This is a genomic window from Chryseobacterium sp. 22532 (assembly GCF_052044665.1).
GTDB classification, from domain to species: Bacteria; Bacteroidota; Bacteroidia; order Flavobacteriales; family Weeksellaceae; genus Chryseobacterium; species Chryseobacterium lathyri.
In genome coordinates this window covers 631,584-689,254 of record NZ_JBQENJ010000001.1, presented here as the reverse complement: position 1 = coordinate 689,254, position 57,671 = coordinate 631,584, and the positions used below count along the sequence as shown (strand labels likewise).

53 protein-coding genes, 3 tRNA genes and 1 riboswitch (2 of these 57 cut by a window edge) are annotated in these 57,671 nt (G+C 37.2%); of the genes, 21 read left to right on the top strand and 35 right to left on the bottom strand.

Translation table 11 applies throughout. The features are described from left to right. The 4 genes from fusA to ACTJIV_RS03220 form a co-directional block, all read right to left on the bottom strand. Nucleotides 1-2,047: the 5' portion of an elongation factor G gene (gene fusA, locus ACTJIV_RS03235; RefSeq protein WP_111957054.1), read on the bottom strand. The gene continues 71 nt to the left of window position 1, outside the view; only the first 2,047 of its 2,118 coding nucleotides appear in the window; it begins with the start codon at nucleotides 2,045-2,047; the stop codon falls past the left edge of the window. Between the two features lie 6 nt (nucleotides 2,048-2,053). Continuing rightward, a complete protein-coding gene (gene rpsG, locus ACTJIV_RS03230; protein ID WP_007839548.1) occupies nucleotides 2,054-2,530 on the bottom strand; it encodes a 30S ribosomal protein S7 in 477 nt (158 codons plus the stop codon). 23 nt (nucleotides 2,531-2,553) lie between these two features. After that, nucleotides 2,554-2,967, bottom strand: a complete 414-nt coding sequence (rpsL, locus tag ACTJIV_RS03225; RefSeq protein WP_002983146.1) for a 30S ribosomal protein S12 — start codon at nucleotides 2,965-2,967, stop codon at nucleotides 2,554-2,556. A gap of 109 nt (nucleotides 2,968-3,076) precedes the next feature. Next, the gene (locus ACTJIV_RS03220) at nucleotides 3,077-4,669 is read right to left on the bottom strand and encodes a hypothetical protein (protein WP_440625580.1); all 1,593 of its coding nucleotides are present in this window, start codon (nucleotides 4,667-4,669) and stop codon (nucleotides 3,077-3,079) included. Nucleotides 4,670-4,772: 103 nt separating this feature from the next. Here ACTJIV_RS03220 and ACTJIV_RS03215 point away from each other — a divergent pair, with 103 nt between their 5' ends. The 9 genes from ACTJIV_RS03215 to ACTJIV_RS03175 all read left to right on the top strand — a co-directional run bounded on the left by ACTJIV_RS03215 (nucleotide 4,773) and on the right by ACTJIV_RS03175 (nucleotide 12,415). Then, nucleotides 4,773-5,249, top strand: coding sequence for a Dps family protein (locus ACTJIV_RS03215; RefSeq protein WP_440625578.1), 477 nt, complete (start codon nucleotides 4,773-4,775; stop codon nucleotides 5,247-5,249). Between the two features lie 90 nt (nucleotides 5,250-5,339). Then, nucleotides 5,340-6,518, top strand: coding sequence for a nicotinate phosphoribosyltransferase (gene pncB / locus ACTJIV_RS03210; RefSeq protein WP_111957048.1), 1,179 nt, complete (start codon nucleotides 5,340-5,342; stop codon nucleotides 6,516-6,518). 61 nt (nucleotides 6,519-6,579) lie between these two features. Continuing rightward, nucleotides 6,580-7,050, top strand: a complete 471-nt coding sequence (locus ACTJIV_RS03205) for a YciI family protein (protein ID WP_223558224.1) — start codon at nucleotides 6,580-6,582, stop codon at nucleotides 7,048-7,050. Between the two features lie 128 nt (nucleotides 7,051-7,178). Further along, the gene (locus ACTJIV_RS03200) at nucleotides 7,179-7,415 is read left to right on the top strand and encodes a hypothetical protein (RefSeq protein ID WP_111957044.1); all 237 of its coding nucleotides are present in this window, start codon (nucleotides 7,179-7,181) and stop codon (nucleotides 7,413-7,415) included. A gap of 85 nt (nucleotides 7,416-7,500) precedes the next feature. Further along, a complete protein-coding gene (locus tag ACTJIV_RS03195) occupies nucleotides 7,501-8,178 on the top strand; it encodes a hypothetical protein (RefSeq protein ID WP_223558222.1) in 678 nt (225 codons plus the stop codon). A 77-nt stretch (nucleotides 8,179-8,255) separates the two neighbouring features. Further along, entirely contained in the window at nucleotides 8,256-9,758 is a 1,503-nt protein-coding gene (rmuC, locus tag ACTJIV_RS03190; RefSeq protein WP_407934739.1) for a DNA recombination protein RmuC, read from the top strand. Between the two features lie 141 nt (nucleotides 9,759-9,899). Beyond that, nucleotides 9,900-10,745, top strand: coding sequence for a LytTR family transcriptional regulator DNA-binding domain-containing protein (locus ACTJIV_RS03185; RefSeq protein WP_440625575.1), 846 nt, complete (start codon nucleotides 9,900-9,902; stop codon nucleotides 10,743-10,745). 90 nt (nucleotides 10,746-10,835) lie between these two features. Next, a complete protein-coding gene (locus ACTJIV_RS03180; protein WP_440625573.1) occupies nucleotides 10,836-11,621 on the top strand; it encodes a lysostaphin resistance A-like protein in 786 nt (261 codons plus the stop codon). A 26-nt stretch (nucleotides 11,622-11,647) separates the two neighbouring features. Next, complete coding sequence (locus tag ACTJIV_RS03175) at nucleotides 11,648-12,415, top strand: TrmH family RNA methyltransferase (RefSeq protein ID WP_440625571.1); 768 nt, start codon at nucleotides 11,648-11,650, stop codon at nucleotides 12,413-12,415. A 137-nt stretch (nucleotides 12,416-12,552) separates the two neighbouring features. Here the strand turns inward: ACTJIV_RS03175 and ACTJIV_RS03170 are convergent, their stop codons facing one another. Beyond that, on the bottom strand, nucleotides 12,553-12,894 hold the full coding sequence (locus ACTJIV_RS03170) for a hypothetical protein (protein ID WP_111957032.1): 342 nt from the start codon (nucleotides 12,892-12,894) through the stop codon (nucleotides 12,553-12,555). 181 nt (nucleotides 12,895-13,075) lie between these two features. Between ACTJIV_RS03170 and ACTJIV_RS03165 the strand changes: the two genes are divergently transcribed. Next, the gene (locus ACTJIV_RS03165) at nucleotides 13,076-14,257 is read left to right on the top strand and encodes a hypothetical protein (protein WP_440625569.1); all 1,182 of its coding nucleotides are present in this window, start codon (nucleotides 13,076-13,078) and stop codon (nucleotides 14,255-14,257) included. Continuing rightward, a complete protein-coding gene (locus ACTJIV_RS03160; RefSeq protein WP_111957028.1) occupies nucleotides 14,241-14,822 on the top strand; it encodes a hypothetical protein in 582 nt (193 codons plus the stop codon). The genes ACTJIV_RS03165 and ACTJIV_RS03160 overlap by 17 nt, the downstream gene beginning before the upstream one ends. Here ACTJIV_RS03160 and ACTJIV_RS03155 read toward each other — a convergent pair. Both ACTJIV_RS03155 and trhO read right to left on the bottom strand, forming a co-directional pair. Next, nucleotides 14,771-15,346, bottom strand: coding sequence for a 5-formyltetrahydrofolate cyclo-ligase (locus ACTJIV_RS03155; protein WP_440625567.1), 576 nt, complete (start codon nucleotides 15,344-15,346; stop codon nucleotides 14,771-14,773). The genes ACTJIV_RS03160 and ACTJIV_RS03155 overlap by 52 nt on opposite strands. Before the next feature lie 21 nt (nucleotides 15,347-15,367). Further along, on the bottom strand, nucleotides 15,368-16,720 hold the full coding sequence (gene trhO / locus ACTJIV_RS03150) for an oxygen-dependent tRNA uridine(34) hydroxylase TrhO (RefSeq protein ID WP_336377743.1): 1,353 nt from the start codon (nucleotides 16,718-16,720) through the stop codon (nucleotides 15,368-15,370). Nucleotides 16,721-17,090: 370 nt separating this feature from the next. On the opposite strand from trhO, the gene ACTJIV_RS03145 reads away from it, so the two are divergent. Next, nucleotides 17,091-18,617, top strand: coding sequence for a trypsin-like peptidase domain-containing protein (locus tag ACTJIV_RS03145; protein WP_111957022.1), 1,527 nt, complete (start codon nucleotides 17,091-17,093; stop codon nucleotides 18,615-18,617). 61 nt (nucleotides 18,618-18,678) lie between these two features. Here ACTJIV_RS03145 and ACTJIV_RS03140 read toward each other — a convergent pair whose 3' ends face one another. The 3 genes from ACTJIV_RS03140 to ACTJIV_RS03130 all read right to left on the bottom strand — a co-directional run bounded on the left by ACTJIV_RS03140 (nucleotide 18,679) and on the right by ACTJIV_RS03130 (nucleotide 22,243). Further along, nucleotides 18,679-19,134: a hypothetical protein gene (locus tag ACTJIV_RS03140; RefSeq protein WP_111957020.1), complete on the bottom strand. Its 456-nt coding sequence runs from the start codon at nucleotides 19,132-19,134 to the stop codon at nucleotides 18,679-18,681. Next, a complete protein-coding gene (locus ACTJIV_RS03135; protein WP_062700765.1) occupies nucleotides 19,134-19,514 on the bottom strand; it encodes a RidA family protein in 381 nt (126 codons plus the stop codon). Before ACTJIV_RS03135 ends, ACTJIV_RS03140 begins: the two co-directional genes overlap by 1 nt. A 143-nt stretch (nucleotides 19,515-19,657) precedes the next feature. Continuing rightward, entirely contained in the window at nucleotides 19,658-22,243 is a 2,586-nt protein-coding gene (locus ACTJIV_RS03130; protein ID WP_111957016.1) for a putative LPS assembly protein LptD, read from the bottom strand. Nucleotides 22,244-22,294: 51 nt separating this feature from the next. Between ACTJIV_RS03130 and ACTJIV_RS03125 the strand changes: the two genes are divergently transcribed. Further along, entirely contained in the window at nucleotides 22,295-23,584 is a 1,290-nt protein-coding gene (locus ACTJIV_RS03125) for an N-acetylmuramoyl-L-alanine amidase family protein (protein ID WP_223558214.1), read from the top strand. Between the two features lie 58 nt (nucleotides 23,585-23,642). Then, nucleotides 23,643-23,714: transfer RNA gene (locus ACTJIV_RS03120), tRNA-Glu, on the top strand. A 668-nt stretch (nucleotides 23,715-24,382) separates the two neighbouring features. On the opposite strand, the gene ACTJIV_RS03115 is transcribed toward ACTJIV_RS03120, so the two are convergent. The 8 genes from ACTJIV_RS03115 to ACTJIV_RS03080 all read right to left on the bottom strand — a co-directional run bounded on the left by ACTJIV_RS03115 (nucleotide 24,383) and on the right by ACTJIV_RS03080 (nucleotide 32,409). Further along, nucleotides 24,383-25,057 carry a DNA methyltransferase gene (locus ACTJIV_RS03115; RefSeq protein ID WP_440625562.1) on the bottom strand — a complete coding sequence of 225 codons (675 nt, stop codon included), beginning with the start codon at nucleotides 25,055-25,057 and terminating at the stop codon, nucleotides 24,383-24,385. Nucleotides 25,058-25,066: 9 nt separating this feature from the next. Continuing rightward, nucleotides 25,067-26,515 carry a restriction endonuclease gene (locus ACTJIV_RS03110; RefSeq protein ID WP_440625560.1) on the bottom strand — a complete coding sequence of 483 codons (1,449 nt, stop codon included), beginning with the start codon at nucleotides 26,513-26,515 and terminating at the stop codon, nucleotides 25,067-25,069. Between the two features lies 1 nt (nucleotide 26,516). Next, nucleotides 26,517-27,572 (bottom strand): DNA (cytosine-5-)-methyltransferase, encoded by a 1,056-nt coding sequence (gene dcm / locus ACTJIV_RS03105; RefSeq protein WP_440625558.1) that lies wholly within the window; start codon nucleotides 27,570-27,572, stop codon nucleotides 26,517-26,519. A 423-nt stretch (nucleotides 27,573-27,995) separates the two neighbouring features. Further along, complete coding sequence (locus ACTJIV_RS03100) at nucleotides 27,996-28,340, bottom strand: hypothetical protein (RefSeq protein ID WP_440625556.1); 345 nt, start codon at nucleotides 28,338-28,340, stop codon at nucleotides 27,996-27,998. Beyond that, a complete protein-coding gene (locus tag ACTJIV_RS03095) occupies nucleotides 28,337-29,455 on the bottom strand; it encodes a hypothetical protein (protein WP_440625554.1) in 1,119 nt (372 codons plus the stop codon). Before ACTJIV_RS03095 ends, ACTJIV_RS03100 begins: the two co-directional genes overlap by 4 nt. Nucleotides 29,456-29,706: 251 nt before the next feature. Next, a complete protein-coding gene (locus tag ACTJIV_RS03090; protein ID WP_440625552.1) occupies nucleotides 29,707-30,606 on the bottom strand; it encodes a phage/plasmid replication domain-containing protein in 900 nt (299 codons plus the stop codon). Between the two features lie 395 nt (nucleotides 30,607-31,001). After that, nucleotides 31,002-31,307, bottom strand: coding sequence for a helix-turn-helix transcriptional regulator (locus ACTJIV_RS03085; protein ID WP_440625550.1), 306 nt, complete (start codon nucleotides 31,305-31,307; stop codon nucleotides 31,002-31,004). After that, complete coding sequence (locus tag ACTJIV_RS03080) at nucleotides 31,297-32,409, bottom strand: site-specific integrase (RefSeq protein ID WP_440625548.1); 1,113 nt, start codon at nucleotides 32,407-32,409, stop codon at nucleotides 31,297-31,299. Before ACTJIV_RS03080 ends, ACTJIV_RS03085 begins: the two co-directional genes overlap by 11 nt. 437 nt (nucleotides 32,410-32,846) lie before the next feature. Here ACTJIV_RS03080 and ACTJIV_RS03075 point away from each other — a divergent pair, with 437 nt between their 5' ends. From ACTJIV_RS03075 to ACTJIV_RS03045, 7 genes are all read left to right on the top strand, one after another. Continuing rightward, nucleotides 32,847-33,167: a hypothetical protein gene (locus tag ACTJIV_RS03075; RefSeq protein ID WP_111957012.1), complete on the top strand. Its 321-nt coding sequence runs from the start codon at nucleotides 32,847-32,849 to the stop codon at nucleotides 33,165-33,167. A gap of 67 nt (nucleotides 33,168-33,234) precedes the next feature. Then, nucleotides 33,235-33,489 carry a 30S ribosomal protein S20 gene (gene rpsT, locus ACTJIV_RS03070; RefSeq protein ID WP_440625546.1) on the top strand — a complete coding sequence of 85 codons (255 nt, stop codon included), beginning with the start codon at nucleotides 33,235-33,237 and terminating at the stop codon, nucleotides 33,487-33,489. Nucleotides 33,490-33,499: 10 nt separating this feature from the next. Then, nucleotides 33,500-33,571 (top strand) — tRNA-Glu (locus ACTJIV_RS03065). A gap of 94 nt (nucleotides 33,572-33,665) precedes the next feature. Next, nucleotides 33,666-33,737: transfer RNA gene (locus ACTJIV_RS03060), tRNA-Glu, on the top strand. A 154-nt stretch (nucleotides 33,738-33,891) separates the two neighbouring features. After that, nucleotides 33,892-34,548 carry a FadR/GntR family transcriptional regulator gene (locus ACTJIV_RS03055; RefSeq protein ID WP_111957010.1) on the top strand — a complete coding sequence of 219 codons (657 nt, stop codon included), beginning with the start codon at nucleotides 33,892-33,894 and terminating at the stop codon, nucleotides 34,546-34,548. 53 nt (nucleotides 34,549-34,601) lie between these two features. After that, entirely contained in the window at nucleotides 34,602-35,807 is a 1,206-nt protein-coding gene (locus tag ACTJIV_RS03050; RefSeq protein WP_440625544.1) for an MFS transporter, read from the top strand. Between the two features lie 154 nt (nucleotides 35,808-35,961). Then, the gene (locus tag ACTJIV_RS03045; protein WP_111957006.1) at nucleotides 35,962-36,735 is read left to right on the top strand and encodes a T9SS type A sorting domain-containing protein; all 774 of its coding nucleotides are present in this window, start codon (nucleotides 35,962-35,964) and stop codon (nucleotides 36,733-36,735) included. A 128-nt stretch (nucleotides 36,736-36,863) separates the two neighbouring features. Here the strand turns inward: ACTJIV_RS03045 and ACTJIV_RS03040 are convergent, their stop codons facing one another. The 17 genes from ACTJIV_RS03040 to ACTJIV_RS02960 form a co-directional block, all read right to left on the bottom strand. Next, a complete protein-coding gene (locus ACTJIV_RS03040; RefSeq protein WP_440625542.1) occupies nucleotides 36,864-39,158 on the bottom strand; it encodes a DUF5074 domain-containing protein in 2,295 nt (764 codons plus the stop codon). A 28-nt stretch (nucleotides 39,159-39,186) separates the two neighbouring features. After that, complete coding sequence (locus ACTJIV_RS03035; protein ID WP_440625540.1) at nucleotides 39,187-40,395, bottom strand: cell surface protein; 1,209 nt, start codon at nucleotides 40,393-40,395, stop codon at nucleotides 39,187-39,189. A gap of 14 nt (nucleotides 40,396-40,409) precedes the next feature. Then, on the bottom strand, nucleotides 40,410-41,543 hold the full coding sequence (locus ACTJIV_RS03030; protein ID WP_440625538.1) for a YncE family protein: 1,134 nt from the start codon (nucleotides 41,541-41,543) through the stop codon (nucleotides 40,410-40,412). Continuing rightward, nucleotides 41,540-43,513 (bottom strand): TonB-dependent receptor plug domain-containing protein, encoded by a 1,974-nt coding sequence (locus tag ACTJIV_RS03025; RefSeq protein ID WP_440625537.1) that lies wholly within the window; start codon nucleotides 43,511-43,513, stop codon nucleotides 41,540-41,542. The genes ACTJIV_RS03030 and ACTJIV_RS03025 overlap by 4 nt, the downstream gene beginning before the upstream one ends. Before the next feature lie 166 nt (nucleotides 43,514-43,679). Then, nucleotides 43,680-43,865, bottom strand: a riboswitch (cobalamin riboswitch). A 192-nt stretch (nucleotides 43,866-44,057) separates the two neighbouring features. Continuing rightward, complete coding sequence (locus ACTJIV_RS03020; protein ID WP_440625535.1) at nucleotides 44,058-45,014, bottom strand: transporter; 957 nt, start codon at nucleotides 45,012-45,014, stop codon at nucleotides 44,058-44,060. Further along, nucleotides 45,011-46,057, bottom strand: a complete 1,047-nt coding sequence (locus ACTJIV_RS03015; protein WP_440625533.1) for a cytochrome-c peroxidase — start codon at nucleotides 46,055-46,057, stop codon at nucleotides 45,011-45,013. The genes ACTJIV_RS03020 and ACTJIV_RS03015 overlap by 4 nt, the downstream gene beginning before the upstream one ends. Then, on the bottom strand, nucleotides 46,050-46,877 hold the full coding sequence (locus ACTJIV_RS03010; RefSeq protein ID WP_440625531.1) for an MbnP family protein: 828 nt from the start codon (nucleotides 46,875-46,877) through the stop codon (nucleotides 46,050-46,052). The genes ACTJIV_RS03015 and ACTJIV_RS03010 overlap by 8 nt, the downstream gene beginning before the upstream one ends. A 178-nt stretch (nucleotides 46,878-47,055) precedes the next feature. Continuing rightward, complete coding sequence (locus ACTJIV_RS03005; RefSeq protein WP_223558204.1) at nucleotides 47,056-47,424, bottom strand: hypothetical protein; 369 nt, start codon at nucleotides 47,422-47,424, stop codon at nucleotides 47,056-47,058. A gap of 3 nt (nucleotides 47,425-47,427) precedes the next feature. Then, nucleotides 47,428-48,102 carry a superoxide dismutase gene (locus ACTJIV_RS03000; RefSeq protein WP_440625529.1) on the bottom strand — a complete coding sequence of 225 codons (675 nt, stop codon included), beginning with the start codon at nucleotides 48,100-48,102 and terminating at the stop codon, nucleotides 47,428-47,430. Between the two features lie 310 nt (nucleotides 48,103-48,412). Beyond that, entirely contained in the window at nucleotides 48,413-49,096 is a 684-nt protein-coding gene (locus ACTJIV_RS02995) for an SCO family protein (protein WP_440625527.1), read from the bottom strand. After that, nucleotides 49,083-49,358: a YHS domain-containing protein gene (locus tag ACTJIV_RS02990; RefSeq protein WP_336377757.1), complete on the bottom strand. Its 276-nt coding sequence runs from the start codon at nucleotides 49,356-49,358 to the stop codon at nucleotides 49,083-49,085. The genes ACTJIV_RS02995 and ACTJIV_RS02990 overlap by 14 nt, the downstream gene beginning before the upstream one ends. Before the next feature lie 156 nt (nucleotides 49,359-49,514). Continuing rightward, nucleotides 49,515-49,877, bottom strand: coding sequence for a hypothetical protein (locus ACTJIV_RS02985; RefSeq protein WP_440625526.1), 363 nt, complete (start codon nucleotides 49,875-49,877; stop codon nucleotides 49,515-49,517). Nucleotides 49,878-50,276: 399 nt separating this feature from the next. Then, a complete protein-coding gene (locus tag ACTJIV_RS02980; RefSeq protein WP_440625524.1) occupies nucleotides 50,277-52,241 on the bottom strand; it encodes a heavy metal translocating P-type ATPase in 1,965 nt (654 codons plus the stop codon). 44 nt (nucleotides 52,242-52,285) lie between these two features. Next, a complete protein-coding gene (locus ACTJIV_RS02975) occupies nucleotides 52,286-52,705 on the bottom strand; it encodes a Fur family transcriptional regulator (RefSeq protein WP_440625522.1) in 420 nt (139 codons plus the stop codon). Between the two features lie 21 nt (nucleotides 52,706-52,726). Further along, entirely contained in the window at nucleotides 52,727-53,602 is an 876-nt protein-coding gene (locus tag ACTJIV_RS02970; protein WP_440625520.1) for a bestrophin family protein, read from the bottom strand. A 133-nt stretch (nucleotides 53,603-53,735) separates the two neighbouring features. After that, nucleotides 53,736-54,998, bottom strand: coding sequence for an efflux RND transporter periplasmic adaptor subunit (locus ACTJIV_RS02965; protein ID WP_440625518.1), 1,263 nt, complete (start codon nucleotides 54,996-54,998; stop codon nucleotides 53,736-53,738). 1 nt (nucleotide 54,999) lies between these two features. Beyond that, nucleotides 55,000-57,671: the 3' portion of a CusA/CzcA family heavy metal efflux RND transporter gene (locus ACTJIV_RS02960; RefSeq protein ID WP_440625516.1), read on the bottom strand. It continues 1,690 nt past the right edge of the window; only the last 2,672 of its 4,362 coding nucleotides appear in the window; its start codon lies off the right edge, out of view; it ends in the stop codon at nucleotides 55,000-55,002.

Sequence of the window (57,671 nt, the reverse complement as noted above, 5' to 3'; positions counted from 1 at the left end):
TAGAAGAAGTAGCTCTTCCTGATGAAAGTGTTCTTAGAGTGGTTACATATCCAAACATTTCAGAAAGTGGAACAGAACCTTTAATTACAACAGCTCCGTTTTTCTCTTCCTGACCACTGATGGTACCTCTTCTCTTGTTAAGGTCACCAATGATATTACCCATATATTCTTCCGGAGTTACAACCTCCAGCTTCATAATAGGCTCCATGATTACTGGCTTAGCAGCACGTCCCGCTTCTTTAAATCCTAATTTAGCAGCCATTTCAAAAGAAAGTGCATCAGAATCCACTGCGTGGAAAGATCCGTCTTTAAGAACTACTTTAATACCTTCAACTTCGAAACCAGCCAAAGGACCGTTTTTCATTGCAGCTTTAAAGCCTTTTTCAATAGCAGGAACAAATTCTCTAGGAACGTTACCACCTTTGATCTCGTTAATAAATTCTAAACCTATTTTACCTTCGTCAGCTGGTCCAAGTTCGAATACGATATCCGCAAATTTACCTTTACCACCAGATTGTTTTTTGTAAACTTCTCTGTGCTGAGCAACTTTTGTAAGATTTTCTTTGTATTCTACCTGCGGCTGACCTTGGTTTACTTCTACTTTGAACTCTCTTCTCATACGATCTACAATGATATCCAAGTGAAGCTCACCCATACCAGAGATAATCGTTTGTCCTGAAGCCTCGTCTGTTCTAACCGTAAATGTTGGATCTTCTTCAGCTAATTTAGCTAGAGCGTTACCCATTTTATCCTGGTCAGCTTTAGTTTTAGGCTCAACAGCGATACCAATTACCGGATCAGGGAAAACCATCGATTCTAGAACGATTGGGTTTTTCTCGTCACACATTGTATCACCTGTTTTGATAGATTTGAAACCTACCGCTGCACCAATATCTCCTGCTTCAATATATTCTACAGGATTTTGCTTGTTAGCGTGCATCTGATAGATTCTTGAGATTCTTTCTTTATCACCTGAACGGGTGTTCAAGATATAAGAACCTGCATCTAGTCTTCCAGAGTATGCTCTGAAGAATGCTAATCTTCCCACGAACGGGTCAGTAGCAATCTTAAATGCTAGAGCCGAGAAAGGCTCGTTTACGTCTGGTTTTCTTGTAATTTCAGCGTCAGTTCTAGGGTCAGTACCTTTGATATCATCTTTGTCCAATGGTGAAGGCAAATATTTACATACTGCATCCAGCATAAACTGTACTCCTTTATTTTTGAATGAAGAACCACAAGTCATTGGGATAATAGATAAATCAATAGTAGCTTTTCTTAGAGCTTCGTTGATTTCGTCTTCAGAGATTGAATCCGGATCTTCGAAGAATTTCTCCATCAAAGTCTCATCGTAGTCAGCAACAGCTTCTACTAGTTTCTCTCTGTATTCAAGAACTTCATCTTTCATGTCTTCCGGAATTGGAACTACCTCGAAAGTAGCACCTTGTCCAGCTTCATCCCAGATGATCGCTCTGTTTTTAATTAAGTCTACAACACCTTTGAAATCTTCTTCAGCACCGATTGGTAAAACGATTGGAACTGCATTAGATCCTAACATTTCTTTTACTTGTTTTACAACGTTCAAGAAGTCAGCACCCTGTCTGTCCATTTTGTTTACGAATCCCATTCTCGCTACTTTGTAGTTGTCAGCAAGTCTCCAGTTTGTTTCAGACTGAGGCTCTACTCCATCTACTGCAGAGAATAAGAATACCAATCCATCCAATACTCTCAAAGACCTGTTTACTTCTACAGTGAAGTCAACGTGTCCCGGTGTATCGATGATGTTGAAGTGGTAAGGTTTAGTTTCAGCTACAGGCTTCCCTTGATCAGTTGGGAAGTTCCAAGAACAAGTAGTTGCAGCAGAAGTAATAGTAATACCTCTTTCTGCTTCCTGCTCCATCCAGTCCATTGTAGAAGCACCATCGTGAACTTCACCAATTTTGTGGTTTACTCCTGTATAGAATAAAATCCTTTCTGTAGTGGTAGTTTTACCAGCATCAATGTGTGCGGCAATACCAATATTTCTTGTAAATTTAAGATCTCTACTCATTTCTAATTAGAATTTAAAGTGTGAGAAAGCCTTGTTAGCTTCCGCCATTTTGTGAGTATCAGATTTCTTTTTGTAAGCAGCACCTTCTTCTCTGGAAGCAGCTACTACTTCATTAGCTAATTTCAAAGCCATAGACTTATCATTTCTAGCTTTTGAATATTTGATTAACCATTTCATTGCCATAGAAATTTTTCTATCAGCTCTGATTGGCATAGGGATTTGGAAGTTAGCTCCACCTACTCTTCTAGAACGTACTTCTACGTGAGGCATTACATTAGTAAGTGCATCTTTCCAGATTTCAAGTGCAGTTTTTTCGTTATCTCCTTTTTTAGTTTCTACGATATCTAATGCATCATAGAAAATTTTGAATGCGATTGACTTTTTACCGTCAAGCATCAGGTTGTTTACGAATCTAGTTACCAATTGATCATTAAACTTCGGATCTGGTAACAACGGTCTTTTTTTCGCTTTTGTCTTTCTCATTGCTTCTGTACCTTATTTAATGATTATTTTTTCTTTCCTTTTGCTGGTGCAGCAGCTGCCTGACCTGGCTTAGGTCTCTTAGCTCCATACTTCGATCTTCTCTGTGTTCTTCCATTTACACCTGCAGTGTCTAATGCACCTCTTACGATGTGGTAACGTACTCCCGGTAGGTCTTTCACCCTTCCGCCTCTTACCAATACTATCGAGTGCTCTTGAAGATTATGTCCTTCGCCCGGGATGTAGGCGTTGACTTCTTTCCCGTTAGAAAGTCTTACCCTTGCAACTTTTCTAAGTGCAGAGTTAGGTTTCTTAGGAGTGGTAGTATATACTCTCGTACATACACCTCGTCTTTGTGGACAAGAATCAAGGGCAGCCGATTTGCTCTTCTTGGCAAGCGTGGCTCTTCCTTTTCTTACTAATTGTTGAATAGTAGGCATTTAATTGCTTTTTATTTTAGGGTGCAAAAATAGGAATATTTTTTTAATTAACAAACACTTAGATGTAAATAACATTTCTTACTAAAAATTAATTAACAGCTAGTTACGTTTAATCCATCAATATGACCGTTACATTTTTATCCCAGTTAAAATTCCTGATATTTTGTTGTAGCAGCTGAAAATTATCTCTATTAATAGAATATATAGATACCTCCAGCCTGGCAACAGTTACCTTATTTTTAATCTTCAGAACGGCTGCTTTTTTCCAATTTCCCGGGATATGTCCCTGAAACCATCCATCATATACTACTGCTATATCATATTTGTTTTTCAGACAGTAATGGGTAAGAAAATCTTCAAACTTATGATCAAAAGTTTTTCTGTTTTCATTAAAAACAATTGTCTCTTCAGAACCTAAACCGATAATATCCAACAAATGAATATCGGTATAGTAGCTAATAGCCCCAATATCATTGGCCACTACTTTAGAGTTATTATAATAAGTATGTAAAAATCTCGCAGACTGTATCTGCTGTTCATAAATATTTTTCCCTCCATTATCAATTACCTGATGAGCGATCCAGCCTTTATAAACCAAAAGGAGAATATTCATGGCAATCAGTATGCTGATAAGAATTTCTGTTCTGCAATACTTTTTAAAATCCAAGAAAAGATCTTTAACCTTTGGAATAAGCGCCATTGAAAATCCCACAAGAAGATAAGCTTCATAGCGAAAGAGTCCTTTAAAATCTGCAAACATGGAATGACAGATCGTCGTTAAAGAAAATATAATAAGAAAAAAATTATTCTCAACAGCCTCCCGGAACGTTTTACTTTTTAAATCTCTACCTATAAAGATGGTACATAATAAAAGAGGAAACAGACCTATTTTATAAAAGCTGATATTCAATAAAAAATTATCAAGCACAATAGCTTTAAGCTGAATCAGGAAATGTGAATCGAAACTCAGTTTTGTTCCTTTTACCACCACAGAATTGGGAAAGAAGTAGCCAGACTGCTGATTATTAAAATAACAAAAAATAACAATCGGGATAAAGCCAGCCAGCAGCACTCCAACAGTGTCCTTCCATTTTTTAAGTAAGATCAGAACAAAAGCCATTACGGTAAAATAAAACATACTTTCAAAGCGCGTTAGCCCCATCAATAGAATGGTACCATAAAACCCAATAAGTGCCCACTTATTTTTATCCCGGCGGAAAAAACAAAAGATATTTACTACAAAAAGAAATACCTGAAAGACGTGCTCCATCCCCGCAAGCAATTGTAAATGAAGAACAGCAAAAAATAACGTGAAGATTACCGCTAAAAATGTCTTTTTTATATCATTAAAAATATCTCCATAATATTGGGTAAGAAAATAAACAATCCCAACACTGAAAACAGCATTAAAATACAGCGGAATCTGATCATCATTCCCAACTATTTTAATTAGAACACTGATGATAAATGTAAATAATGGCGAGGAAGAGGCGGAAGAAAACTTATATTCTGTAATTCCCCAGACATTGTGGAGCGCAAAATTTTTCGCCACTGCTAAATGAATATAGGCATCATCCAAAAGATAAATATAATGACCTCCTGTTTTTGAAACCGAGTTTATATAGTATGATAAACACACCGTAAAAAAAACAGCAAACGATATAAAAAAATTTCTTAGTCCTATATTTCGGAATGACTGCATTTTTAAGATCAATTATAAAAATATCAAAGATAAGTATCATCAATCGTAAACCTGTGTTTTCGGCATAATATTTTCTAAATTTGTTAGCATAAAAAATAAACATATGAAAAATGCAAGCATTATCGGCCTGAAAGAAGCTGACTGTAAGAATATTTCAGAAAAATTAAATATTCTTTTAGCCAATTATTCAATATTTTATCAAAACACAAGAGGTTCACACTGGAATATCAAAGGAGATCAGTTTTTTACCCTCCATCCTAAGTTTGAGGAGCTGTACAACAGCCTTGTATTGAAGATCGACGAAATCGCGGAACGAATCCTTACACTAGGTGCCACCCCAGCCCACAACTACTCAGACTATTTAAAAGTAGCCACCATTAAAGAAAATAAGGAAGTAACGGATGCCCATAAAAGCGTTGAGCTTATCCTGAACTCTTTCAAAGTAGTTATCGATCTGCAGAGAGAACTTCTGGACATTACAGATGCTGCAGGAGATGAAGGAACCAATTCTCAGATGAGCGACTACATTACTGAACAGGAAAAAGAAGTATGGATGTACAATTCCTATTTAGGGAAGTAACCTGCAAAAATCAACTGATTAAAAAAATCGTCTTACATTTAGGCGATTTTTATTTTAAATAACTATATTTGCGTTAAAATTACACATATTATGCACGACGTTCGATTAAACTCTATTCTGGATAACGATTTCTATAAAATAACGATGCAAAATGCAGTGGTAAAATTATTTCCAAGCTCCATTGTAAAATATGAATTCATCAACAGAGGAAAGCATCAGTTTCCGGAAGGTTTTGATGTTGCCTTAAAAGAAGCGGTCAATAAAATGGCAGAATTAAAGCTGACCAAGGAGGAAAAAAAATTCATGGCAAGAACCTGTCCATATATAGATCTTCCCTATCTGGATTTCTTAGAAGGTTATCATTATGATCCGTCTGAAGTAAAAATACGCCAGGAAGGCAGTGAGCTTTCCGTAACCGTTGAAGGACTTTGGTACAGAACCATTCTTTGGGAAGTTCCTCTTCTTGCTTTAATCAGCGAGCTTCATTATGAAATGAATCATATGGAAAGAGATTCCAATGAGATCGTTATGAACAGAACATTGGAAAAAGCAGATTCACTGGCGAGATTAGGGGTAAATTTCGCAGAATTCGGAACCAGAAGAAGACATTCTTATAAGGTACAGAATCTGGTAATGGAAGCTTTAACGCATAGTAAAGAATCAACTTTTATTGGAAGTTCCAATGTTCATTTTGCCATGAAATACGGAGTGAAACCAATTGGTACCCATGCGCACGAATGGTTTATGTTCCATGCCGCTGAATATGGATTCAAAATGGCCAATGAAATGGCCCTTGAGCATTGGGTGGATGTTTACAGAGGCGATCTTGGAGTCGCACTTTCAGATACCTATACTACCGATGTTTTCTTCCAGCAGTTCGATAAGAAATTTGCCAAACTGTTTGACGGCGTACGTCATGACAGCGGTGACCCATTGGAATTTGCAGATAAAACAATAGCCCACTACATCAATAACGGGATCAATCCTCTATTTAAATACATTATCTTCTCGGATGCTTTGAATCTGGAAAAAGTAGAAGAAATCACCAATTACTGCAAAGGAAAGATAGGCGTATCGTTCGGGATCGGAACCAACCTTACCAATGATGTCGGTTTAAAACCAATGAATATCGTCATGAAACTGATCGGAGTACAGGCACCGAATAAGGAATGGATTGCTACAGTAAAACTTTCCGATGAGCATGGTAAATATACCGGTGATCCTAAAATGATTGAGCTTGCTAAAGAATTTTTAAGAATAAAAGATTAAATTTAGATATCAGATGATGGACATCAGATTTCAGATATTTTACTTATAATTAAGCATTACTATGAAATTAAAAATTTATTTATCCCTCACTCTTTTAGTGGCAGCTTTATCTTTTGCCCAGGAAAAGAAAACAGAAAAACCAAAATTCAACCAGGAACTGGCAACATCTCTCGGTGCTGATAAATACGGAATGAAACCCTATACGATCGTGATGCTCACTACCGGCACTACAAAAGTTGATGACAAAGCCAAGATGGGAGAACTGATGAAAGGACATATGGCAAATATCGGAAAGCTGGCTGACGAAGGAAAAATTGTGGTGGCCGGACCTTTCCTTGAACAAAATAAAGAAAACTACCGCGGTATGTTTATTTTCAATACAAAATCCAAAGAAGAAGCCGAGCAATGGGTAAAAACTGATCCTGCAGTACAGGCCGGGGTCTTCGGCTATGAAATCTTCCCCTGGTACGGATCTGCCGCATTGCCTTTGTATTTAAAACATCACGGAGAAATATCTAAAGAGAATCCATAGAAAACATTTTTCCTTAAACATCTATCTAAAATAAATCATTATGTAACTTCATAGTGATTTATTTTTTCACTATCTTAGAGGTTCATTTTCAGATTAATACAAATTAAAACCATCAAAAAATTAATTCCATGAAAAAATTGAACGTATCAAAACTTTCGAGAACAGAATTGAAAGAAGTATTCGGCGGAAATTTATATCCGGCACAATGCCCGGGAGGATGCCCTGGTGAAGCCATGATCAGATGTCCTGACGGCACAACCACTATGACTAATTATATATGTATGGGTGGAAGATGCGAAGTAGCCGCAATGTGTAAACCATTGGTTCTTGAACCTTTTCCAGATCCGATTACCATCACTCCATAATTAGATCAACAAATATAAAGTGAGTCTTCCGGCTCACTTTTTTATCATATTTAATTTAATAAGCAGAAACATTCTATCTCTCAAAATGAAAAGAAACCTTAGCATCTTGTTTTTATTTTATCTAAGTATTTTTTGTACAGCTCAAAATAAAAAACACCCTGAAATCATTAATTCAGGATATAAGGGAAAAATACGTTCACTTACAATCAAAATATACAGCGATTCCATAAAAGATAAACCTGCTGATTCCTTAATCTCTGTGAAAACCCGTTATTATAATGAAGATGGAAATGCTACAAAAGAATCATATCAAAGCAATAAAGACCGGCAAATTACCGAGTATGAGTTTAAAAACGGTTTAAAAACAGGGTATTCTTTAAGCAGAGATGGAGAAGTCAGGCTCAGAGCAAAAATTACTCATCAAAAGGGCGGATATCTCATCGACCTGTATGACTTACAGAACAGGCTGGTATCAAAAGATAAATATAGGTATAATGAACTTTTAAGAATAAAAAGCAACGAACGCATGATTTATGACAATCAGAGCGGTCAACTTAAAAGCCATTCATTTGTCGATTATTATTACAATGAAGAAGGATTTATTTCAGGGTATGATGTAAAAGATCTATTGACTGCCCAAACCATTGCTTACAGATTTCAGACATCTCATAAAGACAAGCACAAAAATCCCGATAAATTAATCTTATTAAAAAATAATCTGCCTTTCCAGATTCATATGATAGATATTGAATATTATAAATAATAACTACCACCCCATTCTACAAAATTTTAACGGTTTCCCGTAAAAGAAATCAATTTTTCTTTTTGTAATTTTGAAACATGGAGATGACCTATTTACTTATTGGATTTATTACCGGCGGAATTCTGGGAGCCGTTATTTTATATTTTGTTTTAAAATCGTCTACGGTTTCAAGAAATTCTTATGATGAACTGAATAATCTGCATATCAAAAATCATTCAGACCTGGAAAATCTTAATCTGAAAGTCCAGGAGCTAAGCCAAAATATCAACAAAGAAAAGGAGCAGAACCAGCAGCAGACCGACCTGTTGAATGATCTGAAAAATGAATACGCAAAAATTTCTGCCGAACACGCTTCTTTAAATGCACAATTTTCAGAGCAGAAACAGCTTAATGCAAAGCAAACCTCGCAAATAGAAACTCTTATCTCGGAGAAGCAGCATATTTTTGCTAAAAATTCCGAACTCTCTGCTAAAAATGACAGCCTACAACAGTCTCTTGATAACCAAAAGGAAGAAATCACCAAGATTCAGGAAGAATCCAAACTTCAGTTTGAAAATCTGGCCAACAAAATTTTAGAGGAAAAGACGGAAAAGTTCACAACTTTAAATCAAAATAATTTAAAAAACATTCTTGAACCTTTCCAGGAAAAGATCACCGACCTTAAAAACAGGGTAAATGAAGCCTATGAAAAGGAAAATAAGGAACGTTTCTCTCTGGCAGAAAAAGTAAAAGAGCTTGCTGAGCTGAATCAGCAGATTTCAGAAGACGCGAAAAAGCTGACAAGAGCTTTAAAAGGAGAAAGCAAAACCCAAGGGAACTGGGGAGAAATGATCCTTGAAAGTATTCTTGAAAAATCCGGGCTTGTAAAAGGAAGAGAATATTTCCTTGAGCATGAACTTCGCGATGAAGACAACAAAGCGCTGTTTTCCGAATTTTCCGGTAAAAAAATGCGTCCTGATGCTGTCATAAAATATCCGGATGAGAGAAATGTAATCATAGATTCTAAAGTTTCCCTGACAGCCTTTACAGAATTGGTGGATGAGAATGACCAGGATGTTTATGCAATGAAACTTAACCAGCATTTGGGGTCTATCAAAAATCACATTCTTCAGCTGAGCCAGAAGGCCTATGATGATTATGGAAAGTCTTTGGATTTCGTCATGATGTTCATTCCCAGTGAACCAGCTTATATTGCCGCTATGCAGGCAGACCAAAACCTTTGGAACTTTGCTTATGAAAGAAGAATCCTTCTGCTGAACCCGAGCAACCTGATTACTTCATTAAAGCTTATTGCAGATCTATGGAAACGTGAGTACCAGAACAGAAACTCTATGGAAATCGCTGATCGTGGAGCAAAGCTGTATGATAAATTCGTTGGGTTTGTCGAAAACCTTGAGAAAGTCGGGAAAAATCTTGATCAGGCTAAAAATGTATACAACGATGCTTACAAGCAGCTCTCTACAGGAAACGACAACCTTGTCATCCAGACGCAGAAACTGAAATCTTTAGGAATCAAGAACAAGAAAGACCTGCCTCAAAGCCTTATTGACAACGGTAACTTTCTGGAAACGGAAAACTAATGACTTGAAAAGAATCAAATCATTTTAATCATCAGCGTTGTTATTTTTACGATATCCCTGGTACTGCCCGCAGTTTCCCAAAAAAAGGCGTGAATGCCAATTGCTAAGTAATTTTAAAAATTAAATTCCAAAGATTATTATATGTTTTCCTTTGCAGCATATTCTTATCCAAAATCTGAATCTTATAAGGAGATCCTGCTTTCATCAATTACTGCCGGACTTTTAATCTATATATTCCTGATTGTTTTTCAGCCTTTTGGAACGGAAAACTTCCGGCATCAGTATAAATACCTGTTGCTTTTCCCTTACTCCATTATATTTGGATCAGCTTTTTTTGCTGCAGAACTTAGTATTATTCGTTTCAGAGACTGGAACATCGGCTCCGAATTGCTGAAGATGGCAGGCATTCTTCTTTCAGCCTCTATCCTATCTTATTTTTACAATACTTTGTTCATAAGTCATGTTACGCTGAGCTTTAGCAACTATCTCTATATGTTTCTGTATTGTCTGGCCCTGGGAATTCCAATTTCAACTATTTATATATTGTCGAGGTATATCTATTTAAAAACAATCCACGAAAAAACTGCAGAAGAGGTTTCCCAGCAGCTTGCAGGTCATGATAATTCAATCGTTGCCACACTCAATAAAGTATTGAATATATCTGCAAATAATACGGATTTGCAGATTCATGAAGAGAACTTCATCTGTGCACAGTCTATGGAAAACTACTGTTCAATCTGTTTTTTGGAAAATGGGCAGGTAAAAAAACTTGTAGTCAGAATAAGCCTCTCAAACCTTTTGAATCAGATTCAGACAGATTCTATAAAAAGATGTCACCGCTCCTATATTGTTAATTTAAATCAGGTCAAAAGTCTTAAAGGAAATGCACAGGGCTACAGACTTTTTCTTTCTGATGATTTTGAGATCCCCGTTTCAAGAAGCTTTATTTCGTTGATTATTCCAAAATTAAGACCTTTAAAAGTCTGATATTTGCTATCCGTCACATTCTTTTGTCATTCATCACTTTCATTTGACCAGCCTTACTGTAATCTTCATTTTTGTTCAAAACTATAAGCAATGAACAAAACTATTTCCTTCTTCTTCTTTTTTATTCTGGGGTTTTCTGTCTACTATTTCGTTGATCTTTTTTATTTTAAAAGTATTCAGATTTTCGTTAAAGAATTATCCGGAAGCAAAGCTGTCGCCCATGTTGCAGCATACTGTATCACAATGCTCCCACTTATCATTACTTTAAAAATCATATTCCCGGAGAAGAATATTACCACCCTTTTTTCAATCAACAAACCCATTCTAAAAGGTTTTTCCATAGCTTTTATGGGCACACTTCCCATGCTAGCCGGCTATTTTATGTATTTTAAGCTGGTACAAAGCATTAGTTTTCAATCCCTCTTCATTAACAGCATTTCATCCCCTTTTTTTGAAGAACTTATTTTCAGAGCATTTCTTATAGGGATTCTATACAGATTTACCAGGCTGGGATTTATTAATTCTGCTTTATTCGGATCATTATTGTTTGCCCATGTGCATTTATACCAGGGCAGCAGCTTCACAGAGCTTACTGAAATATTTCTCATTACCTTTTTAGGTTCAGTCTTCTTTTCATGGGTTTATTTTGAAACTGATTTTAATCTTTGGACAGCAATTTTTCTTCATCTTTTCATGAATCTCTACTGGGAAATATTTAGTGTTTCAGAAAATGTTTCAGGCAATATGTATGGAAATTTATTTAAAATTTTATCTATTTTGCTCATCATAACCCTGGTTATCTACAATAAACGCAGGAATAAAATACCATTTCAAATTACTGGAAAAAACCTTTTCATTAAAACCAGGCAGACGTAATCACAAATTTTACATAATTTTGTAGCATGTTGATAGAAAGTTTTCAAAACGATAAAATAAAAAACATCACCAAGCTTCTGGCTGATAACAGGTTTCGTAAAAAATCAAAAGTTTTTGTGGTTGAAGGCCAGCAGGAAAATGAAAGAGCTTTGCAGTATGATTTCGAACCTGTCGAGTTTTTTATCTGTGAAAATATCTTTAAAGGAAAACTTCCGGAAGGCAGGATCCATTATGTAAGTAAAAAGGTATATGAAAAAATAGCATACAGGGGAAGCTCTGAAGGAATTATCGGAATTTATAAAACTAAAGAAAATCTCCTTTCATCATTTATTCCCAAAGAAAATTCTACCATCATCATTGTAGAAGGTGTAGAAAAACCCGGTAACCTTGGCGCAATCCTGAGAAGCTGCGAGGCTTTCGGAGTTGATGCTCTAATTGTTGCAGATGGAAAAGCTGACTTCTATAATCCTAATGTGATACGCTCAAGTGTAGGATGTCTCTTCGGAATGAAAGTGTATGATTCTGAAAATGAAGAAACCTTTGAATTCTTACAGAAAAACAATTTCAATATTTATACTACTCTTATGGATGAGACCGCTGAAGATCTTTATAAAAGAGATTTCAAACAGCGTTCTGCCGTTTTATTCGGAACGGAACATTCCGGATTAAGTGATTTCTGGGTTGGAAAAGGAAAAAATACGCTGATTCCGATGGCAGGAAGTATTGACTCTTTGAACCTGAGCAATGCAGTAGCCATTACCTGTTATGAGTCGTTGAGACAAAAGAAGGGATAAGAATCTGGACTTTAATATTTAGCCCGATGAGATTGCTTCGCCTTCGGCTCGCAATGACAGAGAGGTTAAGGTATAAAGCATAAAAAAACCGTCTCACAGAGTGAAACGGTTCTTTTATTGTTAAGCTTATGCTAGAATTATTTCTTAGCAGCGTCTTTAACTTCTTTAGCAGCATCTTTAGCAGCACCTTTAGCAGCATCAGCAGCACCTTTAGCAGCGTCAGCAGCAGCTTCAGTTGTAGCTTTAGCAGCATCAGCACCAGCAGCAGTTGTAGCAGCAGCAGCATCTTTAGTAGCATCAACAGCAACGTTAGCAGCTGAATCAATTACTTTAGCAGCAGAATCAGTAACTACAGCAGCAGAATCAGCTACGTTAGCAGCAGCAGAATCAGTTGCTCCTTCAGTAGAAGTAGCTTCAGTTTTTTTACAAGCAACTAGAGAGATTGCAGCGATAGCAGCTACGAATAACGACTTTTTCATAATAAATTAAATTTAATTTTGTTAATATTGTTTTTTATAAATTTCTTCTGTTCTGTTATTTGAACAAGACAAAGGTAGACCAGATACAAAAGTTGTTTATGAAAAATAATTGTAATACCTTTGTAAAATAGTTTTACAAAAAAACAATACTGATAATCAACAATTTAATTATTTAATAAAATTGACAGATTTAGATCTATTACATTTTGAACAGCTAAAAAAAGATGTTCAGACTGAATTTTTAAAAGAATCCAACTCTTCCCATGATGATATTTCAAAATGGAAAGGGATAGATATTATATATTTCCAGGAAGACCTTCGCAAAAAAGCTAAAGGCAACATCAGTGAAAAATCATTTTACACTTATTTCAAAACTTCTCCGGTCACCAAATTACCTAGGATCGATATGCTCAATTTATTGAGTATTTATGCAGGATACGACTCATGGTACGACTTCAAGAAACAACATCTTTTTGCAGGAGAATTACTGCAGGAAAATGAAGATCTTGAACAGGAAGAAATCATAGAATTAGAAAAAACAGTTTCTTCGGCTCCTGAATTACCAAAAACTGAAATTCAGCCTCAAAAAATAGAATACCAGCCTCAGGAAAATATTGATTTACAAAAATCAAACAATGAAAATCAAGCAGTTAAACAAAACACACCAACAGTTACCCAAACAGAAATACAACCTTCTGCAGCAAGAAAAAATTTGCTTAAAAAAAATGCCTGGGCTATCGTTACTTCAATTTTAATTGCCATTACCGGAGTTTTAGGATTTAAAGATCAAATATTTTCGAAAACTTACAAATACTGTTTTATTGATAAAGACCGTGGTGTTTCTGTCATCAATACTCTTGAAATAAAGATAATCAAAACAAATGAATCTCCGCTTCTCTATAAATTAAAGCCTGGAGAATGCTTTTATTATTCTACTAAGGATAAAAACATCAAAATGCAGATCAGCGCTCCTTTCTATGAATACCTGGAAGTCAACAGGAATCTGGAAAATGCTCCGGATGAGGAAATGATTGAACTGAAACCGGATGACTACAAGATGGCTGCCTATTACTTCTCCATTAAAGATGTAAAAGGAGGTAATCCTGAAGAACAGGTAGCCCTGATCAAACAGAAAAGAAATCAACTGGAAAACCTGATCAGCAACAGTGCGGTTATCTATCAGGTATACGACAATAAAACGTATGGTATAGAAAGGCTTGACAAGCAAAAATACATTACGCTGGTAACAACACCTACTACCTCTCTGAAAAACCTTAATGTTATAGAGATGAAAAAGGACAGTAAAGGAAAAATAATATCTATTAAATTTAAAATCGCATCCACAGATGAAGAAAATAAATAAGTTTTTAATTTTCGCAGTACTTTTTTTAGCATTTATTTCCTGTAATAATAAAAAGACGGAAGTAAGTGATCTGGATAAATTAAGAAACAGCACCAACGTAAAAAGCTATCCTGCCGTACAAATGGACAGCATGCAGGCGATTAATTCCATCACCAAACAGAAAGTACAGGAACTTCTTGATCTTTCTACATTATACCTGTCTGGAAATAGGAATACAGAGATTGACACGGTGATCTATTCACAGATGGAAAGCTATTTTCATAAACCCGATTCTACTACATTCAAAAAACTATTCCATGAACTGGACAGCCTTAAAGTAAAATCGGTGAAAGTAAATAATCTGAATGTTTACAAAGAATTCTATAAAAAGGATACTTTAGATTATGCGAAATTCAATCTGGAATATTTTGATTCAAAAAATAAATCCCTGGGAACTTTTGAGAAAAATGCTCAATATATTTTGCTTTCTACCCCAATGATCAAAAAAGAATTCAAATTTTATTTCCTAGATTTTTACTCAGATCCGTTAAAGAAAGACAGTACATCAGTAGGTGTCACCAAATAGTCCAGCGGAATATCATTTTCCCAGACATCATCAATATTTTCATCGGGGTTAAAATAATTAACTCCGATTTTTTTTGTTTCAGAAGGAATCATTTCAAAAAAAGCATCGTAAAATCCTTTTCCGTAGCCTACTCTGTTTCCTTTTTTATCGCAATACAGCAATGGCGTAATCACCCAGTTAAAATCTAAAATGCCGGAATCTTCATTAGAAACAGGCTCGGAAATACCCCAATTATTCGTTCCGAATTTTGTATCCTTAAAAATCTCTACGGATATTAATTTCGCATCGACAATTTTAGGCACAAAAGCTTTAATATTCCGGCTTAAAAAATAGTTAATGAATAGTTGAGTATCTATTTCTTTAAACTTTTTGATCGGAATGAAAATGTGGACTTTCTGACCTGAAACTGGTTTAAAAAAATCAACAAAGTTTTCAAAAATCTTTTCAGATAACAAGAAAGCCTCATCAGTTGACAAGGCTTTTCTTTTCTGCATATATTTTTTTCTAAGTTCTGCTTTTAACATCTTTATCAGGCGTTTTACAACTTAAAGAATTTTATATATTTTATCTGATAAACGAACTCTGAAAGGAAGTTCAAAAGTGATCTGATCTCCTTTTTTTGCCGTTTCACAAGGACCTCCGTTTGCAAAAAGTTCAGTAATGGTCAATTCCTGCTCACCAGTGGTCGGGCCTGAAATTAATACCTTATCACCTACTGAAAGTTCTTTGTTTTCAATTAAAAACTGTCCGATTTTCGATTTTGTATAATAATGTTCTGCCTTTCCAACCAATACTTTCTTGATGGCAATTTTTTGACGGATATTCTTTGTTTCAGCTTTTGCTAAAGGCTTATCAGGAAGGTCACCTGATTTTTTAAATTTCAGTGCATCAGATTTTCCTTTTCTGAAAACTTTATTTCCTACCTGTAATCCCTTTCTTAATTTTAACTGCTCTTCCAAAGGCAAATGTATGATTTCCAAACATTCTGTAGAGCAGCAGTTTTCCATCACAGCTTTACATTCATCACATTGAATAAATAATAAATGGCAGGCATCGTTAGCACAGTTCGTATGATTGTCACAAGGCTTTCCACACTGGTGGCACTGCGCAATAATATCATCTGTAATCCTTTCCCCTAACCGGTGGTCAAATACAAAGTTCTTTCCAATAAATTTACTTTTTATCCCTTCTTCTTTAATCTGTCGGGTATATTCAATGATTCCGCCTTCTAATTGGAAAACATTTTTAAAACCCTGATGCTTGAAGTAAGCGCTGGCTTTTTCACAACGAATTCCACCTGTACAGTACATTAGCAGGTTTTTATCTTCTTTAAAATCCTGTAACTGCTCGTTGATAATCGGTAAACTTTCTCTGAAATTTTCCACATCAGGAGTAATAGCCCCTTCAAAGTGACCTACTTCACTTTCGTAGTGATTTCTAAAATCAACAACAATTGTATTCGGATCTTCAAGCAAATTATTAAATTCCTGAGCCTTTAAATGAATTCCTTTATTGGTAACATCAAAAGTATCATCGTTCAAACCATCTGCAACAATTTTATGTCTGACTTTTATGGTCAGTTTTAAAAAAGAGTAATCATCTTGCTCAACCGCTACATTTAAACGGATTCCTTTCATAAAGTCATAGGCCTCCAGCGTATTGCGAAAAGCCTCAAATTGATCCGCGGGAACACTCATCTGAGCATTAATACCTTCATGGGCAACATAGATACGGCCAAGAGCATCAAGGGCATTCCAGGCTATAAATAATTCGTCGCGAAATTTTTTGGGATCTTCAATTTTGGCATACGCATAGAAAGACAACGTAAGGCGTTCCTTACCAGCTTCATCAATAAGTTGAGCTCTTTCTTCTGCGCTTAAGGTGTTATACAGTTGCATGCTATAAACGTTTTAAGTGAGAAAAATATTTTTGCAAATATAATCATTTTTCATTTGAATAGGATGTACATGTGAGCAGTAATAAAGAGTATGAGAATGACTATGAATGATTTTGGATTAATTGTTGTACCTTAAAAACATAATTTATTTCCTTCCGGCCTGCAAAATGTGACATTTTTTCTTTAATAATTTTTTAAGTTTAGTTAATACACCTTTTAAAATTATGACATAATGTATAAAATGATATAATAGCAGTTAAATTTTAGTTAAAATTGAAACATAGCATGTTAATTGCTTACTTATTTAGCATTAAATTTGTTTGCGAGAAAACAAGAAATAACAATCAATAAATAAAAAAGAAAGATATACAATGAAGAGTACTTTAAAAAAACTATTACCATTTGCAGTAGTGGGAATTGTCTCAGGAGCTACTACCGTTGGGACACTACAATACTTCGGTCAGCATTCCAATAACGGTGACCAGTCTTACTTCACAGCAGCAGCCCCTAATGCCTCATTTGTAGGAATGAATACCGGAGCTGTAGGCGATGATTTTGTAAAGGCTTCAAAAACTACAGTTCCGGCTGTTGTTACCATCAAAAATTACCAGAGCAGATCAACGAGCAGAGCTTCAGAGCAGGATCTGTTTGATTTCTTCTTCGGAGATCCTTTCGGAGGAAGAGGACAACAGAGACAGAAGCAGCAGGCTCCGGACAATATGCCATCAGGGATGGGATCCGGGGTAATCATTTCACCGGACGGATATATCATCTCCAACAATCACGTTGTTGCGGGAGCCAATAAACTGGAAGTGGTCTTAAGCAACAAAAAGTCTTACATTGCTACCCTTGTGGGAACTGATCCAAACACGGATATTTCTTTACTTAAGATTGAAGAGAAAGGACTTCCTTATTTAAATTTTGCCAATTCAGACAATATTGAGGTTGGACAATGGGTACTTGCAGTAGGAAATCCACTGGGATTGAACTCTACTGTTACAGCAGGTATTGTCTCTGCTAAAGGCAGGGGAATTGGTATCCTGGGAGGCCAGGGCAAAGCTACCAATCCTATTGAAAGCTTTATCCAGACTGACGCAGCGATTAACCCTGGTAACTCAGGAGGAGCCCTTGTTAACGTCAATGGTGATCTAATCGGGATCAATTCTGCAATCCAATCTACTACAGGATATTACCAGGGTTACGGATTTGCTGTTCCTGCTAATTTAGCAAGAAAAATTGTTGAAGATATCAAGAAATTCGGAATCGTACAGAGAGGATTCTTAGGAGTTTCATCATTAGACCTTTCTAATGACCAGCAGGTAGCTGCTTACAACCAGCAGTATAAAACAAACATCAAAGCAGGTTCAGGAGTTTATGTAACCGGATTCGGGGATAACAGCGGTGCTGAAGATGCAGGTCTGAAAAAAGGAGATATCATTACTAAAATAGACACTTATGATATTACGGACTTCGCCGACCTTTCCATGTCTATCGGAAGTAAGCGTCCGGGTGATAAGGTTCAGGTAACTTATCTGAGAAACGGTAAGCCAAACACAACTACGGTGACCCTTAAAGACCAGAAAGGAGGAACAACCACCCGTACTAAAGATGATTTAAGCGTAACGGAAAAAATAGGAGCAGATTTTGATCCTCTTAATGAAAAGTTTAAAACAGAATATGGGCTGAACAGCGGAGTCGTTGCTAAAAATGTAAGCGAAGGAAGCGAGATGGCTAAAATCGGAATCGTGGACAACTATATCATTATAGAGATCAACGGTAAGCCTGTCAATTCACAGAAAGATGTAGAAAAGATCCTGGATAAATACCAGGGCAATGTACAGGTGAAATTCGTGGATGACTACGGAAGAATCTATACCAAAGGATTCAAGATGCCTTAATCAATACAGACAATAGTCTTTCATATCAACAAAAAAACGCTGCAGATTTGCAGCGTTTTTTTTATTTGGTTTTGTTCATTTTATCAGCGATCTTCTTTTTCTTATTCCGTTCATAAATAATCTCTACAATCTTTCCTCCAATCCACGAAAACGGGAAAAACGTAAGGAAAATAGAGATTTTATAAAATGTAGGATGGTATGGAAATACAATAACATCCAGCATGGCTATGAACAGCATAATAAAACCGATAAGAATAGCATACGCTACCTTAGCATACTTTACAATAAGTGCAGTAGCCACTCCTCCTATCGTTGTTCCCAGCCCTGAAATAAACAGCAGAAATCCGAAAAATGCATTATCGCCTCTCATGCTGTAAAGAAATCTCTGCCAGTGCTCAAAGGGAGCAAAAGCTTCGAAAGTGATCCATTGCGGAAAAACCCTTATACCAAGAGTAATAATCAGCCCGGCTATTCCAAGGCCTACAAGAACCGCAATTGTATTTCTTATAAAATTCATTAATCCTGATGTGCGATCATAGAAATTTCAATATCAACATTCTTAGGCAGGCAGGAAACCTGTACCGTCTCACGGGCCGGATAGCTGTCTGCATCAAGATATGAAGCATAAATATCGTTCATTACTGCAAAATCGTCCATACTTTTAAGGAATATGGTAGCTTTCACTACGTTTTTAAACGTCATTCCCGCTTCAGTAAGAATAGCCTCAAGGTTTTTCATCACCTGGTGCGTTTCCTTTTCAATTCCCTCTACCAGTTTACCAGTTGCAGGATCTACAGGGATCTGTCCGGAAATGTATAAAACTCCGTTGGCCATATTAGCTTGTGAGTAAGGCCCGATTGCTGCAGGTGCATTAACTGTGTTGATTATTTGTTTCATATGTGGATATTTATTTTTTCAAAGGTCAGCATATAATTACCATCATCTGCATTCGTTTGTTAACCAATTTGGGCGACAGTGATTTCATGAGATTTATTTTGGTTGCAAATATAAAATTTATATTTACAATTGTCAATCTGATATTAGAAAGGTGCACCAGGCTGTGTAAAACTTCTGTCTTTGTATTTCAATGCATCACTTAAGATATTAGCTTTGATACCGATAAAGAAGTCATATACCTTATACTGTCCGAAAGGAACCCAGTTGAAGTTGATCGTGAAACTTCGCTGATCTCTGGTAAACCCGATTCTTGTATAAGCAAGATCTTTCGTCACAAGATCAAAGTGCGTACTCCCGTTGATATTCCAGTAAGGGGTTAGCTTAATGCTGCCGTCCAGACCTACAGAAGCAATCTTAGTACCAAGTGCCGACAATCCTTTTGAATAAGCATAGTTGGCATTGATATTCAAAGTCCATGCCTGGTCGAAATGGGCATAATTATCATCGTCAAAATAATAATTTTCATTTCTTATTTCTCCTTTTGCCGGATACTTTTTGGCATAATCTGTTTTCTCGCCAAAGAGTTCGCTGCTTAAAGGATATGATAACTGTACGTTGAAACCCTGTACACTGAAATGTCCAAACTGTTCCGTTCTCACTCCCTGTGTTGCACCCGGAGCAAAGACAATCTTATAAGGATCCAGTGAAAGACTGGTATTCACATTTAATTTATTATTGAAGAAAGAAGACTGTCCGTTGATGCTGAATACAGACCATGGATGATCTTTCGCTGCAAAATTGTAGTTCCCTGAAAGGTTAAGAGATTCAAAGATTTTTATTTTCTTGACACCGGTAGAATCAGTTTTAGATTTTACTTTCATTTCAATATTGTTTCCAATATTAAAACCTAAGGCTCCTACCACTCCGCTTGACGGGCTTCCCACAATTCCTTTTTCAAAAATAGAATAAGGGGTCAGGGCTCCCTCTGCATTATAATAGTTTTTATAATATCCGAAACCGGGACTTGAGAAATCCGGTGAATAGGTAAAGCTAAGACTTGGTGTCATCATATGTCTTACCGCTTCTACCGCAGAACCTTTTTTAAACTTCAGCATACCATAAAGAGTGGTCTGAAGACTGGCAGATGAAGAGAAAGTGGAATATCCGGCAATATTTTTCTGAATTTCGTCTACATCCGCATTCTTTACAGGATCATAATATTTTTTAAGTGTCTTAGTCGTTAAAGCGTTATCAATATTGGCACTTAAACTGAACGTGAAATATTTGGCCACCGTTGTGTTGGTTCCCAATGCAATATTATTTTTCAGTCCTGTCTGCATCTTATCCCACATTGCCTTTGTAAAAAGCTCGTTTTCCTGTGTATTTACAAAGTTCGTCAGATTAAAACCTGTGTTCACCGTAATATTTTCAAGAAGCCCCTGTCTCACTCCTGTTTTCGATTTAAACAGATAAAACTGATTGATTGCCACATTCATCTGAGGAAGACGAAGATCTGCAAGCCCGGTGGCAAAGTTTTGAGAATAGGAGGCTGTCCCGGTAATCGTTGCAGGCAGCTTTAGGAATCTTTTTGTGACTGTTACCGCTGAACTCTGCTGTGTATTCAGAACGTTCTGATTGAAAATATAGTTGTTATTGAGCGGGTTGTTATAAAACTTGGTACTTACGATATCCACAGAAGCACTGAAAGTCAGGAAAGGATTTGCTTTTGTGTCCTGAGTATGCGTCCATGCAATTCTGTATGTGCTGTTTTTGGTATAATCATCCAAACCTTTAATTCCTCTCACCATGGTTCCGACATCCGCTGTAAAAGTTCCGGAATACCTGTATTTCTTCAGATAATTCATCTGCGGTCTTAGGTTCCAGCTTCCTTTGGTATAGATATCTGCCAGTATTTTAAGATCAAAATGCTCCCCTATCGGCTGGTAATATCCCAATCCGTTAAGAAAAAATCCTACATCTTCCCTTTCCCCAAAACTCGGGATCAGGATACCTGCTGCCCTCTTTTCCGAAAACGGAAGAATGGCAAACGGAAGAATAAGAGGAGTGGGCACTCTTTCTATATACATCTGAATAGGACCTGTAACAATCTGCGATTTGTTTTTCGTCTTGATCAGCTTGATGTTGGATGCCCGCATAAAGTAATCCGAGGCCGTATCCTTTTTCTTGATATAGTATTCATCTGTTGTATAATCTGCGTTTCTCATGGCAAAAACAGAATCATTATATTTTTTGGTTTTCTGTGCGGTGATTACCCCTTCGCTTTCTTCTGTTCTGGCATTAAAAGCAATGGCCTGCTTGGTTTTGGTATTGTAGCTGAACTCATTGGTTTCATACTTTTTTCCAGCCTGAGTGGTAATTACGGGTTCTATGATCTTCCCTAAAGAGTCCTGTTTTCCGCGGGCATAGATCAGATTTTTGTTGTCGTCAATAGAAATATAATCTGCATCTATCTGCATGTCCTGGTATTTTACCTGGGCATTTTTATTCAGAAATGTCATTTTTTTCGGAACATCTCTACGCTGATCATCCGCCTTTGTACGGAGAACATCATCTAAAGCTTCCTTTTTTACAATAATGGTATCCTTTTTGGGAATAGTATCATTAACCACATTTTTAGGCAATTTTTCAGGGGTTTTCTGTGCTAAAAAATTGTTAAAAATTAGGATAATTAAAATTTGTAATATATTTTTGAGGACGGTTTTGGCCAATTTTATTCTTTAATTAAGGCTCAAAATTAGTATAATTTTTAAAACTGTAAGATGTACAAACAAAAATTTAAAATAATTTTATCATTTCTCCTTCTTCTTTCCAGCATTTTAATTTTTTCACAAAAGAAATTTACGATCGTTTTGGACGCTGGTCATGGGGGAAGTGACCACGGAGCGAACAGGACTTATGCAGATATCGGAAGGGTTGCAGAAAAAGACGTTACACTTGCCGTTACTCTCAAAGTTGGGGCCATGTTGGAAAAAAACAGAGATTTCAAAGTTATATATACCCGTAAATTCGACGAATATCCTTCTCTTTCGGACAGAACCAATCTGGCCAACAGGAGCAAAGCCGATCTTTTTGTATCCATTCACTGTAATTCTTCACAGAGACCTACAGCCTACGGAACTGAAACTTATGTACAGGGGCCCAACCAGAATGATGAAAACCTGGAAGTGGCAAAAAGAGAGAACGACGTGATCTTTCTTGATGAAAAAGACAGACAGACCTTCGGATCTTATAATCCAAGCTCTCCGGAATCTCTTATTGCACTAAAACTTCAGCAGAACAAATACCTTGAATCAAGTTTGCTGCTTGGCGGACTGGTTGAAGGTAATTTTGTAAATAAGGATAAAAGATTTTCAAGAGGTGTTTTCCAGAAAAACCTTCACGTACTTCGTATGAATGCGATGCCTTCTGTACTAATAGAAACCGGTTTCATCAACCATCCTGAAGAAAGCCATTATCTTGCTTCTGACAAGGGACAAACCGAAATTGCGGAAAGCATCTATAATGCGATCATCGATTATAAAAAAGCAATTGACAGAAAAACAGGCGGATCGTCTATCGCTGCCAAAAAACCTGAACCTGAAAAGCCTGCTGAATCTCCTTTAAAAAATGATTTCAGGATTTTACTGCTGAGTTCTCCTGTTAAATACAACGACGGAGATCCGGCATTAAAGGGCTTAAACTATATTCTCCCTATTAAAGACAACGGACAGTACAAATATTACTACGGAGTTACCAATATGGCTTCGATCAGAGATATCAACCTTAAAACAGCTAAGGATGCTGGGTTCAGAAATGCTTATGCTGTAGGATTTATGCCTAATCAAAAACTGCTGACGGGGTATTATACCATAGAGGTCTATACAGGCGACAAATTGAATGGCAATTCGTTTATTCTTCAGACATTGAAAGATGTGGAGAGAAATAAAGACAATGGAGTGTTTTATTACACGTATGGTAAAGTATATACTTTAGAAGATGCTGTAAAGCTTCAAAAAGACCTTGAATCCAAGGGAATCAAGAATACTATTATCCAAAAAGTTTTTAAATAACGTAAAAAATAATTTTGAAGTTAAAAAGTTAATCATTACTTTTGCAACCTCAAAATTTGGCCTATTCGTCTAGTGGTTAGGACTCAAGATTTTCATTCTTGCAACAGGGGTTCGATTCCCCTATAGGCTACTAAACTACACCACTCAATCCCTGATCAATACAAGGTTCAGGGATTTTTTTATTCCAAAAGTCAACGGAATCTCCACGAAAATTTAAAAGAACTCTCATACACGCTTTGTACAAGGCGAATTTCGAAAATCTTTTTTGTTCGCTAAAATTTTTCTTTCCTTTTGTTATCTTTTTGTTTCTTGAAATTGGATTGGAAATATTCTCTCGCTCTCAGGCTTGGAAACCCTTTGAATTTCCTTCTTTTTCCGAAAAGGGAGAATCTCCATTGCGAAAACAAAAAACAGGCTAAAATAAGCCTGTTTCTGGTTTGTTTTTTGAAGATTTCCTTTTCAATCTATGATGTTCAACACTTTCCAATCTCCCGTTGTCGAAAATATTTTGTGATCTATAAAATTTCTCTTTCCTTTTGTTATCTTTTTGTTTCTTGAAATCGGTTCGGAAATATTTTCTCGCTCTCAGGCATGGAAACACTTTGAATTTCCTTCTTTTGTCTGAAAAAGAGAGTTAGTTGAAAAAATAAAAAACAGGCTTTTTTCAAGCCTGTTTTATTAAAAGTTAAATTTATTTGAAAAGTTATTTCTGTAATCTTGTATCTTCATACTTTACTTTCTCAGTTTTCAAAGAAACCAACACATCTAAATACATTTCTTCGGGCATACTTCGATATCCTAAATAAGATTTTGTTGCTCAGGAAATGTCAGAGAAAATACATTTGCATTACTCGTACGGATAGCAGAATCTGGAATAGTTTCTTCAATTTTAGTCAGAGCCTTCAAATAATAGCTTTCATTAATTTCACAAGCTGTTAAACTTAAACCTGCATTATAGCAAGCAATAGCAATAGTCCCACTTCCTAAATGAGTATCTAAAATTCTATCTCCTTTCTTTGCATACATTTTCAAAAGCCATTCATAGAGCTCAATTGGCTTTTGTGTTGGATGAATCTTATTTCTATTTTTCCTTACACTAAATCTAAAAATCTTAGAAGGCTTATCCAATGACGACCAAGCCATTTCTGCCATTGAAAAATTATTTAATGTTTCAGGTTGATTTTTGTCCCAAATAACAAAGCCTTTGTTATATTCACTTCTTAACCAAAGCTGTCCAAAGTAATTTCCTCCCCAAATGATTTGATTTTTTGAGACTCGAAACAACTCATTGAAATACTCTTCATTTGGCTTTACATCCCATTGACTATATTCATCCATATTAAATTTATAATCCCCCCCCCTTTTGGTTTTATTTAAAATACCATAGGGCGGATCAACTATAGCAAGGTCGAAATAGTTATCTGGATATCTTGCCATCAATTGCATATTATCCTCCCTCGTAATTGTAATCATAAGTAAATTTTAATTTTTTGTTGCGAACCTTGAAATTGTCAAGTCCGAAATATTTTTACTAATATCTTTTCCAAGATTATTAATGATGATATTGTCAAAATCCTCGTAATCAATTTCTCTCAAGTCATTGTCAATACAGTTATACAGGTATTCAGAAAAAGTATTTGCTCTAATAATTACAATCGGACTTTTACGGATATCTTGAAGAACCGCAGGAACATATCTTGGTGTAACAACAATTGTATATGCTCCTCCAATTTTTTCTCGGTGCCCTTCTAATCTTCCTGCATTTACGCCTGAAAGTTTATTTTTGGTTGATTTGGCATCAACAGCGAATTTTTTCTTTTTAGGAATATATAAACATTCCAAATCTGTATTTCCTGCCCCACCTATCTTTTCGGCTTCAACATTGTAGAACATATTGAAACCATCTTTTAAAGCATCCTCAAAAAGATATGCTTCTGCCCCTTCGTTATTATTTGCATATTGTTCAATAAGTTTTGGAAGGTTAAGCAATTCAAATTTAATATCGTTAGCTACTTCACCAATTTCAACTAAAAGAGACTTGGGATAGAAACTGTAAATTTCCTTGATAACATCAATTTTCAGACGTTCAGGATCATTAAGTAACAAAGGTTTTTCTAAAAATGAATATTCATTTTCCAACTGTTGTACCAATTGTTTTAGATTTTCGGGAATGCAAACTTCATTCCTTGTTATTTTTCTAAAAGTATTAGTATTTCCATGTTGCAGTTTAGCTAAAATAACACCACTTTGTTTGTTCAAAACACCTGCACTCTCAAACAAACTTGAAACGTAATAATCCCATTCATAAGCAGAGTTTACGTAAGCATGCCTGTCTTCTTGAAATTTTTGAGCAATTTCCTTGTCTGATAATCCTCTTAACATCAATAATTCATTAACTAAATCATCGTATGTTATTTGAGTTGCCTCTCTCATAAATACAACAGAATAAGCTACTTCAAAAGCATAGAGTTTATTAGACAATTTCGGCTCTGAAAGTAATTTATAAATCAAACGAAATGGATAGAGCTGAAATTCGCTATCTGTTCCACTATGCGGATGCGGATATTGTACTGCCCAAAGCATTGTAAGAAATATTTTAGCTGCTTTTTGTTTATCCCCTACATTTTTTAAAAACAAGTTTCCAAGCGGGCTAAATAAAAATCGATCTTTTCCGTCAACTTTGGCTTGGTAACCAAACATATAATATGAAAGCTGATTAATTTTGTGATTGATGGCATCAAGTGGTAATTCAGGATTTCTTTCGTTGTACAAACCCAATTCACGTAATTTCAAATTTAATTGAGTTTTTTCTTCTGTTGAAATTCCTGTTTTGGTGTATGACTTCAAAAACTCTGCAACAACACAAAGTTTTTCAAAATTACTTGTGTGTCGATATAAAATCCATTTCTTGCTATCAATTCTTAAAGTCATATCATCGGTTTATTTGAGCAACAATATTTTTAATTAATAAAGGGGGAATACATTCTCCGATGCACTTCCTGATAAGTAATTCAGGTGTATTGTCAGGAATATTCCAATCTTGTGGAAGCGAAGATAACAACATTAATTCCAAAGGTGTCAAAACTCTTGCATCAGAATATGTTCCGTTTTTTAATTTTCTCCCTGGATGCACATTTAGTTGTGAACTAATTGCATCATTGCGCATTGTAATAGTTGGTGCAGGTTCCTCCCACTTAATACGTCTATATGTTGTGTTATAACTTTTAATTTTTTCACCATTGGATTTTACAGGAAAATACTTTTCATTCTCAAAAGCAGTTTTTCCTGTTGGAGTATGTTTCATCCACATTATGTGATTGTCCGAATGCTTTCGAGCAAAATGCCATTTTATTTTTGATTTTTCCCCAGCTTCAATACTTGGTAAGAAGCCTATCTTTTCTTCAACAGTTATTTGTTTTTCCGACTTTACTGGCTGTCCCCATCTTTTGCCTTTTAGATAGAGTTTTATAATTGCTCTTGTTCGTCTTTGAGCAACACCATATTCAGAAGCATCATATACATTTGCCTCAATATTGTACTCTTTTCCAAATAAGAGATTTAAAATTTCAATAACTTTCAAATGTTTATCTTCATAAGGCAAAACCATTTTAAAAAATGTTGGCACATTTTCAATTAGTATAAAGTCAGGTGATTTCAATTTAATAAAATCAATGATTTTGAAAACAAGATAATTTCTTTCATCTTTAAGCATTTGCTCAACATTCCTGTTTTTTCCAGCTACACTCATTCCTTGACAAGGTGGTGAAGCAATCAGAAAATCTAATTTTTCAGGTGTATTTTTTACAAGTGTTTTAAAAACACTTTCATCCAAAATATTACCTGAAGTCATTTTAGAATCAGGATATAATGCTTGATATAAGTCAGCTCTTTCTTGAACTAATTCATTAGCAGCAACAATTTTAATTCCTACTTCCTCAAAGTAAGTTTCTGCTATACCTGCACTTGAAAATAATGATGCTCCTACCATAGATTAAAATTCTACTATGCTTTTGATTTAAACTCTTAATAATAATTTTTACTTTTAATGTAATGCTTAATACCTTATAAACAATATATTCTTACACTTGAAACCTATTCTATTACTTCAAGAATACAGATATTAAAAATTGGATAACATTTCAATTTAATATATGTTTTATTTCCTTCATAATATTGATTTTTTAACATTCCCAACAAATCTAATAATAATGTCACTAATGCCAAAAGCATCCACCCCAATATATAGAAAGTAAATTTAATTATTAGGAAGACATAGAAGAACGGCAAAAGTAAAGAAAAAAAAAGTTCATTATTACTTAAATAAGATTTTTTTCCAACACCCTTATTCTTACGTCTATTTATTCTTGTGGCAATTTATACGGTTAAAACGTCAAAACTTGTCGCATTATTTTTATTTGTCAATCTGATTTGTTTTTCCAAACTTCAAAGCTATCAATCTGTTTCTTTTGTCATAAATAAACAAATTGTTTTGAGCAGATACATTCATCCCCTTGTTGAATTTGAAATCTTCTGAAAATAAGTCCTCGGTAAACAAAAGGTCACAGTCAAAATAAACACTGTCTAATTCCTGACCGTTTTCAGAAAAAGGAGAGATTTTTTTGATTTCAAGATTCTGAACCTCAACCTTGTTTTCAAGCATTCCTTTCAAATCATAATCTACCTGTTCTATGGTTGTTCTTTTGGAGCAGGAAACCAACAAGAGAGCAATTATTGATATTACAACAATCCTTTTCATTCTTCTTCAAAATTTATTCTGATGATTTTCTGTGATTTCACATTTTCCTCACTGGTTTTATTGACAACCAAATAAATTCCTTGTTTCTGCATTTTCGGACTTAGTTCTTTGTAGAGGTCTGAGGATCTATCAAGTACATCTCTCATAACAAAGTCTTTTGAGGTTGATGTATTGTTAAAGTTGTAATCAATATCAACGTAGAATTTTGGATTGGTAACTTTTCTCAAATTCCCCTCTCCGTCTGAATAATACAACTGCTGAACAAATGAGAAAGGTTGTTTGAAATAGGAAATACTCACTATTTTTACATCAATCATCCAATCACCGTGAGGTATTGTAATTCCGTCATAGTAAACTCCCTGTTCTCCTTTGAAATATTTTGGTGCTGGTATTCCTGCCACTCCCCGTTTATTTTTGATGATGAGAGTATCTTTGACAGTGTAAGGCAAACCTTTGTCTAAAAACACCTGTACTACATATTCTTTTGGGATTGTTCCGTCTGGATATGATATGTTGTTTTGAGATTGATTGGTAGTATTTGATTTTTCTTTTGTCTCAGAAGTCTTGTCTTTTTCGATTGGTTCTAAAGAATCAAACAAAGGAAAATCCTGAATATCCAATTGAGAATCAAATCCTGATTCTTCAACAGCGTAGGATTCTGAAATTTTGCCAGTTTTTATGTTGATATTTTCCTGTTTTATCAATCCCTTGTCCTTAGAATAATATTCAACTGTTTTTTCAGGAAATTGTTGCCTTCCTGCCATTTGACGTTCAATAACAAGAAATTTTCCTTTGTTGTCATTTTCCTTCCAATAGGATTGGCAATGATAAATATTGTTGTCTCCTTCATCATAATTCCATTGGACTTTTTGATTTGGATAAGGGAGCTTGAAATAAACATTATCTTTTCCGAAGCTGTATTCTTCCCCTCCTGAATCAGTTGAGGCTCCGTCTTTCAGCTTAATCAATGAAATTTCATCATTCCCGATCTCAAAGAGCTTGGCACTCGGAATTGAGTTCATGAAACCGATTTCAAGGGTTGTTCCGACAAACTGATTTGAAATTTTGAAATAATTGATTCTGAAAAAATCCTCTGAATTGGTTTTGGATTTCAAGGAAATAAAATTGTTTTTGGCTGGGAAAATCCATTGTTCCAGTTTTTCTGTTTCTTGTCCTTTTACCCATTGACAAAAGACTGTCAACTCAATAAAAGGAAGAAAAAACCATAATTGTTTTTCATATTGTTACTGTTTTAATCTTCAATGATATGATGAAGTCTATCGTAAAACAGCTTTTCTGGAAAAAAAGAAAAGCAAGTGGTTCTCCTTGTTTTCTTTTAAAAAGCACAAAGTAGGTCAACAATGACCTACTTGACTAATTTTTGAGCTGTTTCTGGCATATTGAAAAGCTGATCGTCTATTATTTCAAACAACATTATATTCACTTTGCGATTAAGCTCGTTGACATGCTCCTGATAAATGAAAGGTCTTTTATCAAGCATAGCTCTGGTAAATTGCTTTTTCTTTTCGCATTTCTGACCTCTTGTAAAACTTCCTTGCTTTACCAATTGTTCAAGTCTATATTCAAGGTATTCCCAACCATATGTTTCGATAAACTCCCGTCTCATCAACAGATCAAAATCCTCTCTGCCCTTGGTTCCAGTTGGAAACAATTTAACTCCTCTTTTTTGGATTCGTCTATATAACCTGAGCCATTTTTTCAAAAGGAGCTTGCAAAAGTCCCGAGAAAACAATTCAGATACTTTTACTGGCTCTGTTCTTTTGAGAAACAATTGAAGACCCTCTTCAATTTGAAGTTCTATTCTCATCAGATTCTGATATTCTGATATCAATTCAAAATCATCATAATTTCGCTTGCTTTTCAAAACAAGCCTTTTCTTATCGTAAAAACAAAAATTGAACCTGTGAGAATTGTTCTCAAAGCGTAGAGTTGTTTTGTGCTTGTGAATCCTCTGATAACAATGTAAATGAAACATTTCAGGAAAATATTCAACAACATCCTTGTTAACACTGAAATTCATTCCAATATCAACTCTTCTAAGGATTCCTTCTTCAAGGGGCAAATCTATTTCAAAAGAAAGTTTCTTGATGGCTGATTTTACATCAAGCCAAGAGAAGGGTTCAATATTATTGCCGTTGAAATATTTGGCGAGGCTCCCTTCAATGATTAGTTTTTTATTTCGGGTTGTTACCCTGAAATTTCTGACCCAAAACAAGGCAGGATTGTTTGGGTTGCCTTTTTTCATTTTCGGGAATTTCTTAATCAGTTTTTGGAGTTCTAAATTGAAATTTGTCCACTTTGGATCATATTCTATTTTTATAGTGCATATCATATTGAATTACTTTTTTGTTTGACTTTATTTGAGTTCATTCTTTATTTGAGTTTGTTTGACTTGGGCTACCGAAGTCAATTGTAATAATACTGTTAGGTATTACTGTTATCAGGTATTTAATATTCTTTTTATTCTAAATGGAGGTTTTTTCTTGCTTTATGCTTACATATAGAGAGGCATGTAGAGTGAAATCTGCCTATTTTTTGATTACTGAATATTACATTTCTGATTTCGGTAATGGTTTTGAATGGGTAAAAACCCAACCTCAAAGCAGAGGTTGGGTTGTCTTTTAGTCCTTAATCAGATTTTCATTTAGATTTTCCATTTTTTGCGAGTTTATGGTTGTTGATAATTTGATTGGATTCTTCCTCAATTTGATACCGTGTTTTTATTGGATTCCGAGTAAGCCACTCGTCAATTTCTTTTTTCTGAAAGAAAATGCTTTTTCCTCCAGGTTTAGAATGAGGAATCTTTGCCTCGCTTGCCAATTTATACAGGTAAGATTTTTCATAGCCTGTATAAAGGGAAACATCATCAATATTCATGGTTTCTTTGTTCATCAACATTAGGTTTCTGATTTGAATCAAAACATCATAAAATTTGTTATTTTCCATTGCTTCTACTTTGTTTGCTGGTTCTATTGGCATTGTTTATTAAAATATTTGGTAATTTATTGATAGCAGTAGTTCTTGACAGTTCTGCTGTACGTACATAAATTTGAGTTTGTTTAAGGTCTTTGTGACCGAGCAGTGACGAAACGGTATTGATTCCAACTTCTTCAAAAACCAACGATGTTGCAAAGGTGTGTCTTGAGCAATGCCAAGTGATATGTTTGTCAATTTCCGCCTCGGACGTCCATTTCTTAAGGATTTTCAAACAGCCTGTATGAGTAGGCAGGTTAAAAACAAGCAATTCACCCAATTTTTCCCTTTTTCCTAATAAATCAACAGCATTGGGATGGAGAGGCATTACCAGTTTTTCTTTGGTTTTTATTTGGACTATTGTCAAAACATTGTCTCTACTTATATTACTCCACTTAAGTGCTTTTACATCACAAAATCTAAGTCCTGACAAGCAACTGAAAAGAAAGGCTCGTTTTACATCATCATTGGAGCAGTGGGTATCTGACAATAAAATAGTTTCCTCTAATGTCAAAACGTCTTTTTCAGTAGAAATTCCCTTCAAATTTTTCACGTGTTGAGAAGGGTCAACTTTGAAATGCTTAGCAATAGTTGCTTCTTTGATGATTCTTTTCAGCTTTTTGAAATAGTTGAAGGGCGTGCTTCCGTTAAGTGTTGTATTCAAATAATCTTTGAATAAGAGCAAAAACTCTTCAGTAATTTCCGAACAAAGCAATTTTTTCCCTTTATTGAAAGTCTTAAGCTTTTCAACCATTGCCCTGTAAGTACACATTTCACAATGAGGTGCTTTTCTTTCTATGAATTCTTTACAATACTCAACGAAGTCTTTGTTACACTGAAAGCCTTTGTCAAGCATATTGGTTGCATAAAGCTCGTCAACCTCCATCCTTGCCCTCATCCTGTCTGCCAACTGACGCTTTTCTTTTCTTTCCTGACGTTCTGCTGCTGTTCTGGGATTTTCAACGTAGGTAATCTTAGGTCTGAACATTCTTCTTCTACCGTTTAGATTTAAATCAAATTCAAGAGTTACTCTCTTGTTGTCCTTTAATCGTATTTCACGATAAGTTACTGACATAATGTAAATTTTTAATTAATAATATATTTTTTGTAAGTTTTCACTACAACAGTATGTAAGCCTTACAGTTTATATAACAGGCATGTCAAACTGACACCCCTTCTTTTTGCCTGATTTAGGGTGTTTTGAAAAAAGATTAACATTTTTTAACATTTTCAGTTTTCTCGCACGAGGAAATGTTAAAGACCTTTAACATGGATTTCTTTAACATTTATTAACCTTTGAAGGCTTTGGATTTTTTTGTGAAAAAACTTGTTGACGAAAAGTTCACGAAAAATTCACGAAGCCTCTACGAAACTTCGACAAAACGTGTATGAGGAGAGTATCAAAAAAAGAAGTAAAAATCAAAAACTTTTGTTATATTTGCATCCTCAAAATAATGACAAGCATAGAAAGTTAACATATAGCTTAACCTATAGGCTACCAAATTTGATATCATGCCGGATTTAAAAATACAGGAAGCAAAACTTCTTTTTAAGAAAATCCACTCTAACCCAAAAAGTTATGATTTACAAATCAATGAAGAGGGGATTACAGGCAGGGATGATAAGATAAGTTTCAGACTTTACAGGACGGGAGAAAGGGTTGCCTTTGAAGTAACAATTGACGGACTTTCCTTTACCAATACCACTGGAGAATGGAATAATGCGATGATCATGCTAAGCAGCACGATCAAGAAAATAGAACGAGAACAAGAGAATTTAAAAATAGAACAAGCAATAGATAAACTCAGAAAATACCTGTCCGAAGAAAATTGAAAAATTTTAAAAAATAATTTGGCAGATTAAAAAAAAGTTTATAGTTTTGCACTCACATTTGAACGATATGGCAAATCATAAATCAGCATTAAAAAGAATCAGACAAAACGAAGTTAGAAAAGTTCGTAACAGATATTATCACAAGACTGCTAGAACTGCTCTTAAAGTCTTAAGAAATGAAGAGAACAAAGCTGCTGCTACAGAGCAACTGCCAAAAGTTATCGCTTTATTGGATAAATTAGCTAAGAGAAATATTATCCACAAGAACAAAGCTGCTAACTTGAAAAGCAAATTAACAAAGCACATTAATAAATTAGCGTAAAAGTATAGTAGGCCCGTTCGTCTATCGGTTAGGACCTCAGATTTTCATTCTGGTAAGAGGGGTTCGATTCCCCTACGGGCTACAAAATTTAATCACTGCTAACCGGGTGGTTAATAAGAGTTGAAACTTATAAAAACAAAAAATCTAACCCGCTAATTATTTAGTGTTAGATAGATGGCCCGTTCGTCTATCGGTTAGGACCTCAGATTTTCATTCTGGTAAGAGGGGTTCGATTCCCCTACGGGCTACTTAAAGAGAGATTCTATTCTTAGAGTCTCTCTTTTTTATTTTATTCTTTAAAATATTCCACTGCATCTATTATCATGAGATTTTCACATTTAAAATAGTGTAAATCTTTATTTTTTATCTATCTTTGTAATCATCAGATGATAAGATGTATTTATGCAAATTCAAAGAAGAACATTAGCGCAGGAAGTCGCAGACAGATTAATTCAGGGGATTACCAATGAAGAATATGCGGTAGGCGATAAACTTCCGATTGAACCGGAATTGATGAAGATCTATGGTGTAGGCCGCTCCAGTATCCGTGAAGCAATAAAAATTTTATCAATAAAAGGAGTCCTGAGTGTACAGCAGGGTGTGGGTACATTTGTTACTTCGAAGAACATCCAGGAATCACTGGAGGATCAGATCAACAATGCTGAATTCAACGAAGTGTATGAGGTACGTTCTCTCTTAGATTCAAAGATAGCGGCAAAAGCAGCTACCAGCCGAAGTGAAAAGGAGCTAGAGACGATTAAAATGTATCTGGATCTCAGAGATCAGTTTGCGAAGAAAAACCAGGCGCTGGAATGCTACCAAGCTGATATTAATTTTCATATCTCTATTGCTGAAGCCTGTGGCAATACTCTTTTGAAAGAAATTTACAGAATTGCAAGTAAGCATATCCTCAGAACTTTTGAAACCAGTCATAAAAATAACACAGAATCTTTTAAAATCTCACAAAAAATACATACGGATCTTTATAAGTCTATTGAAAATAAAGATTCTGAAAATGCAGCGCGTATTGCACAACTGATCGTTGACAGAGTGTATTAAAATAAATTTTTAACAAAATTCATCAGATGATATGATGAATAAAATTACAATTCATGGAAAATCTACAGACAAAGGCAATTGACACCAGCAAAATTGTTTACTCGATCTTATTTATGATCAGCTTTTCTCATTTTTTAAATGATCTGATACAGTCTACAATCCCTTCGTTATATCCTATTCTAAAAGGGGAATTCAGCCTGTCCTTTTCTCAGATTGGTATCATTACATTGGTGTTTCAGCTTACTGCATCTATTTTACAGCCTTTCGTTGGAATTTATACGGATAAAAAGCCGAATCCAAGATCTTTAGCAGTAGGAATGGGATTATCAATGGCAGGATTGTTACTTTTAGCAGCAGCCCATCAATATTATATGATCCTGATTTCAGTGGCATTAATCGGGATGGGATCTTCCATTTTTCATCCAGAGGCATCACGAGTTGCCCAATTGGCATCCGGAGGACAAAAAGGACTTGCCCAGTCCATTTTTCAGGTGGGTGGAAATTCAGGGAGTGCTATTGGTCCTCTATTGGTCGCTTTAGTTGTGCTTCCTCTGGGGCAGGGCTATGTAAGCCTTTTTGCTATCGCTGCTTTTATAGGAATTATAGTGCTATGGAGAATTGGGAACTGGTATGCGGAAAGATTATCTCTTAAAAAAGCAACGCAGCATTCCAGTAATATCATAACTGTAGAACTGTCCCGCAAAAAGGTTATATTTTCTATTACCGTTCTGCTGGCACTGGTATTTTCTAAGTACATTTATTTGGCATCCATGACTAATTATTTTACATTCTTTCTTATTGATAAGTTTCACATTTCTGTAAAGGATTCCCAATTATATTTATTCATGTTTCTTGCAGCGGTTGCTATTGGAACTATTTTAGGAGGAAGACTGGGTGATAAATACGGAAGAAAGAAAATCATATGGGTCTCTATACTTGGAGCAGCACCTTTTACTCTTTGTCTTCCGTATCTTCCCTTAGTATGGACTGTGGTATTTGCGGTTTTAATCGGGTTAATTATTGCTTCGGCTTTTTCTGCAATTCTGGTATATGCTACAGACCTTTTGCCCAATAAAATTGGATTGGTAGCCGGATTGTTTTTTGGTTTTATGTTTGGGATGGGTGGAATTGGTTCTGCTGTTCTGGGGGCCTTGGCAGATGATACGAGCATTGAATATGTATTTAAAATCTGTGCTTTCTTACCTCTTATGGGTATAATAACTGCTTTTTTACCTAATATTAAAGGTCGAAAAAAATAATTCCTTTGAAATAAGGTGGGTGAACTCATAGATAAATCTGATAAAGTCTCAGTTAAATTATTTCTATATAATTCACATTAAATAGAAATAATATTGCCCACCTTCACTTTTATGCTTAAATTTGGATAAAGCATTAACCAAAAATCTCTATAGCATGAAATCCATTTTACTTTCAAAGGGCCGTCTTTTTCAGGCCGCGTTATTTTTAGCTTTTTTATTCCAATCGGGTAATACACAGGCGCAAAACAGAATCTATGCCCATGATCAACTCTCCAATGTCTATGGAGTATGCCTGGGATGTGCCGTGCAAAATCCATTGAATGCCGTGGGCGATAACGAAGACAACTATTCTACTATGGTTATGGGCACCGTTTTATTGGGTGGTGTTGAACAGACCCTGAGATTCCCTGAAGTGAGAATCAATACTAAATTAGTCATTGGTATCGGTACCAATGACATTCCTCTCACTGTTCAGCTCCTAAGCGGCATATACATAGAGACGATGAGCGGAACCACAGCCAACAATGACAGTCAAATGATAACCGGAAACTTACTGAAGCTTTCCGACAATCCTTCCAGAGCAACTATTGAATTTGTTCCCGTCAGCTCCTACAACGCAGTTAAAATAAGACTGAGTGGCGGTGTACTAAGCTTGGGTGGCGGATTCAGGGTGTATTATGCTTACCAGGATCCTCTTGCCACCATTATGGCTTACAGCAGGGCCGGACAGATTACTCTGAGTGGTACTGTTCCATTGGAAGGGTCTGAAGTTACCCTAAGAAATACTTCCGGCAAAGAGGTACACCGCTCTACCCTTACTTCCAAAACTTTTGAACTGTCTTCTCCACAGCCTGAAGGAATTTATATACTGACGATAGAAACGAAAGACAAAAAAACTTATTCCCGTAAGATCAGAATCAATAATTAAATAATAATACATATTAAAGATTTCGGCAGGCTTTCAGCCTGCCGAAATCTTTTACTACCTGCTTTAAAGTAAAAAAACCGGCGGCCCAAATGGGCCGCCGGTTCATTGAAATATATAGACTGTGATGGTTATTTCTTGATCAGCTTCTGCTGATATGCTGCTTTATCAGTTACAGCTTTTAGAATATATACTCCGTTCGGAAGCATACTTACATTGATCTGGCCGTTGTTCAGCGGTGCATTTATTATTTTACCGGAAGCGTCATAAATGGTAACATTCAGGATCTTTTCCTGAGTTTTAAGAGTTAAAATATCTGTCACCGGATTCGGGTAAATACTGAATTCAATTTTCTTCACTTCTGCCGTGGCCAAAGTAGAAGTTGTACTGTTGACAGTAAGCAGTTTCTCTACTACCCTTCCATTTGAATTAAAACTGATCTTAATATCAGCCGTTCCTGAAGCAACCGGAGTTAGAACCAGTTCGTCATTCGCATTGATCACTGCAGAAACTGCAGCCGGATTTGAGTTTGACTTAATTGATTTTACAATAGCAGATGAAAGATTGTCTTCGTCAGAAACTATTGTTTTCAGGTCTATTACAGAAGCATTATTCACATTAACCTGAGATGGAAATGTACTGCTCACCGTAGGAAGTGTATTATCCGGGAATACTGCCATAGCAGGGAACCAATAGTAATCATTAAGTGTTTTTGTATTGGTAATGGTTCCGTTAACGCCAATAGTATGGATCCAGTTTTTCTGATAGTGTGCTCCAAAACCGCTTTCAGTAGTATTCAGAATCAGCTCATCAGTAGTTGGGTTCACACGGAGTCCTGCTCCGTAAGGAATCTGTTTGTAAGTACCTGTCTGTCCCGGAATGGTTGCAAAGCTTTCGTTAAATGCTTTTGTCGTTACATCAAATTTTACGATCTGTGTTCCTGAAACAAAACTGTTAACTGAGTTGATCCAGTATAAAACATTCTGTTTGCTGCTCGCTGAAAAGCTTCCTGCATTCCACGCTCCCCATGAACCCAAATATTTGGTCGTAGGAATATTGTAAGAAGTGGTTGCAAAAGTCGTAGGATGAATATTCACCACTTTCTGATCCTGAATGGCCCAGATACTTCCGTCTTTAGCCTGAACAATAGAATGAAAAGCTCCCGGAATCGTACTCACCAGCGTATCTGTCGCCGGGTCAATGACTAAAATTCCTGCAGACTGCTTCACTGCAAATACATATTTTGAAGAACGGATCATATTTCCGATCTGGCCGGCATACTGACCGCCTCCGCCTGTTCCGGTTATCAGGCTTCCAACCTGCATATTCGCGATATCGAATACAAAAATACCATTCGAAGCTCCGATGTATCCTTTGTTTTCATTAGCTCCTACAAAGGATCTTCCGTCGCCGCCGCCAATATTATTAAATCCTGCAATTTTCTGCATCGTTTGTGCATTCGCTACTACCAGCCTTCCTCCCGGAGTATACTGAGTATCTCCGCCATCTGCAGCCTGCTTCGAAATAAAATAGAATTTATCTCCGTAGATTGTTCCGTATTGCGTTGTAGCACCAAAGGCCTGATTGTTATTGGCATTGCTGTACACACGGTAATTAACCTGCCCATTATTGCCAATGAAATTTACAGAACCGTTGGTATGCCCGAACCATTCTTCATTGACCATAAAGTAACCGTCAGTAAAATTGGTAGAAACAGAAGAAGCAGAAGCAGCATAAACAGATACGGGTGTCAGCGTTGAAGAAATAGGAAAAGAAGCCAACCCTGGGCTAAAATTCCATACATCCCATGAACCGTTCTGAAGCACACGGGAAGAAGCCCCTACTCCTGAATATCCAAAATCAGCATCCGTAGGATCTTTTACCCAATAAGACCAGTAGCTGTTGTACCATCCTGATCCCCAATGATCCCCGGCATCAGCAGCCGTAAAATCATCGAAATCATATGCACCTGTATTTACAATGCCATTTACAGGGTAAAGAGGATAGGTTGTATTCCCGTTTTTATAAAGTGCGTTGGTATTCTGACCGTTTAGGTCAAACCCCATTCCTCCGATGGCTGTTCCGAACTGGGTTCCCGGATAAAACAATGTAAAAAATCTGTGATCTGCCTTTGCAATTGCCTTCAGCATATCTTCTCCGGTAGCATTTCCGTTCCATCGGAAGCCCCATACCAAGGCATCAGGATTCTTGCTGTCGTTCCACTGAACCACAAAAGCCGCTTCATTAGTACCGCTACCTACCCAATACTGAATATCGGAGAAGTTGATATTGGTGGTTACTGTTGTATTCAGCTGGTTGCTGCCAATACCCTGAATATCATTTCTGGGTACTCCCTGTACTGCCACCTGTGCATTCGTAAAGAACGCAAAAAAGAACAGCATGGTCAAAAGGTAAAACTTTTTCATTTTTTCGAATTATATATTAAAATTTATTTTATTTAAGATGCAGATCGTAAGCTCCTGCCACTTCTGTAGAAACTTCCCCAAGCCATCCTGCTTCCTGATTGATTCCGGTGTATACTTTGATAAAATCGATACCGGGAAGCTTTACATAATTCCCGCTTTTATCTACAGCCCAGGAAATGTCGATGTTGGAAGCCTCATCATTGTTCGGCGCATTGTCTGCATAGCCGTAATCATAAGATGTTCCTACCCAATAAGCCCCCGTCCCGCTCTGGTCGTAAAAATTATCCTTCAATCTGGTTCCCGTAAGGCTGTAAGAAGCACCGGAAAGCCACAAAGGATAATAGCTTTGTGCATGGAAGGTATTTTTAGTTTTAAATCCTGAATTCCCAAAATTATCCTGCCATTTGATGTACTCCACATCAGTCTGCCAAAACTCACTTCCGGGAACGGGGGGCTTGTTCTCATTGGGCTTGAAGTAAGTTATAGTATAGTTTTTTGTCGTTGAATTTTTAAAATATTCGCTGCCCGCAATTTCATACCATTCATCTTCATCCGGTTTGCCGTTTTTATTCTTGTCGTAGCCCACCATGATAATTCCGGGCTCACATGATCCTGACCGGGTAGCATTGGCACTGTTTCCCCAAAAAGCATTTCCCAGAATCTTAAAATCTCTTCCTTCAAGATTAGGAATGGTATGATCGAAGCCAAAAGCAACATAGCCGCCGAAACCTCCCAGCGTAATCATGGTAGCATTTTCGCCTACTAAGGATTCTTTGGCCCTTTTGATCATATCAGCCTCTGTGTTTCCGTTTACATATTCAGGGATCTCATTGATGAACTGGCCCGTGGCCGGACGGAAATCAAAAACATTTGATATATATTTACTGTAAGGGGTCAGCTCTTTATTCACAATGATCGTGGACTTATAGATCTTCGCTGCTCCTTTTACCTCTACTTTCAGGGTCAAAGGATAATTTTGTACAGTGGAACTGACAAAATCCAGTTGCAGATGATCGGAAATCACAGAATCGTTAATGCTCCAGGTTAGTTTCCCTTCAATTTTAGGGTCTATACTCAAAAGTTTAAGCCTGTCGATCGTATAGGATTCTTTAAGTACTTCAGCAGGAAAAGTTACTTCTTCTACCACTTCTTCGCTGTCGCTTTTACAGGCTGCAGCTCCCAGCAGGACTGAAGAGAGCAGTATCGTTTTTAAAATATGTTTTGTTTTTCTTTCCATTTTTTCTGATCTGATTATTTATATAAAAAAGCAAAGTGAGCAGGGATATTCCCGCCTTCTGTTTTCCACTTGAATTTTCCGGTCTTATCAAAACAGTATACATAGCCGGTGGTCACGTAGTTTTTCGCATCCGTTAGATAAATATCTTCTGTATAGGGATTTACAGCAATTCCGTAAGGTGCTTTGATCTCGTCCACATATTGCTGGTCAATAATTTTGTTGGAAATCACCTGCTCTGTCTTGACATCGATGATTCCAAAGGTTTTGACGTATGTATGGGTATTGTAATTAAATTCATTCCCATAATAATACAGCTTGTCATTCACGATCGTCATTCCGCTGACAGCAACATGAAAATCTTTTTTCACGGTTCCTGTAGCGGCATCCACAAGGAAAAGACTGGATGGAATATTGTAATAATCGCCTCTGGAACTCACGTACAGATCTCCGTAGTTGTCCTTTTTAATACGGTGAAGATTAATGGCTACATCAATTTTTTTTGTTTCCGTGAATGTATTGAGGTTGATGACAGAAACGGTTTTATCATAATTCGGAAATCTGTACCCTCCGGAATTGGCTACAAAAAGCTGATCTCCCATTACTTCTATCTCTTCAGGCTGATACCCGACTACTACCTGCCTTTCAATATTCAGGGATGTCGTATCAATTTCCACTACTTTTCCCGGAGGAGAGTTAGGATTCAGTTCTACAGGGCCGGCATAGCTGCTGGCATAAACTTTATTGCCTTTAAAAGCCAGATAACGGCAGTTCTGCAGCTGTATGGTTTTGATTCGTTTGGCCGTTTTTGCTTCCAGCACTTCAATTTTATTGGAAACATTTACCACCACATACATTTTACTTCCGTAGATCATAATATGATTTCCCACATCACCCAATTCTTTTACCACGGAAGGATTGGTTTCTCCATAAATATTCTTACGGTACGTTCCTGTCACATAATCGAAATAATCGAGCGTACATTTGTTGCTTCCCATATTTCCCTCGTTCAGAAGATAAAACCCTTTAATAGGGGTATCCTCCCCGTTGCTTACCTCTTTCGTTTCCGAAGGAACTATATTGTCATCCGTCCTACATGAGAACAGAAAGAAAAGAGTAAAAGCCAGCAGGCAAAAGTTTAGTTTTTTCATAATGTAAAGCTTACAATAAGTTTAAAATTTCTTCCGGGCATCGGATAATTCCTGACCACGTCATAGTATTGATTAAGGACATTGTTGACCTCAAAACCGGCTTTAATCTGGTGAGAATGCCAGTTGAATTTTTTCTGAACGGATAAATCATGCGTGTACCATGGCTGGAGATAATTGGCTTTGATATTATTCAGCTGGGCATCATAGCGTTCTCCGGTGTACATAAAACTGTAATTGAAACTCCAGTCTTTATAGTCTGCCATTAGGGTAAAGGTCAATGCATGCCACGGCACATAGGAGATCTGGTCACCGTAATAATCGTCACTTTTATCAGTATAGTCCCCGGCACGCTGATAGGTATAGCTTACCAAAGGTTTCAGTTTCAATTTATTAATGTCAAATTCAGCCTGCACATTCACGTCTGCCCCGATGATTTTCACTTCACCTAAATTCACCATCATCCATCTGAAAAGATTGGTGGTAGGAACAGCGATAATCTTGTTCTCAACTTCATTATAATAGCCATCCACTTTCACATAGATTCCTTTAAAAAATTGATGGTCAAAGAGCTTCTCGTAGGTAAAACCTGCATCGTACTGATTCGTGTATTCAGGTTTCAGCATGACATTCCCGATCATGGTGTAATACAGATCATTGAAAGTAGGCATTCTGAATACTCTTTTGTAGAAAGCCCTTACGGTAAGATCTTTGGATTCAAAAGGCTGATAGCTCAGGAAAGCGGAAGGGGTCCATTCGGTTTTATCAGGAGACTTCGCATTCATTTTTACGTTTTCATGAACAAAAGTTCCAAGAATACTTCCCAAAAACTTAAAACGGTTCCATTGATAGGTCGTGGCAAAAGAAACGAGCGAAGTATATCGTGTAGGATATGAAAAATCTCTCAGACTGGCATTCAGATTATTATACTGAAAGTCAAAACTCGCACTTACATCCCAGTTTTGATTAATAGAATAGAGATTGGAATTGGAAAAATAAAGCTCTCTCTGAACATACGAATTATCTATCGGAAGAACCGTTGTTGCTACATTCACCGTATCTAAAAACCGGGTGTAATCATACGCAAATTTTGCTTTGAACTGAGTTTCAAATTTTGGGAACAGCTTTTTACGGAAACTGGCCTGGACAAAATAGCTCTCATCCAGCATTTGCTGACCTTTAGGTGTGAAATTATTATTAACAATGGCTGTGGGAACTCCACGATCGGAAATATAGCCGTAGCCGCGTACGCTCCAACTTCCATCATTAATGGTCCCGTTTAAGGCACCTTCAAAACGTTTCGCCCGGATGTAGGAATCATATCTTCTTGCAATGGTATCATTGGCAACAGATCCGTCAGAATTTTTCTTTTCGTATTTATACTTATACAATCCATCGCTTTGTACAAATTCCGAGCTGAAACTTGCCGAAATTCTCTCTGAAAGCTTCTGTTCCACACGGAAGGAAGGATTAAATAAACTGATGGAGCCTAATTTCAGCTTCACCGTTAAGTTGGTCTTCTGATTCCCTTTAAAAACTGGTATTTTAGGCTGAAGATAAATCGATCCGGAAGATCCGAAATCCTTTGCCGGCTGAAAAATTTCACTTTTTTGGCCGTTGTATAAAGAAATGGCTTCAAGATCATCCAGTGAAAACTTTCCAAGATCCACGATTCCGTTCTGAACATTTCCCAGCTGGATACCGTCATAGAAAACACCCACATGCTGGCTTCCCATACTACGGATATTGACAGTTTTCAGGCCGCCCATTCCGCCATAGTCTTTGATCTGAACTCCCGAAAAATACCGTAAGGCATCGGCCACCGACTGACTGTTCAGTCTTTCCAGCTGTTCGCCGGACAGGATCTGGGCAGGAAGGATTTCTTTAAAATCTTTTTTGTAAAGCTGAATCGGGAGGATGGTTTTTTCCCGGATGGTGTCTCCGGATTGAGAGAATATAAGTTGAGATGCCATCACAAATAATGTGATAACTCCTTTTTTAAACTGTGAAGCAGTACATTTTCTGACCATTAGCTCATTGAGAATAATGCTGACGCTAATGGATATAAGATAGCAAAGATAAAGCGCAGCTGTTACTGCACAGAATCATTGTTGTCCTAAGCTTTATTCCACGAAAGCATCAAACGTTTATCTTCTGGCAGGTCTTCTGACTTACTCCGTTTTTGAAATCCTTCCCATAAAAAAAACAGTGGATATACTCTTCAAAAACTTTGATGTGGAGCTTACAGCAGCGGGTCTGTCCCGGATTTTCACCAGGTTCCCTTTTAAGTGCTTTTTACAGCGCACCAGATTGCGGCAAAGATAGAAAATAACTTAATATATGCAATAACGGCATAATAAATTAATTCTCAACACTATGAAAAACAGAAAATATTAAGAAGATGTATTAAAAACAGGTGGCTCGGGAATCTCAGCCACCTGTTTTTTAGATTAAAGTTTGAAATTTTTACGAGACTAAAGATTGAACAATCTGTACCTGGTGGCTTTGGCCATTATATTAAATTCCAAAATTGATAAAAACACTGAACCTGGATTTTGCTTCAATGTCCCCGCTTGCCAGATTGGAATAAGCAGGCAGCATGACTTCTCCACCCAGGCTGAACTTTTTATACGAAGCCTCAAAACCAAGCTTTCCATATAAAGCGCTTCCTGCTGTATTAGGCAATACCTCATCAAACTGTTTGTTTTTATCATAGACTTCGCCCTGAAGTCCGGCTTTGGCAGAGAAAATAGCTTTTTCATTTCCTGCAAGCTGATAAAAAGCTGTTGCGGCATAATTCCACTGGTTTCCGAAACGGTAATTCTTTTTGTTTTCTGTTTTTACGGTGTAATCTGTGTTGATCAGCACAGCCAGCTTATTCTTTTGAAACTTATAGTTCAAAGCAGCCTGGTAGTCCCAGCTTCCCGTTCCCAGTTGAAAACTTGGATTGACTCCTGAAGCTCCTTTTTCATCAAATTTTCCCAAAGGAATTTTCACCCCCAAACCACCGTTGAGCTGATGGAAATGATCTTTGGAACTGAGGATCCGGTAAATTCCCATCAGGTTCAGATCTCCGATTCCATTAATGTTGATATCGCCCTGAATTGTTCTCTTCTCATGAAAATGAAATGGCAGGCTAGCGTATACACTCAGCTTTTCTGTCAATGGAATTTTTCCCCAAACCTGCAGGGTATTGAAATACTGATCCTGTGTAAGATCTTTTACAAAAAGGTTTTCTTTGGCTTTATAATGCTGGGCAAAATATTTGATCCCGATAAACTGAGGATTCAGTAAAGACTCAAAACCGGAAGAACCGTTTCCTGCCGCACAGCCACAAGCATCACAGTCATCAAATACAATCCTGTTTATAGGATCTGCGATATACAGACTGTCGTTGATGGTTTTAGCCTGACAGCCCCATGATAGTGTCAGGCTCAGTATAAAAATTATTTTTCTCATGTTCATGATGCTCATTCTGCAAATTTTGGATTAGAAATAAAGTTTTGATCAGATAAGGTTTTTAAAAAGGCGATGATCAACTGCTTTTCCTGCGCATTCATAGCAATTCCGACATGTCCGTTCTGTTTCAGCTGCGGATCCAGATTGGGATTGTCTTCCACATTATCTGAATAGAAATTAAGAACTGCGGCCAGCGTGTAAAACCTTCCGTCATGCATATAAGGTGCGGTATATTCTACATTTCTAAGACTCGGTACACGGAATTTCATCCAGTCATTCTGATCAAGGGTTACACGATGGCGGCCCGCATCTTTGAACTGGGCATTGTAATGCATTCCCGTATTCCTGAAACTTTCGTCGGTAAATAGTTCTCCGCTGTGGCAGGAAGCACACTTCTGACTGAATAGAGCCAATCCCTGAGATTCTTCAGAGGTGAAATTTTCTTTTCCCTGTTTAACCCTGTCATATTTTGAATCTGCGGAAATCATGCTGACCATAAACTGCGACAGAGCTTTCAAGACTCTTTCACCGGTTATATTTTCGTCACCATAAGCTGCCATGAAGAGTTTTTTATATTTCTGATCATCCTTTAATTTAGAAATCACCTCAGGCATGGAGCTGTCCATTTCATTGGCATCCGTGATCGGAATGATCGGCTGTTCGTTCAGATTATGGATTACGCCGTCCCACATGTATCTTTTCAGGAATGCCATGTTTTGAATGGGTGGTGCATTACGGATTCCAATTCTGTCGTCTACTCCATGGCTCACAGTATGACCATGGTGTGTGAAAGCATTTTCCTGAATATGACAGAAACCACATGATATGGTATTATTTCTGGAAAGCCTGCCCTCATAAAATAAATTTCTGCCCAGCTCTACTCCGTTTTTTGTCACCGGATTACCGGATGCATCGAACGTCATTTCCGGAAAGTACGACGGAAACTGCAATGAATAGGCCTCATCTTTTTCCAGTGGCTGCATTACCTCATCTGAACAGGACCAACAGCTCAGAAAAGTAATGACCAGCAGCATTGTTTTTAATAAAATCCTAATCATTATGAACATGATCTACTTTAAACATCGAGGTAAGGTTATTGGTAACATCCACCAAATGCTGGCTTGAACCCATCATCATATTATTTTCTGTATTTAGGGAAAGTGTTTTGCTCCCGCTCAGAAACTGATTCAAATCTGCAAGGATGTGGATAGAAGGTTTTATCTGAGAAGTTACTCTAGCGGTTGTCGGAAGATTCAACGTAATTTCCCGATAAAGATCCGGCGTACTATTAGCCATTACATTTCCCATGTTTCCGGTGTGATTCATGAATTCTGTATCTGGGGAAGCGGTTCCATATTTACCTTCCAGTTTTACAAAGACATAGCCGGCCGCCCATGACCAGGACATTCCTTTCTGCTTGGCTTTCGTCCAGAACTCTGCCTGACCGTCCTGTCCCAACAGATAAGCCTTCTGACTGATCCCAAGTCCGAATCTTACTTTCTTGTAATTGTTTTTCGGAATTCCGTTCAGATCGAGATAGACAACTCCTGCAACGGCATCTGCCTGATCTATGATGAAAGCGCCTTTGTCGGGATTGTTTTCATTGTATTTGAATTCATTTCCGCCTTCGTCAATCAGTGTGATATTGCTGATGACATATTTCAGGGCTGAAAAGTTATGCTTCTGCCCTGCTGCTGAAGTCTGCACCGTTTGGTTTAATACAATATCGCCAAGATTATTGAATCCGTTTTCAAATTTGATCTGAAGGTTTCCGGTTGAAGTATCCTGTGAATCGTCATCATCACTGCTTTGGCATGAGGATAAAGTGAATAGACTAAAGGCAATAAAGAATAATGATAAAAGTTTATAGGTTTTCATTTTGATTTTTTAAGTTGAATTTTTTGAAATAGAAATGCTTTTGAATGGGTGAACATTCATTTTTTTAACCACAAAAGGCACAAAAATTTTTTGACACCTTAATTATTTAAAGTGTATTGAAAACTGCATAGACAGCAGTCTTTATGTTTTTTGTGGTCAGTAAAGATTAAAATTGAACTTAAAAAACCGGTGGTTTGAATATGTGTTTGAGAAACAGAAAAGAATAGGCTGTTTCGTAGAGAAAATTGAAGTTCAGAGAAAGAAAACTTTCTGCTTTTTTTATTCCTGTAATTTCAGGAAGCGTACAGATATCAAGAATTTTCTGTCCTGAATTTTTGGTTTTGTTTAAAGGTGAAGAATCTGAATTATTCGTTTTTGCGAGTTCTTTGCTCAGGTAGCATTTACCGTTACAGTGAAGCTCCGGCTTGCTTTTATTGATACAGAGAACAGTGGAAATATAATCATAATTTACAGCATATTCCACCAATGGGATCAGAGGTCTGAACGCCATATAAAGAGTGAGGAATATGCTGCAAATTAAATTCATCTGTTATTTCTTGCTTACGGCTTCATCATATCTTCTGCTTACCTCTTTCCAGTTCAGCACATTCCAGATGGCAGTAAGATAATCTGCTCTTTTGTTCTGGTATTTCAGGTAATAAGCATGTTCCCAAACGTCAATTCCTAAAATCGGAGTTCCTTTTTCTTCTACTACATCCATCAAAGGGTTATCCTGATTCGCTGTAGAAGACACAAATAATTTTCCGTTTTTATCCACAGAAAGCCATGCCCATCCTGAACCGAAACGGTCTGCACCTGCTTTGCTGATCTTTTCTTTGAACGCATCCATGCTTCCGAAAGTTTCCGTGATCGCTTTAGCCAGCTTTTCAGAAGGCTTGGTGTCTTTTACAGGTGTAAGAACGGTCCAGAAAAGCTCGTGGTTGTAATGTCCTCCTGCATTGTTTCTTACTGCCGGCGTAAGTTTGGAAACTTCTGAAAGGATCTGGAAGAGGGTTTGCTTCTCCTGAGGTGTTCCCGCAATTGCTTTATTCAAATTGGCAACATAACCTGCAGCATGCTTTGAATAGTGAATTTCCATTGTCTGTGCGTCTACCGAACCTTCCAGTGCATTGTATGCATAAGGAAGCGGTGTCTGCTTAAACTGCGCAAAAGCAAACTGTGCGGCGAATACGGCACTTAAAGATGCTATTTTCAAAATCTTCATAACGTTTTGTTTTATGGTTTAACAATATTTTTATACTTATAGAAGGAAAGCAGGAGGATGGAAAAGGGAAGTCATTTCTGCCTGAAGACGACTATACTTCATCTACACTTCATCATCTCATCTTTTTTAACCATCTGCATTCATGAGTTCCATTAATCATTATCCCCGTCATTATCTTCTGCATTAAGACTCCTCTACTCCACGACCTCAACTTCATTTTGTCTTTTAATCCTCTACATTGATGACTCTCATTCATCATTACCCTCATCATTAACTTCCAACTTCATTCTTCCATCTTCCTTTCCCAAATCTATTTCAATAATTTCTTAATATCCTCGATCAATATTTCCCGGTCTGGATGATACTTTCCGTTAAGTTTTGGAGTTTTCCCATCAGGATCTTCATAATTCAATCCTGAGTAATACAGGATGGGCATATTGTCTTTATTGTATCTGCAACGGATATTTCCTTCTTTATCCACCAAGGCGATCATTCCGCTGTGGTTAAGGCTTTCGCTGTCGTCTTCCTTATCTCCCACATAGATATTGAACTGGTCTGCCAGTTTTCCGATATAATCTCTGTTTCCGGTAAGAAAATGCCAGTCAGGAGATTTTGCGCCTACACTTTTAGCATGTTCTTTCAATGCGGCAGGTGTATCATTTTCCGGATCTATACTTATTGAAATAATCCCAAATTCAGGACTGTTTACCTCATCTTCAATAAATCTCATATTCCGGTTCATCACAGGACAAATCGTAGGACACCTGCTAAAGAAAAACTCTACCAGATATACTTTTCCCAGCATATCTTTATTGGTGATCTTTTTATTATTCTGGTCGGTGAGTTCAAAATCGGGAACCTTCATTACGGTGTACAGGTTCTTCTTGAAATATCCCATTCCTACACCTATTCCCAGAAACAGAAGAGCGAAAATCGCAATCGGAATGATCACCTTTCTCTTGGTTCCGTTTTTGGTCTTATTATTTTTGGGCATATTTCTCAGGATTTTTTTTGAACTCGTCTTTACATAGGCTATTGCAAAAACCGTACGTTTTATTTTTATAGACTGCCGTATCTTTCATATCATCTTCTGTTTTCATGTGACAGATAGGATCTTCCGCATTGGCAAATTTTACTTTTTTAACCGTCGATTTTGAAGAGGCAGTGCTCTTTTTATGTTTTACTTTAGGGGTTTCCTGGCCACAAGCGAATAATGAAACTGACAATAGTGCAGTCAAAATAATTTTTGATTTCATTTTAATGGTAAATTGAAATTGATAGTATGATGAATGTGTGAATTAATTTTTAATACAAAGCTAATCACCCGTTTCTACTGCAGATTGTTTAAAAAAACATGATTAAGCAATAAAATCCGAGGATATTTTGATTAAAAACTAAAAGAATAGTTGAAATTAAGCTAAAGGAGGATGGAATATCCTGGAAAAGTATTCCGAAGTATGACCAATACTATAATCTGAGTGTATAGCCTTACCTTCAGGCTCAGATTCTTTCTGTCCTAAAAATGAAAGGGTATCGTGGGAAACAAAAACATCCAGGACGGATATTTTGATGACCTGGGAATTATTGGACTGCTTTTCCGTTTTCGCCAATTCTTTGCTGACGTAGCACTTCCCTTTACACGTTGACTGAGGAATATTTCTGTTCTCACAGAGGTTTTTTACAATATAATCATAGTTCACGGCATAGTTAACCAATGGCAAAACTGGGCGTAATGCAATGGTAAAAATGATGAATATGGAAATAAAAAGTCTCAATGATCAGTTCTGTTCTACAAATATACTACCCAAATTGGGTTTATGTATTATTTATGATGAATGTCATTGATTATTTTTAGATTAGGGATTAGGGAAAATAAGGTTTCTTGTAGTTGTGATAGTTTTCCTCCCGCGGATTATGGGATTTCGCAGATTTTTTGCTGTAATAAAAAACCTTATAGGTTTTGGAAACCTATAAGGTTTGGCGTTTCATATTTTTTTAATGGATGATGTATTGTTTTTAATCGCAAAGGCGCGAAAGAGATTACAAAAAGACTGTTTTAAGGCGCTAGGATTTTATCTCCGATAAAATTTGGATGCTAATTATCTTACAGTCTAAAACCTTTTATTTAGCACCTGCTACCTACTATCTGCAACCTACTCCTTTATCCCTACTCTCTAATTAAACTTCATCCTCTGAATCCTCACCGCATTTAAAATGGCCAGCATCGCTACTCCCACATCTGCAAATACGGCTTCCCACATCGTTGCAAGGCCTCCAGCCCCCAGCGCTAAGACTACAGCTTTTACTGCAAAGGCTAAAACAATATTCTGCCAAACGATCTTTTTAGTCTGCTTACCGATATTGATCGCCATTGGGATTTTGCTCGGTTTATCATCCTGGATAACGACATCTGCGGTTTCAATCGTGGCATCGCTTCCGAGGCCTCCCATGGCAATTCCTACGTCGCTGAGTGCCACTACAGGAGCATCATTCACCCCATCGCCGACAAAGGCAACGGTTTGATTTTTCGCTTTGATTTCTTTTACTTTATTGACTTTATCTTCCGGTAAGAGATCTCCAAAAGCACTGTCAATACCCAGTTGGTCTGCCACATATTTAACAACAGTACTTTTATCGCCGCTCAGCATAGTGGCTTTTACGCCCATTCTGTGCAGGTTGTCAACAGTTTCTTTGGCATCGCTTTTTATACTGTCTGCAATGGTGATGTAGCCTGCAAACTTTTTATCATAAGCTATGGCAATTAGCGTGTAGACAATATTGGCGTGATTGGTATCGTAGCTGATATTGAATTTATCCATCAGCTTAAAATTACCTACCAATAATTCTTTTCCATTAACTGAAGCTTTTAAGCCATGTCCTGCAATTTCTTCTACATTTTCCAAGGGAAGAGAATGATCAATCTCTCCTGCATAATTATGGATTGCTGTGGCTACAGGGTGTGTACTTTTGCTTTCCAGGACATTGACCAGTTTCAGGATCTCTTCTTTATTGAATTCAGGCTGAATGCTTACTTCCTGTACTTTGAATACACCTTCCGTCATGGTTCCGGTTTTATCCATCACCACATTCTGGATTTCTGCGATACTGTCTAAGAAATTACTTCCTTTAAACAAAATCCCGTTTCTGCTTGCTGCTCCAATTCCTCCGAAATATCCTAAAGGAATGGAGATCACCAATGCACAAGGACATGAGATCACCAGGAAGATCAGGGCTCTGTACAGCCAGTCTCTGAACTGATAATCATTCACAAAGAAATAAGGCAAAAGACAGATTCCTATGGCAAGGAATACAACAATCGGGGTGTATACTTTTGCAAATTTCCTGATGAACAATTCGGTCGGGGCTTTCTGCGCGGTCGCGTTTTGAACCAGTTCCAGAATTTTACTCAGCTTGCTGTCTTCGTAAGCGGTATTTACTTTTACGAGAGCAATGCTGTTCATATTGATCATCCCGGCCAGTACGGCCTCCCCTTTTGTTTTAGTGTCCGGTTTACTCTCACCTGTGAGCGCTGCGGTGTTGAATGAAGCGGATTCAGTCATCAGTTCACCGTCAAGAGCCAGTTTTTCTCCAGGCTTCAGCTGGATGATATTTCCTATTTTGGTTTCTCTGGCTTTAATGGTTCTTGGCTGGCCGGCTTCAATGATCGTCACCTCATCAGGACGCTGATCCAGCAATGCTTTGATGTTTCCTTTTGCTCTTGAAACGGCCATTCCCTGGAATACTTCTCCTACGGAATAGAACAGCATTACAGCAACACCTTCGGGATATTCCCCGATTGCAAATGCTCCTACTGTAGCGATTCCCATCAGGAAAAATTCGGAGAATACATCTCCCTTGATGATGCTTTCATAAGCTTCCTTTAATACGGGAAATCCTACAGGAATATAGGCCGCCAGATACCAGACCAAACGCACCCAGCCTGTAAACCATTCTGTTTTTATATAATTGTCCAATGCTATTCCTATCAGCAACAGCACGAAAGAGATGATGGCAGGAAGAAACATCTGAAAAGGTGTTTTATCTCCTGTATCATGGGAGTGATCATGTCCGTCTCCTTCGGAATGATTGTGTGTATGAGGTTCTTTATTTTTAGGCTTTGTGCTACAACATTCTTCCATAAATACTATTTTAATGTAAAATTAAGGCTATACTCAATGCAATACTATTGCAAACTTTTGAGGCAGTTCTCACAGATTCCTTTGGCAAAAAGTCTTATCTCATCTATTCTGAAATTGGTCTGAACATTTTCAGGAAAGGAAATATCTTCCCTGCAGGTGGTCTGCTTGCATATTTTGCAGTAAAAGTGCAGGTGCCAGTCTTTGTGTGTTTTCTCATCACAGCCGTCATCGCATAATTTATATTTTGTTGTGGCATTTTCCTGAATGCTATGGACAATTCCTTTTTCTTCGAAGGTTTTCAAGGTACGGTAAATGGTAGTCCTGTCCGCATGATCAAAATGATTTTCCACTTCTGAAAGGGAGAGTGCCGCTTCCTGTGTACTCAAAAAATCATACACCAGAATCCGCATGCTGGTGGGCTTGGTATTTTTATCGATGAGTTTGGTTTCTATATCTTTTTTCATTTGTACGATTATTTTAATGGATCACATTTCGTAATACAAAGAATTATCTTTTTTAACAGGAATATTCTGATCTCCTATCATTTCTTTAATATTAATTTCAATGGTCTGTGCCAATGCGGTCACAGGTATATCTACAGGTCCATTTTCGAAAGGATCCTGCATGATAATGGATGTTTTCTCAATTGCAAGAAACATGACTGGAATAAGGAAGGTTATTAATATTTCAACAGCCAGCTGAGAATCATCCAGTCCAAACGGAAGGATGGCTGCAAAAACATAGATTAGGGTATGCAGTAAAATACTATAAGATCTTGGAAAAACTGTATTCTTCAGCCTTTCACATCTTCCCATATTGTCACAGAGCCTCATGATGACAGCATTTAGCTGATGAAGTTCTGTTAAACCTTTCGAAAAAGCAATATTTCTGAGCCGTTGGGAATGTACATCCAGAAGTGCATTCGGAATATTCGTCGCTTTGATCTGATGGTCATCCAGATAATTCTGAACTCTGTCTGAAAAAGGCTGTCTTCTCAGAGATTCACCAAGTGCATAGGTCCAGATGATCTGCCTTTCTGCAAATTCTTTTATGATCTTATCTTCTCCTGCCGGAAAAAACTGGATGATCAACCTCATCAACGTCCTTGAGTCATTCACTATGGCACCCCAGACTGTTCTGGCTTCCCACCATCTTTCGTAGGATTGGGAAGTCCGGAACGCCAGCAGCAATGAAACAGCCGTTCCCAAAAGGGCCGGAATATTAAGGGGAAGTGAAATTTTCCGGAACCATGGGAGAAGATCTAATAATCCTATGGACACGGCAAATATTCCCATATACAGAATTTGATTTTTTATTTCACGGATGAAATACCAGATAGATATTTTTTTATTTAACAGCATAACTGAATAATAATATATTAGAATGTTTTTTTATTCTGACCTCTGAAAACGTACCGTAAACCCCTCTAATTTAGGCATAAAAATCGGTAGTTCTTCAGGCCGGTTTCTATAAATCGATGAGCATTTCCTTATTTTAATGCTCATGCCCCCCGGAATTGGAAAGTTTAGCATTAATGAAAAAAGCACCTTTCACTACAATTCTGGCATCAGCAGGAATTCCTTGCACAGGCGTAATGGCTGTATAGCCCATATCTGATGTCCCTTTTATCACTTCTACTTTTTCAAAATTCAAGGTTCTTTGATGTTGGACAGGTTCTCCTTTCTCATTTTTGTGATCGTCTCCACCTTCTTCCTCTTCATGCTCCTCCGGCTTTTTATCTGTACGGATGAAGACATAATATTTTCCGTCTGCCTCTACGATAGCTTCATTAGGAACGGCAGGTGTTGTGTTTTTATCAAGACTGACAATTCCGGTGATATTCATTCCGTCGATCAGACCCGCTTTATTTCCGGTCACTGTGCCATGTACTGAAACGGTTTTGCTTTCGTTTTCAAAAGAAGATCCTACACTGTAAACCATAGCATCATATTCTGTTTCAGGATTATTGGTCAACTTGAAATGCACAATCTGCCCTACTCTCATTTTAGGAAGATCTTTTTCAAAGACCTGCAAATCAAGGTGGATAGAATTATTATCAATAATCTCTGCCACAGGTGATGAAACATCTACATAGCTTCCGATCTGTGCTGAAATACTGCTGACGGTTCCGCTGATTGGTGCGGTAATGACCAATCCGGATCTCATATTCCCATTATTTACTTTTCCCGGACTGATTCCCATCATCTGAAGCTGTCTCAGAAGGGAAGCTTTTTTCGTTCTCAGGGTTTTAAGCTCGGCATCTGAACTCTGCAGGTTTTTCTTGGCACCTGCATCATTGTCAAAAAGCTCGCGTTGTCTTCTGTATTCCTGTTCTGCATAGGTAATTCTGCTGTTCGTTGTCAGATATTCTTCCTGTAGCCGGATAAATTCAGGGTTCGCAATGGTTGCGATTACCTGTCCTTTTTTTACGATGCTTCCTACCTGTACATTCAGGGTTTTGATGACTCCGCCGTACAGAGAGGTGATGGTGGCTTTATTATTATTGGGAACTCTCAGAAGTCCGTTGGCTTTCACAGTGGATGTAAGTTCCTTCATTTCTATGGGACCTAAAGATATTCCGACCGATTTGATCTGTGCTTCCGTTAATGAAGCGATAGTCTGCAGTGCTTCTTCATGACCGGCTTCAGCTTTTTCAGTCTTTACTTCGGGGGTTTCTGCCGGCGTTTCTTTTTTTCCGCAGCTTATAAGTAAAAGTGTCGTGACGATCAGATATATGATATTGTGCTTTATTTTCATGTTATTTATTGATGATTGAATTAATGGTAACGACAGATTGATTGACCTGCTGAATGGATTCTAAATATTTCAACTGAATGTTGGTGGCGGTCTGCAGGGCAAAAAGATATTCTACGTAAGAGATTTCTCCTGTTTTGTAGCCTAACTGAGCCGCTTTAACAATTTTTTCCGCGTTCGGAATGGCCTGATTTACATAATATTCATACTGCTGTATATCCTGCTGATACTGCCCGAAAGCATTTTCAAGCTGTGTCGAAAGTTGCTTCTGCTGCATCTTCGCATTGGTTTCAGCGGCGTATTTTTCATATTCCAGAGACTGCATTCTAGCTTTTGTTGCTCCAAACGTCAATGGAATGGCAACGCCTACAGAAAACGAATTGAAACGGTCTCCGGCATTATAGAATTTCTCCTGTCCGTTTTTGGTGTGTAAACCTATCAGTGACTGACTCGTCAAACCAAGACTGAATTCAGGAAGTCCCTGTGATTTTTCCACATTTTTATTCTTTTCGGCAATTTCCATTTCATGATAAAAAGCTTTAACCATAGGATTGTTGGCTACCGATGAACTGTCCAGAATATTTTCTGTCTTCAGGGGTTCGTAATCACTTTTAAACGGAACTTCGAAATTCTCGGAACTATTCAGTAATGTCTTTAGATTTTTATAGGCATTATTTAAATACACTTCATTCTGTTTCAGCAGCAGGCTAATTTCTCCTTTCTGAGTTTCTGCCGTGTTAATTTCAATCTTCTTGATATCTCCTGCTTTAAATCTTACGGTCGCGATCCTGATAAAATCCTGATAAAGACTGTCAAGATCTTTCAGTTTGAATTTATTGTACTGAAGGTATTCGATCTGATAATAATAGGACCGAACCTGCTTTGTAAGTTCGTTTGCCGAAACTTCTTTATCGATCTGCCTGCTTTTTATATTTTCAGTGATCAATTCTCTCCTCGCCTTAAACAGCGTGGGAAAAGGAATACTCTGCGAAATGGCAAATGACTGGTCGAATTTCGGACTGTTATACTGCCCCAACTGAGCTTCAAAGTTTAATTTGGGAAGTTCTTTTACCGTTCCTTTCAAAGCTTCGGCAGATTTTATATTCAGATCCTTTGATTTTAAAACCAGATTATTTTCGGCGGCCATTTCTACTGCCTGATCTACGGAAATCTGTCTGGTCTGCGCATTGAATGTCTGTCCGAACATCAGCAATCCAAGAACAATAACTGTTGTGATGGGTTTAATTCTATTCATCTTTCGCGGAATCTTTGTATTAAAAATGATATACAGCATCGGCAGGACAAATAAGGTAAGAAATGTAGCGGTTACCAATCCTCCGATAACTACGGTTGCCAAGGGTTTCTGTACCTCTGCTCCTGCTCCTGTAGAAATTGCCATCGGCAGGAATCCTAAGGAAGCTACCGTTGCGGTCATCAGAACGGGTCTTAGTCTGGTTTTTGTTCCTTCATATACTCTCTTCAATACATCCGTCTCGCCCTCTTTTTCCAGCTGGTTAAAAGTTCCAATCAAAACAATTCCGTTAAGAACTGCGACTCCGAAAAGAGCAATAAACCCGATTCCGGCGCTGATACTGAACGGCATATCTCTTAAAAGAAGAGCGAATATACCTCCGATGGCACTCATCGGAATTGCTGTAAAGATTAAGGCAGCCTGCTTAAACGAGTGGAAGGTAAAATAGAGCAGCATAAAAATCAGAAACAGGGAAACCGGAACAGCAATCATCAGACGCTTGCTGGCTTCCTGCAGATTTTCAAACTGTCCGCCATAGGTAAAATAATATCCGGAAGGTAACTTGATCTGTTTATCTAATTTCGCCTGAATATCTTTCACCACACTTTGTACATCACGGTCTTTAACATTGAAACCGATCACAATTCTTCTTTTTCCTTCTTCACGGCTGATCTGTGCAGGACCCAGTTTATAGCTGACATTGGCCACCTGGGAAAGCGGAATCTGTGTTCCTGTCCCGGTAGAGATCATTAAATTATTCACATCATCGATATTCGTTCTGTGAAGGCTGTCGAGACGGACTACAAGATCAAAACGCCTTTCGTTTTCAAAAACCTGTCCGGCTGCTTTTCCAGCAAAGGCTGTACTTACAGCATTGTTTACGTCTTCTATATTTAAACCATAATTGGCCATTCTCGTTCTGTCGTATTCTACGTTGATTTGGGGAAGTCCGCTTATTCTTTCAATCTGCGGAGCCGTCGCACCGTCAACGGCCTGGATGATCTTTCCTACTTTATCTGCATAAATAGACAGCGAATCCAGGTTTTCACCGAAAATTTTAACGGCAACATCCTGTCTGATCCCCGTCATCAGCTCATTGAAACGCATCTGAATCGGCTGGTTCTTTTCAAAGAACACTCCGGGAATAGTTTCTAATTTTTCACTAATCTCATCAGCAAGTTCTGTGTATGATTTTTTTGATTTCCATTCTTTTTGTGGTTTTAAAACGACAATCAGATCGGAGGCTTCGGGAGGCATAGGATCGGTAGGAACCTCAGCAGAACCGGTTTTTCCCACAACCATTTTCACCTCATCAAACTGTTTGATAAGTCTTGAAGCCTGCATGGAGGTTTCGATACTCTGGCTGAGTGAACTTCCCTGCGGCAGGATACAGTGGAATGCATAATCCCCTTCCTGCAGCTGCG

Coding starts and splice junctions, on each gene's coding strand:
- ACTJIV_RS03010 (WP_440625531.1), bottom strand. CDS start 46,877: ATGAAAACCTATAAACTTTTATCATTATTCTTTATTGCCTTTAGTCTA.
- ACTJIV_RS03015 (WP_440625533.1), bottom strand. CDS start 46,057: ATGATTAGGATTTTATTAAAAACAATGCTGCTGGTCATTACTTTTCTG.
- ACTJIV_RS03170 (WP_111957032.1), bottom strand. CDS start 12,894: ATGAAAAAGTCGTTATTCGTAGCTGCTATCGCTGCAATCTCTCTAGTT.
- ACTJIV_RS03035 (WP_440625540.1), bottom strand. CDS start 40,395: ATGGAAAGAAAAACAAAACATATTTTAAAAACGATACTGCTCTCTTCA.
- ACTJIV_RS03125 (WP_223558214.1), top strand. CDS start 22,295: ATGTACAAACAAAAATTTAAAATAATTTTATCATTTCTCCTTCTTCTT.
- ACTJIV_RS03115 (WP_440625562.1), bottom strand. CDS start 25,057: ATGATTACAATTACGAGGGAGGATAATATGCAATTGATGGCAAGATAT.
- ACTJIV_RS03145 (WP_111957022.1), top strand. CDS start 17,091: ATGAAGAGTACTTTAAAAAAACTATTACCATTTGCAGTAGTGGGAATT.
- ACTJIV_RS03045 (WP_111957006.1), top strand. CDS start 35,962: ATGAAATCCATTTTACTTTCAAAGGGCCGTCTTTTTCAGGCCGCGTTA.
- ACTJIV_RS03090 (WP_440625552.1), bottom strand. CDS start 30,606: ATGAAAAAAGGCAACCCAAACAATCCTGCCTTGTTTTGGGTCAGAAAT.
- ACTJIV_RS03195 (WP_223558222.1), top strand. CDS start 7,501: ATGAAAAGAAACCTTAGCATCTTGTTTTTATTTTATCTAAGTATTTTT.
- ACTJIV_RS03005 (WP_223558204.1), bottom strand. CDS start 47,424: ATGAATTTAATTTGCAGCATATTCCTCACTCTTTATATGGCGTTCAGA.
- ACTJIV_RS03135 (WP_062700765.1), bottom strand. CDS start 19,514: ATGAAACAAATAATCAACACAGTTAATGCACCTGCAGCAATCGGGCCT.
- ACTJIV_RS03180 (WP_440625573.1), top strand. CDS start 10,836: ATGAACAAAACTATTTCCTTCTTCTTCTTTTTTATTCTGGGGTTTTCT.
- rpsL (WP_002983146.1), bottom strand. CDS start 2,967: ATGCCTACTATTCAACAATTAGTAAGAAAAGGAAGAGCCACGCTTGCC.
- ACTJIV_RS03055 (WP_111957010.1), top strand. CDS start 33,892: ATGCAAATTCAAAGAAGAACATTAGCGCAGGAAGTCGCAGACAGATTA.
- ACTJIV_RS03075 (WP_111957012.1), top strand. CDS start 32,847: ATGCCGGATTTAAAAATACAGGAAGCAAAACTTCTTTTTAAGAAAATC.
- ACTJIV_RS03040 (WP_440625542.1), bottom strand. CDS start 39,158: ATGAAAAAGTTTTACCTTTTGACCATGCTGTTCTTTTTTGCGTTCTTT.
- ACTJIV_RS03215 (WP_440625578.1), top strand. CDS start 4,773: ATGAAAAATGCAAGCATTATCGGCCTGAAAGAAGCTGACTGTAAGAAT.
- ACTJIV_RS03160 (WP_111957028.1), top strand. CDS start 14,241: ATGAAGAAAATAAATAAGTTTTTAATTTTCGCAGTACTTTTTTTAGCA.
- ACTJIV_RS03200 (WP_111957044.1), top strand. CDS start 7,179: ATGAAAAAATTGAACGTATCAAAACTTTCGAGAACAGAATTGAAAGAA.
- ACTJIV_RS03080 (WP_440625548.1), bottom strand. CDS start 32,409: ATGTCAGTAACTTATCGTGAAATACGATTAAAGGACAACAAGAGAGTA.
- rmuC (WP_407934739.1), top strand. CDS start 8,256: ATGGAGATGACCTATTTACTTATTGGATTTATTACCGGCGGAATTCTG.
- pncB (WP_111957048.1), top strand. CDS start 5,340: ATGCACGACGTTCGATTAAACTCTATTCTGGATAACGATTTCTATAAA.
- ACTJIV_RS03175 (WP_440625571.1), top strand. CDS start 11,648: ATGTTGATAGAAAGTTTTCAAAACGATAAAATAAAAAACATCACCAAG.
- ACTJIV_RS03100 (WP_440625556.1), bottom strand. CDS start 28,340: ATGAAAAGGATTGTTGTAATATCAATAATTGCTCTCTTGTTGGTTTCC.
- trhO (WP_336377743.1), bottom strand. CDS start 16,720: ATGCAACTGTATAACACCTTAAGCGCAGAAGAAAGAGCTCAACTTATT.
- ACTJIV_RS02970 (WP_440625520.1), bottom strand. CDS start 53,602: ATGCTGTTAAATAAAAAAATATCTATCTGGTATTTCATCCGTGAAATA.
- ACTJIV_RS02965 (WP_440625518.1), bottom strand. CDS start 54,998: ATGAAAATAAAGCACAATATCATATATCTGATCGTCACGACACTTTTA.
- ACTJIV_RS03025 (WP_440625537.1), bottom strand. CDS start 43,513: ATGGCATCTCAACTTATATTCTCTCAATCCGGAGACACCATCCGGGAA.
- ACTJIV_RS03085 (WP_440625550.1), bottom strand. CDS start 31,307: ATGGAAAATAACAAATTTTATGATGTTTTGATTCAAATCAGAAACCTA.
- ACTJIV_RS03030 (WP_440625538.1), bottom strand. CDS start 41,543: ATGAAAAAACTAAACTTTTGCCTGCTGGCTTTTACTCTTTTCTTTCTG.
- ACTJIV_RS02975 (WP_440625522.1), bottom strand. CDS start 52,705: ATGAAAAAAGATATAGAAACCAAACTCATCGATAAAAATACCAAGCCC.
- ACTJIV_RS03110 (WP_440625560.1), bottom strand. CDS start 26,515: ATGACTTTAAGAATTGATAGCAAGAAATGGATTTTATATCGACACACA.
- ACTJIV_RS03140 (WP_111957020.1), bottom strand. CDS start 19,134: ATGAATTTTATAAGAAATACAATTGCGGTTCTTGTAGGCCTTGGAATA.
- ACTJIV_RS03155 (WP_440625567.1), bottom strand. CDS start 15,346: ATGTTAAAAGCAGAACTTAGAAAAAAATATATGCAGAAAAGAAAAGCC.
- ACTJIV_RS03000 (WP_440625529.1), bottom strand. CDS start 48,102: ATGAAGATTTTGAAAATAGCATCTTTAAGTGCCGTATTCGCCGCACAG.
- ACTJIV_RS03050 (WP_440625544.1), top strand. CDS start 34,602: ATGGAAAATCTACAGACAAAGGCAATTGACACCAGCAAAATTGTTTAC.
- ACTJIV_RS03220 (WP_440625580.1), bottom strand. CDS start 4,669: ATGCAGTCATTCCGAAATATAGGACTAAGAAATTTTTTTATATCGTTT.
- ACTJIV_RS03185 (WP_440625575.1), top strand. CDS start 9,900: ATGTTTTCCTTTGCAGCATATTCTTATCCAAAATCTGAATCTTATAAG.
- ACTJIV_RS02995 (WP_440625527.1), bottom strand. CDS start 49,096: ATGCCCAAAAATAATAAGACCAAAAACGGAACCAAGAGAAAGGTGATC.
- ACTJIV_RS02990 (WP_336377757.1), bottom strand. CDS start 49,358: ATGAAATCAAAAATTATTTTGACTGCACTATTGTCAGTTTCATTATTC.
- rpsG (WP_007839548.1), bottom strand. CDS start 2,530: ATGAGAAAGACAAAAGCGAAAAAAAGACCGTTGTTACCAGATCCGAAG.
- ACTJIV_RS03205 (WP_223558224.1), top strand. CDS start 6,580: ATGAAATTAAAAATTTATTTATCCCTCACTCTTTTAGTGGCAGCTTTA.
- ACTJIV_RS02980 (WP_440625524.1), bottom strand. CDS start 52,241: ATGGAAGAATGTTGTAGCACAAAGCCTAAAAATAAAGAACCTCATACA.
- ACTJIV_RS03020 (WP_440625535.1), bottom strand. CDS start 45,014: ATGAGCATCATGAACATGAGAAAAATAATTTTTATACTGAGCCTGACA.
- dcm (WP_440625558.1), bottom strand. CDS start 27,572: ATGGTAGGAGCATCATTATTTTCAAGTGCAGGTATAGCAGAAACTTAC.
- rpsT (WP_440625546.1), top strand. CDS start 33,235: ATGGCAAATCATAAATCAGCATTAAAAAGAATCAGACAAAACGAAGTT.